Here is a 57,671-nt window from a genome sequence, read left to right on the forward strand (position 1 = left end):
GCGTCATGGGTCATATTCTACGACACATGCTCTACTTTTGTTCCTTCTTCTTTTTTCTTCTTACCCCGACTTACTGAGCGGATACGTTTTATATTCAGAAAATAATTATGAGGAGCATTAAGCTACAGGCTTGCTCCTCTAAAAATTTATACTAGTTGTTAAAATTTGTAATAAACCCAAGTTTGTCCACAAGCCTAATTTATCTCAACTGAAAACGCAAAGGCATTCCATCAGATGGATAAATTAATATATTCTGCTGCCAATTCTCTAGCGATGACCGACCGTTAACCAATTCCCAGTTAAAATATCTGAGTAACTGTGCAAGCATTATTGTTGCTTCAAGCATTGCTAAATGCTCACCTAAGCAACGATGAGAACCCGAACCAAACTCGATATTAGGCAGAGAATGACTACCTTTTCCTTCGAGCCAACGTTCCGGTCTAAATTCTTCAGGTTGCTCATATGTTTCTGGATCTCTTCCTGCTGCAAGCATAGACCAGAACACTTTTGTACCTCGAGGAATATTAATACCCTCAATTGTAGTATCCCGTATAGCTTGTAAAGAAGTAGAGCCCGATGCTATTGAATAAGTACGTAGAGTTTCTTTGACAATAGCTCGAATGTAATTTAATTCTTTCAAACTTTCTAAATCAAACTTACCTTGGCTTGACCATACCTTATCGACAACAGACTGTGCTTGCTGAAAGACTCTTGGATTTAATGCTAATTCGCCAACAGCAAAAGACAAGGTATGAGCTGTTGTATCAGTACCTCCTATTAAGAGTTGAATTGTCTCCGAAATGAGAGTTTCACGGTTATATTTTGGTTCTCTCGCAGCGATTTTTACTAGCATAGATTCTTGGAAGCAAGGGCTTACTTGCTTTAGAACACCCTGTTTACCATCTCTAAGTTGTAGTGCTAAATCCACACGGGGAATCAGAAAATCATTTAAATATCTTCTTGCTGACCAATAATCACGAGATGTTTTAAGTGGCAAGTATTTATACCATTTTTTTTCTTTGCCAGTCACTACACGCAGAAAACGATAGCTTACAACTGATGTTGCATCATATACTTTTTCTATTTCTAGGGGTGGTCCTTCTGGGCTAGAGACTTTTCTATCCACAGGAATCCCCAAGACTAGACAGGAAATCACTTTGAGAGTTAGTTCAACAAATAGAGGATCTACTCGAACAGCTTCCGAAGGCTTAGATTTTTTGATATTTTCAACTACTTGCGAACAAGATTCATCAACAATTTCTAAGTACTTGGAAAGAGCATTAGCAGTAAATCCTGGATTCCAAGCCTTGCGTCGCCATTGCCAGTTGGTACCATGTTGACCCAAAAGAATAGGTCCACTTATATCATTCCAAGCTTTTTGTGCTTTGCGACTCCTGACTAAACTTCCATCTTTTGTTCCATTAATGATGGTTTCCTCAATTACTTTGGGTTTACTCAGAATCAGAATTGGATCGCCTGCCCATAAAATATAAGGAGTGCCTAATTTTTGGCTCCAATCAAATAGGAATTGAGAATACTTCTTGTTTTCGACTGCAGCTAACACTTGAGGGATATTTCCTAATAACCAGTGTCTAGGAGGAGAAGGAATAGAATTTAGAGATTTATAAGTATTCTTACGTTTCCAAAAACGCCAACCAAATACTCCTATTAAGCTAATAGGAACCAAAACTAATGGTAAATACAATTCGGGTAAAGAGAAAGAAAGCTCAGCAATAATCTTTTGGAGCATAAACTTACCTTAGCTAATTAACAATCAATCTTGTTGACTGCTAATAAAATAAAGTTAATCTTTTTACAAAGCAATAAATTGTTGCTAATAAATACATTAAACTACTTTATTTTGATACCTTGAGATTGCAAATTCCTCTAATTATAGGAGATTCAATTACAATTCTGTCTTCTGGCATTTTATATCTAAATTGCTTACATTTTTTGATGCAGCAATGATTAGAATTGCTGGTACCATCAACAACCAGAAACCCGAAATCGGAATAGCAATCGCACCAATAATTGAAGTTATTAATAAAGTCCAACCAATAGACTCCGGTAATGCAATCTTACGAAAATGCGCCCAAAAACATAGCTGTGCCAAAATAACGAAAAATGCAGTCAGTGTCATGAACCAAAAAGCATCTTCGCGAGCAAAATTAGGTGCAAATGGGTTAGGAGCAACACTGTTAAAAAATCCATCGCTAACAATTTCCGCTAATGGTTCTCCATAGACCCAAAAACCAACGATTATGTGAATAAAACTTGTGACAAGCAACCAATATCCGCTAAACTGCAGCATCCTACACCTCATTTTCAGGGATTAAACCAAGCTGTGTCATCACTTCAAGCAGGTTGCATTCGTACCACCACTCAACAATTTTCCCTTCGACTATTCGTAGCAACGTAAAGTCATTTACTTTCACTCTTTTACCCGTTGGTGGAGTACCCAAGAAATTCCCTGTATGGGTTCCTTGAAGTGTTGTCCGATAAACAACTTTGTCATCTTCTGCAATCGCATCTTCAAGTCTTTGTTTGATGTCTGGAAAACCTACAAATAAACCCGCGTTAAATTCTTTATTTGCTTCCAGACCAATAATTGGTTCTGCAGAACTATTGAAGTGATAAACAACATCCGGACTCATCAATTCATCCCAAACCTTTGTCCAACCAGGATTCGTTCCCCATCCATCTTTTGCAAAATGCAGGGCTACCGCCTTATTTTTATCAATTAAAGTATCCATAAATATTTCCATTCCGTTTCAATACGCTACCGTATGGTTGTAGATTATTACTTGGACTATTTAAATGTCAATACGTTACCGTATGGTAAAAAAGAAAGAAGTTATAAAACTTGGGCGAAAAGACTGGATTGAAAAGGGTTTAACGGTTTTAGCCGAAAGCGGAATTGAAGCTGTACGAGTAGAACCCCTGGCGAAATTAATGAATGTGACCAAAGGTAGCTTTTACTGGCATTTTAAAAATCGAGGTGAACTTTTAGAATCACTTTTGCAAGAATGGGTAAATCGCGATACAGATGGAATTATTCAAGAAGTTGAAAAAAAGGGTGGAGATGCTAATAACAAGTTATTCAACTTACTAGAACTAGCTGTTCGAGATGACGGTAAAGTAGAAAATGCAATTCGAGCTTGGGCAACAAATGACTCTAAAACTGCCGTTATTCTTGCTCAAGTTGACGAGCGTCGTTTGAACTACACCCGAGATTTATTTTTGCAGTTTGGATTTACGCCCTTTGAAGCGATGGTACGGGCTCGAATGGTTTATTACACATTGGTTGTTGGTGAATTTACTGTTGGTGCTCGACCTAATCTAGATGAAAGGTTAGCGGAAGCACGTCTTCAGTATGCTATTTTGACTCGTCGGTAAATGGGTAATGGGTAATTGGTAATTGGTAATTGGTAATTGGTAATTGGTAATTGGTAACTGGTAATGGGTAATTGGTAATTGGTAACTGGTAACTGGTAATGGGTAATTGGTAATTGGTAACTGGTAAATCTCCCCCGTATTTGGATGTTGTAGGGGTTATGTATTGCCGTCTTCTCAAAGAATAGTAAGTTATTGATAATATATTGCATTTATGAGAGAAATCATCCATACCAAAAAAGTATGGTTTGACGATAAAATTAATTCTAAGAACAAAGAGATATAATTCAAAAACTTGCTCTCAACACCTCTTAATTATTGATAAAATATGGCAATAGCAATAGATTTTGGTACAAGTAATACAGTTATTGCTCGCTGGAATCCTGTTACCCAGCAGCCAGAGACTTTAAATATACCTAATTTATCAATTAAACAAAGTCTAAATCCGCCTTTAATTCCCAGTTTGGTCTATGTGGAAGATGCAGTCCGAGGAAAGGTTTTAGTTGGACAACAAGTGCGCGATCGCGGTCTAGATCTGAGCGGTGAATCAAGATTTTTTCGCAGTTTTAAGCGAGGTATTGGGGCATCCATACCAGGATTTATGCCTGAATTAGACGGACAAACTATCAATTTTGAGCAGGTAGGAAAATGGTTTTTGTCTGAAGTGATTTCTCAGTTAAGCACAACGAATCCTGATGTGGGAGATTCTTTAGTATTGACAGTTCCTGTCGATAGTTTTGAAGCTTACCGTCACTGGTTGGGAGAAGTTTGTCAGGCTTTACCTGTAGAACAAGTACGCATGTTGGATGAACCAACAGCAGCAGCATTAGGTTATGGTTTGACAGAGCAAGACAATCTACTAGTAGTTGATTTTGGTGGTGGAACCCTAGATTTATCTTTGGTACAGTTGGATAAAAGCGTTAAAAACACCACAAAACCTGTGGGTTTTTTGTTGAAGTGGGGAAATAAATCTTTAGCAGAAGACTCCAAACAAAAGGTAAAAACTGCTCGAGTATTAGCAAAAGCTGGGCAAAATTTGGGAGGAACCGATATTGATAATTGGATAGTCGATTATTTTGCCAAAACTCAGGGATTAGCAATAACTCCCCTCACCACAAGATTAGCTGAAAAGGTAAAAATTCAACTTTCCACCCAAACCCAAGCCAGTGAGGTTTATTTTAATGATGAAACCTTTGAAAGTTACGAGTTAGAACTAAATCGCGAAACCTTAGAAAATATTCTCAAAGAAAACTCATTTTTTGAGTTACTAGATGAATCAATGACGTCTCTTCTACAGCAAGCACGACGTCAGGGGATAGAAGTTACAGATATTGATGCAGTGCTATTAGTTGGTGGAACATCACAATTAACAGCTTTGCAGTCGTGGATACACCAATATTTCGAACCAAACAAAGTGCGTTGTGAACGTCCTTTTGAAGCGATCGCCCAAGGAGCATTACAACTCGCACAAGGTTTAGAAATTAAAGATTTTCTCTATCACAGTTATGGAATTCGCTATTGGGATAGACGTAATAAACGTCATAATTGGCATCCTATCATTCCTCCAGGACAACCTTATCCCACGATTAACCCAGTAGAGTTAGTGTTGGGAGCTTCCATGGAGAATCAACCCAGTATTGAATTAATCATGGGTGAATTGGGTACAGATGCGGGTGCAACAGAAGTTTATTTTGATGGCGATCGCCTAGTTACCCGTCGTTTAGAAAGCGAGCGAACTAGTGTCACTCCCCTCAATGATAAAGATGGTGCTAGAAGTATCGCAAAACTAACACCACCAGGTTTTCCAGGTAGCGATCGAATTAAAATTGGTTTTCAAGTAGATGAGCAAAGATTTTTGCGCATTACTGTGCAAGACCTATTAACCCACGAAATCCTTTTGGAAAACAAGTTAGTAGCACAATTGAGTTGAGATTAGGGGATTAGCTATTGGCGTTAGCGCTTAGCGGCTAGCGGAAGCGTACCGTAGGTATTGCGTAACGGATCCGCAAGGTAGCGCAGCTATAGTTATTGCGTGGCGTTAGCCATATAGGGATTGGGGATTGGAAAAAATTACCAATTACCAATTACCCATTACCCATTACCCATTACCCATTACCCATTACCGTTTCACAATAACCGGCGTTCCTACTCTCGCCCATTGATATAGCATCTGAGCATGTTTTACAGATAAATTTACACAACCATGACTACCTGGAACGTTAAAGTTTTTACGCCAAGGAGCACCATGGATTGCATAACCTCCGTGGTAGTACATTGTGTAAGGAACATTGGCAATATCATACCCATCACCTCGCATTCGAGTGGAGCGCAATTTGGTCTGAACGCGATATTTACCTGTAGGTGTTGGTGTTGAACGTTTTCCTGTAGAAACAGGCATCATATAAACTATTGTTTTTCCATCCCATGCTCTTAGCACCTGATCTGATAAGTCAATCTCAATTCGCCTTCGAGGAGTAACTGTATTACTTTTCGCTACCGCGTGCGCTTCCGCAGTTGATACCTTGGGAGAAGAATATAATAGTGTTGTTAAACCCACTAAAAGAGCTGCACAAGCTGTTGCCGAATTACTTCCAAAAGCGTGGCAAATTATTTTTTTCATTTTATTTTCTATTTTTTATTGTCTAAACAGTTACTTCATATTTTGAAGCCTGTTAATTTTATGGCTCTAAAATTAAACAATTTCTGTTTATTGAGTTATTTACGCAAAATTACTGTTGTTACTGAGAGAACGTTACAAGTTTTTTTAAATTCAATTTACATTTTTATTTCTCAGTCAATCCAGAAATATTTACCAAGCCCTACAGGCTAAAATAATTTAGCTAATTTGGTTAAGAAAAATTCAATCATCTGTATTAATTATGACTGATATGTAAGTCACATTCAAGAATTATTTACATACCAAAAATATGGAGCTAAGCGGATTCGAACCGCTGACCCCCTCAATGCCATTGAGGTGCTCTACCAACTGAGCTATAACCCCGGATAATGCATCTCTAATCTTGTATTAATAAAGAATGTTTTGTCAAGTACATATATCTATAAATTTACAACCTCTAAGGTTACAACCTCTAGGGTTAATGACTCCATCTGTATGTTTCAATTTTCAGATGTTGACACATCAGACGTAAACTAAGTTATGACCTGACAAGTTAAACTCGGACGATAGAGATACTAACGACTAACAAAAATACATTTATTACAAAGTAACAACATTTGTCAATAAGTAATTTAATATATCTTTAATATATACAAACAAATTTTTGTTCAAATACAAAGATATTTTTTAACTTGCTTACTTGTAGTTTTTTTGCAATTGTTATTTTTCAGAACAAAATGACATCTCAGCAAAAGATAGATAAAATATTTCAATTAAGAGTGGAGCAAATAGCTCATACAATTACCCATTAAAAAATAAACTACCATCATTGCTGCCGCCGCAAGAGCAACTAGCAAACCAGCCAGCATTAAGGAAAACTCCTTGTTTTCAAAAGCTTTTTCCATCAGATGCAACGACCATGCTACTAGTGCAACATCAAGAACTAAAATTGGAACCAACATAATCTACTTTAAATTATATTAATTCTTGTGAATTTATATTAACATTCTTTTCGGAAAGTGTGTGCAATTCCGTGCAATTCAATTAGGTTTATTGTGCTGGAAATTAATGAGAACTAATCAGTTATCCTGACAGGAACTTTGTGTTTTTGTAGATATGTTTTAATTTCAGCTACACTCAATTGTCCATAGTGTAGTAGTGATGCTAACAAAGCAGCTTCAGCTTTACCATCAGTCAACGCTGCATGAATATGTTGACAATTACCCGCACCACCAGAAGCAACAACAGGAATTTGTACAGCATCGGAAATAGCTCGTGTCAATTCCAGGTCATATCCTGCTTGCGTTCCATCAGCATCCATACTAGTTACTAGCAGTTCTCCAGCACCGCGTTTCTCTACTTCTTTTGCCCATTCCAAGGCATCCAGACCAGTATTTTCGCGTCCACCTTTAACATATACATCCCACCCAGGATGTTCCGAATTCGTGCGGCGTCTGGCATCTATTGCAACAACTATACATTGATTGCCAAAACGTTCGCTTGCACGGTCGATCAAATCTGGGTTTCGTACAGCCGCAGAATTAATACTAACCTTATCTGCCCCAGCTCGTAACAGATTTTTAACATTTTCTAAGGTTTGGATCCCACCGCCTACGGTGAGGGGAATGAAGACCTGCTCGGCTGTCCGGTAAACGACGTCAATAATAGTGTCTCTATTTTCATGAGAAGCTGTAATATCTAGAAACACTAACTCGTCTGCGCCTGCTTCATTGTAAACTTTTGCTAATTCTACGGGATCTCCTGCATCTTTAAGGTCAACAAAGTTAACTCCTTTTACAACTCGTCCCGCCCGAACATCCAAGCACGGTAAGATTCTTTTCGCTAACATAAGGAATTTTGACTCCTGAGTAATTACCCGGAAAATAAATTTTAATTAAAATTGACGAGCTGATTTGAGGGTGAAAATCTTTTTTCTTCACCCGTATTTTTACCCAATAAGACAGCATACATGATAAAGCTTCAGATAAGACCATAACCCAAAAGCTTTTTTTACAGATCCAGGTTGAAATTCTCCAAGCCCCTGTGTCACAAGTACTTTGAGGGAAATACAAAGCTCTTCGCCGTTCCGTAAAACTTACCTAAAGTTGCCCAGGTCTAGACAAAGCTGAACAAAAGTAACTTTGGTGCTTACTTCCTGTTTCTTCACAGCCTTAGAATAACTTCTAAGGGGTTTGTCTGCTCCACAGACTATCCCCTCAATTCAGCCAAATATCTAATTCCCAATGAGAAAAGTTATTTTGATTTTTGTCAATTAATCTTTGTTTTCGGAATTGGGGAAGGAAATGAAGGTAAAATTTTTGCATCGTCGTCACATTTTCTGTCTTCAGCGCTCTTCAAGTTTCACAAGTAGAAGTCGATAGCCGGTGAATTATGGCAATTATCTCCTCCAAAAAACACCCTCCAGAACCAGGTAAAAAGCCCAAGTCAAAAAGGGAAAAAGTTAAATCTCCCCCCAATGAAAATCTTTTACAACCACAAGCAGCCGAAGACGAAGAGGGTAAGCCAGAAGAGAGCATTCGCCCCCAACGTTTTGCTGACTATATTGGGCAAAAAGATTTAAAAGATGTACTAGCCATAGCAATTGAAGCAGCCAAGTCCAGAGGTGAAGTATTAGATCACCTACTTTTGTATGGTCCTCCCGGATTGGGAAAAACCACAATGGCAATGATTTTAGCTGCAGAAATGGAGGTGAATTATAAAATTACTAGTGCACCCGCTCTGGAAAGACCCAGGGATATTATGGGGTTACTAGTGAATATCAAACCTGGAGATATTTTATTTATTGATGAAATTCATCGCCTCTCACGGATGACAGAGGAAATATTGTATCCCGCAATGGAAGATTTTCGTTTAGATATTACCGTGGGTAAAGGTGCTAGTGCTCGAACTCGCAGTATTCCACTGTCAAAGTTTACTCTAGTTGGGGCCACAACCCGTGTCGGTGCTTTAACTTCTCCATTGCGCGATCGCTTCGGCTTAATTCAAAAGTTACGTTTCTATGAAGTAGACGAACTTAGTCAAATCGTTCTTCGCAGTTCTAAATTACTTAAAACACCTGTGAGTGATGATGGTGCAGCAGAAATTGCCCGACGGGCGCGGGGAACGCCACGTATAGCGAATAGATTACTTAGACGCGTCCGTGATTATGCTGAAGTAAAAAAGAGTGGTGAAATTACGGAAGAGGTTGCAGGAGAAGCATTACAATTATTTCAAGTCGACCCCTGTGGTTTAGATTGGACAGACCGACGAATGTTGAGCGTTATTATCGAACAATTTAATGGCGGACCTGTGGGTCTAGAAACTATTGCAGCTGCGACTGGTGAGGATACCCAAACAATTGAGGAAGTTTACGAACCTTATTTGATGCAAATCGGGTATTTACATCGAACTTCGCGAGGAAGAGTTGCAACTCCAGCAGCTTATAAACACTTGGGTTTCAAACCACCTAATGAACAATTATCTTTGTTGTAGTATCGGCGACTGGGGATAGCACTGCGTGCCGCCGCAAGCAGCATATAGCGACTGGGTAAAAATTACTTAATCCTTACATGGCTAAAGCCATACTGGAGGCTAACGCCAATCCCCATATGACGCTGTCGCGTCACGCAATACCTATAGCTGCGCTACCTTGCGGATCCGGTACGCTTACGCTAGGCGCTAACGCAAATCCCCAACCCCCACAAATTAATAACTGTTAAAGTAATGCTTAAATTAATTGGGATTTTACTAAGTTTATTGTTGATTTTTAATTGGGCTGAACCAGTTTTTGCCCAAACTCAAATCTCTCTCATCACAAATGAAGAATTAAAAATTGGAGATGAATTAGCTAAAAAAGCTTTTACTGCAATGAGTAGGGGTGACTTAGAAGGAGCAGAAGCTTACTGGACGCAGATTATCGAAAAATTTCCCACCAATCCTGCAGCTTGGAGTAATCGAGGAAATTTGAAAATCAGTCAAAACAAACTTGAAGATGCAGTTACAGATTTTGACCGAGCTATAGAGTTAGCACCCAACATCACCGACTCTTATTTGAATCGAGGAACAGCATTTGAAGGCTTGGGTAGATGGGATGACGCGATCGCTGATTATAATTACGTCCTGAAGCTAGATCCTAATGATGCAATGGCATATAACAATCGCGGTAATGCTTACGGTGGTTTAGGTAAATGGGATTTGGCGATCGCTGACTATCAAAAATCGATGAAAATAGATCCGAAGTTTTCCTTAGCACGGGCTAACTATGCTTTTGCTTTATACGAACTAGGTAACAAAGAACAAGCAACCCGAGAAATTAAAAATATTGTTCGTAAATATCCTCAGTCTGCGGATATGCGCGCTGCATTAACTGCGGTTCTTTGGGCTGCAGGGAAAAAAGGAGAAGCTGAAAGTAACTGGGTTGCAGCCTACGGAATAGATCGTAGATATAAAGATATTGATTGGGTGAAAAATATTCGGCGTTGGCCTCCAAGCATGGTAGCAGGATTAGAAAAATTCTTGAAGATTAAATAAAATAACTTAAATTAAATTAAATTGATTTAATTTTAATTTTTTCTAATAGTAACAATTACTATAGATAATGCACTTATGTTGTTTACTGGACATAAGTGCATTATCTATCTTATGGGAGCTTGATAAATTAGGAATCTTACCCCTATAAGATTAAAATAATCTATTTCGACCTCTGGGAAGAAACATGTATCTACCCAAATCCGTCTTTAAAACCCTTTCCACTTAGCAATTTCCACTTACCAAATCCTTAGCCTGGAGTAAATAAAAAGTCAAGGGTATTAAAAACAGGATTTGTAATAAATTGCCGAATTGTTGTTTCAGCGCTTGTATTTGAAATTATCTATTAACCCGTTAGGAAATCAATATCATAAAATGACTCACTTTGGCATTATTTGTCCACCAGCGACCGGACATCTCAATCCAATGATTGCTTTGGGAAATGAGCTACACAGACGGGGTCATCGTGTTACAGTGATCGGTGTACTCGATATTCAAGCGATCGTAGTAGCAGCAGGATTAGAATTTTTCCCGATTTTAGAATCTGAGTTTCCCCCAGGTTCAATAACTGAATCTTTCAATAAGTTAGGAAAATTGAATGGTTTGGCAGGATTGCGCTATACCATTGAGTTACTTAAAGAATTATCTGTCTCATTTTTATATCGTGCACCCCAAGCGATTAAAGCTGCTGGGATCGAATTACTGCTGATAGATGAAGCTTTATCTGCAGGAATTACTATTGCGGAACATTTGAATATCCCATTTGTAACTGTATGTTCCAGTCTGCTTCTAAAAGGAGAAGATATTGTACCTCCCTATTTCACAACTTGGGATTACAATCTGGCATGGTGGGCATTGATTCGCAATCAAGTTGGTTATGCTTTTTTGCACAATTTGCTCAAACCAATACAAAAAACAATATCCGATTATCGTCGTGAGTGGAATTTACCGCCATATTCCCACAACTATTCCTCGGAATTAAGATTAGCAACTCTAAGCCAACAACCACCGGAGTTTGAATTTCCCAGACGCCAACTTCCCTCAAATTTTTACTTTACTGGACCATTACATCATCCTAGGACCCGCCAAGATGTTGACTTTCCATTTGAAAAGTTAAGTGGTAGAAGGTTGATTTATGCCTCCCTAGGAACTGTACAAAATCAGATTCAGTATATTTTTTCCTATATTGCTGAAGCTTGCGCTGCGCCAGATGTGCAGCTAGTAATATCTTTGGGTGGTTCTCTGGAACCAGAAGAATTACCAAAGTTACCTGGAAATCCAATAGTTGTAAAATATGCACCTCAACTAGAGTTATTGCAAAAAGCAAGTCTAACAATTACTCATGGGGGAATGAACACAACCTTAGAATCACTGAGTAATGGAGTCCCTTTGGTTGTAATTCCGATTACTAACAGTCAACCGGGTGTAGCCACACGTATTGCTTGGTCTGGAGCAGGTGAATTTATTCCGCTCAATAAATTAACTGTTGCTAATTTAAGAAATACAGTTCAAAGGGTAATGACAGAGGATTTCTACAGGCAAAATGCTGAAAGATTACAAGAAGATATTCAGTACGCTGGCGGTCTAGAAGCTGCTGCAAATATTATTGTTGGGACAACAGCATCCATTAAAAAACTTGTTCGCGCATGAATGATGTACTTTAAGAAAACTGAACTTTCTACTTAATTTAAAGTAAACAAACTTTTTATTGGCTATCGACTTATACCTAGCTCTTGTGGCTATTAACTTTATGTGGCGGTCAAATGATGATGAAAATATCATTTGAATATGAAAAGCGAAAGATGAAGAAAATGGTCTAGTCAAAAAATCTGATTCCAGGATTAAAAATCCTGAAGTCGACAAAATTTAGCAATAATCCTATTAGTGAGAAACTTCCAGTAAATAAATAAAAAATTCTATTGTTTTGGGTGCGGACGCGCTTATTAGCGGTAACGCACCACGAACAGAATTAAGGTATGGAATAATTTTTTTGTTGGTATTCCCTGAAGATTGATGAATCTTATAACATCAAAATCACGAACCGGAAGTTTTTACTTGCGATCAAAGCTGCAATGATAATTCAAATAATCGTAATCTAAAACTTGATGGGTATACTTTTGTTTTGGGGGTAATTTGTTTTGAACGAGCAATGTAAACACAGGAAAGCTGGCTCGAACTAAAAACAATAAAAAATCACAAAATTATCTCAATTCCGACAACAATAGCATTTTTTACTTATGGTAATGAAGTGAAGTAAAATCACTATGACTTCACAAGTGTTTTTGCTGTTTCTGACTAAACAACTATTAACTGAATTTAGGCAATACTTTGAAGTAATACTGAGCCAAGAAATTTACAACTAACCCATTCAAAACTAATTTTTATTGATTAGAGGGTTATGGGTAATAGTTAGTCAATAGTTAATTTTGGTGAAAATTAGCTAGCGAGAGAGCAAACGCAGACTAGGAACTAACTGGCAATTCCCAATGTGCCTTCTAATCACTATCTGAGTATCCAAAAACACACTGGAAGTTAAGTGCGCTTAGCAAGAGTTTTGTGGTTTTTTGGGGTTCCTACAAAGTTCTTAACGATATTAGCAAGTTCTTGCAGTTGATTAACTGCTTCAGCACCCTCTAATTTCATTAATTCGCGATCATCACGCATTTCGGTCCAAGTAATACCGTAGTCCGATACCAGAAACCTGATTAAGTGATTCTCGCCTAAACTGACCATAAAAGACGCACTATTCATCTGGTCGCCACAGGTGTAGCAGGACGCAGGATATCCACGTCGCTCCAGAACGATAGCTAGGGCTTGTAAGTTCATTACAAGGTCTTGAACAAATTGTCGATGTTGTTGTGCTAGTCTCAGAAACACGTTTGTCCTCCAGACACCACTGTGTTTTTAGTCTGTTTTATATTTTCTTTAGATTTTCTCATGAACTGGTATTGTAAACTATTCATTACAATTTCCAGATAAATATAGAGAACGAAGAAGTTTAGTTACTACCTAGATTAAAGTAGTTCATTACTTGTCTTGCTTCCGTATCAAACTATTCACTTTGCGAGTTTAAACTATCAGACAGAATTTAAAGAATTAATTTTTTCTTCACATCAGTCTGTACGCTCATGTTTTTGTTTAATACATTCCGCTTCAAGAGTAGCTTATATTCGGTGCAAGTCAAGCATGTAAAAAGTACATATATGACTTAAAGTGCCGATTTAATCAAGAACATCTTGCAAATCATAATTCAAACGCATGCTTGCTTCTATTTAAGAGCAATTCAGATATTGAATTATCATTTCGGGACGTTATTACTACTCGATTGTCTCTTGAACTTGGGTGCGTATCTTTAGTCTTTTTCTACAACAGTTAATACCATTGAGTGCCTCCATTACTTCCATTTTCTATCAGTTGATAACTAACGAAAGCTTTGGTATGGGCAGGTTAGACTGCAGTTTCCATAGATACACGTTGGTAAAACAGAAAATTTGATTTTGTCTAACTTACCAACGACGATAGCTAAATACATTGTAAGTGTGTTGCCATTTCGGCAGGATTTCTTTGCAATTTGTAAAAATGTAATTATTGAGACATTTTTGTAACTCTTTGCGAGAAATAGAGGTCTATAAGTTTCAGAATAAACCAAAATTTAATACAAGTATATTTAAGCCTGATCCCAAGTAAAGCCTATCTGTGCAATCAAAATTCATTAAAGTTAACAGAATGTGTAATATAAATCACTATTTTGTCTCAATGTTAATAAAGTTTGCACTACACTTAGGTATTTACTTTTCATTAGCCATTGAGTAGTAGCTAATCTTTTATTTAGATCCATAGACTTGGAATGACTTTAGTGAAGTTTTCCAAAGATATACTTTGAAATTTTGGGAAGGAAAAAGTTGTGATTTTTACATTTTCCTAAACATTCGCTTGGTGAATGTTGTGGTGTGTTTTTGCATTGATGGTTCTTATATAAAGTTATTCCAAATTTTTCGGGAACAATAACTCTCTCATATTCGAAGGGTCAAAAGCAACTAAAAAGTTTACTCCTGACCCTTGATGTTTTTGAATTAATCTTGAAAGTATTTCTAGAATGTCGAATTCACAAGTATTTTCATCGATTGGTTAGTCACAAATTACAAATAATCAAGATTTTATTTCAAAGCGAAACATTGAAACTAATCGGCTAACTGCCACCAACCAAAAGCTGGACCAATAAAACGAATTGTCACCCAGCCAATGACCATCAAGATAATACCCAGCCAAGCACCACGAGTTGTCCATTCGACAAATAGATTAGCTTGAGTTTTCGTAATGGGAACCCAAGGTAAAATTCTTGCCTCTTGTCCGTATTGTTCTCCTAACGCCTCTCGGCGACGCTTTGCTTCACCCATAACTTATTGCTTCCAGTAAAAGGCTTTATGGGGATGATAGCATTTGGGGATTGGGAATTGGCGTCACGCTTCCGCTAAGAGCCATAAGCACTGCGTGCCGCCTTGCGGCATATGGTGTTAGTGTTGCATTGTGCAACAGCTTCATATTGGCAGTTAGAAAAAATATCGATGATTTCCAGTCACTAATACCCAGTCGCCAGTCGTCAGTCCCTAGTCGCCAGTTGCCAGTCACCAGTCCCTAATCCCCAATCTCCTCTTGTCTAGAAAACAAGCTCGGATCGAGATAATTGACGCGTGCTAAGGGACTGAGTACAGATAAAACATCAGCCCCGTAACTACGGTTGATTACGCGGCTATCCAGTAAAGCTACAATGCCTTGATTTTCTCTAACTGGCGCGATCGCTCTTTGTAATTCTTTTAGAGCTGTTGGTAGTAAATATAGGCGAAACCAATCTTGATGTCTTTTTTTGTAGTAGGTAACTCTACCAGCAACTAAAGGATTTTCTAATGATGGTAAAGGTAAAGTTGCAATAATTAGTAATTCCGGTGCAGGTAAAACACTTTGATGTTCGCGCCAAAACTCCCAGCCACTGACTAAAACCCCATTTTCTTCTAAACAGGTTTTTTCTACCTGCACTCGGGAACCAAATTCAGAGGCTAGGATTGTTCCCACTTGCGATTTTAAAGGCACATCTCCCACCAGTATGACCGTTAAACCCGGTGATGTTGCGCTTAAACATAGCAGGGTACGAACCTTATTGATAAATCCTCCTTGAAACTCGGGAGTGTTGGGTAAAGGAAACTGTAATGGTATGTACAGTTGAATTGCTTCTGTTTGACTATCTGAGGAAAATTTCAAGCAAGTTAAATCGCCCAAACCCATACGCTGACGAAATATTGGAGCTTCCGTTTCTGCTTCTACGGCACTACCAATCAAAACTACTGGTTGCCGTTCCCAAATTTCTGAAAGGACATTAGCAGGTTCCACGGGGGCACTATGCAAAGAAAATGACCCCTGACGACGAGTAATATTTGCCCAAACTAGAGGCGAAACAAATTTTTTGGGTTGTAGATTATTTACTTGTAAGTTATTCGCTTGTAGATTATTGGTTTGTAGATTATTGGTTTGCACTTCTTGCTGTTGATAGTGCTGATAAAAGTTTCTCCAAGTATCCGGTAAATTATCTAGATTTAAAACTGAAAATAATCGAATTAAAGTTTCTTCTTCTCTGGGAGAAATCAAGTAACATTCGTGGGGATTAACCGGATGTTGGAATAATTCTCGGGTGAGTTCTATTCTTGCCGAACGAATTCTGTCTACTTGCTTGGGACAAGCCAGCATTAATTCTTCCCAATCTTGCGCTGTTAAGCTGACGGTCAACTGTTCGGTTACCCAATCTTCTAGATCGTCGACCCCGTCAATAATTGTGGGAATATTTTTGGGAAATGCTTCTTTGTTAGTTAATTGTGCGGCTAGCCAAGCTTGAGGGGAGGTGACAAATAATCCTTGAAAGTCTCTGTTGGGGAAGGTATCACCTGTCCTAATTGATTTATCAATTTTTAGCCACTCCTGCAGGCGGGGAATTTCTACTCGTAATAGACGTTGTTGTACACAGGGTGTAGCAACAATAATCACCGGACCTTGCCACATTAATGCCGAAGCGACAAAACTGGTCCGATAACGCCCTTGAAATCCACAAGCCGCACCGACTTGAATTAAGGCGCTTCTGCCTACTCGCAATGCACGTGCGACCAATCTAGCCATCGTCAAGTGATGAGGCCAGGAAGGGAAACCCGCTTGCGATCGCAGGAAGTTATGTAGTGATAAGTGAACTTCTGCTTCAATCACGCGCTTTTAATTCCATACAAAGTGACCTTAAGATGCGATTAACCCCTTTCCTATTATGTTGTCAGTGGGAAGACACAGCAGCATTCAGTACTTAATTGTTAAACTACTCAATTGTTAAACTACTCACTCAAATCTTCAAATCAAACACTCAAATTAAACATCCAACATTTTTCCTGATTTTGTCCTGTTAAACTCACTAAAAATGACTCTAGCAGCAAATTTTATAAACAACTGTCAGATTCTATTCATTGATTTATTCCCAACATTGTGAACTATGGCTACTTATACAGGAATTTCTAGCACAGCTTTTCGTCACCCCTTGGATTTGCAAGCAGAGCAAGCCTTAAGAGGTTTACCAGGATTTGACCTAATCGCTAGTAAGTATATGGAATTTTTTGTCGAAAGACCCCAACTAGTTTACTTGATGGGTAATTCCATCCAAGTAGGACCTCGCCAATATTCCACTATTTACCAGATGTTTCGAGAATGCGTGCGAGATTTGGATGTGGATCCAGAACCTACACTGTTTGTTTCCCAAAATCCGACAGCAAATAGTTATGCTCTAGGACAAGAGCATCCTTACATAGTCATTAATACAGGAACTTTAGATTTACTTAATGAAGCAGAAATTAGGACAGTACTTGCCCATGAACTCGGACACATTAAGTGCGGTCATACTATTTTAATTCAAATGGCGATTTGGGCGATGAATGCTGCATCTGCTATCAGTGAAGTAACCTTCGGTTTGGGTAATTTAATTAGCAATACTTTAATCTTTGCTTTCTTTGAGTGGCGGAGAAAAGCTGAGTTATCTGCCGACCGAGCTGCATTGTTGGTTTTGGATGACTTGGATACGGTCATGAACACAATGATGAAAATTTCCGGTGGTAGCATCAAATATGGTCATGAGTGCCATTTGAGAGAATTTCAGAAACAGTCGGAAAATTATCAAGCACTCGATGCTGATGGTCTCAACCAAGTATACAAATTTTTAGTTTATAACGGCGCACAGGGCATGATGCTCAGTCACCCATTCCCTGTAGAACGTTTGCACTATTTACAGGAGTGGTCGAATTCATCTGAATATCAACAAATCAAGAGTGGAAATTATCAAAAATCTTCTTCTGGGGTAAATGTTGATGCAGGAACTCCCAAAAAGAATCAAGAAGTAGAAGATTTGCAGCGACAAATTGAAGAATTACAACAACAGATTGAATCTATGAGAAAGAATAACTCGGATGAATAAGTCAGGAGTCAGAAGTCAGAAGTCAGGAGTCAGGAGTCAGGAGTCAGGAGTTAGGAGTTAGGAGTTAGAAGTTAGAAGTTAGGAGTTATAGCGCTATATTTTGAGAATTTGCATGTTTAAGGTAGCTTTGTAAATTTTATGACTTTCCAAATCACCCTTTGGAAAGTTTTAATCATTCTAGTTTTTGCTTGTGAATAAGAGAATATTTATATTTTTATTGCAAAATATTGAGCCGAGAAAAATTTGTTTGATTAAAGTAATGTTAAACATTTAACCCATCAGATATTAAAGAAAAATTTTTATTTTTTCTAAGGTTGAATATTCCTTGTATTATGAGGTAGAAATAACTTATCCTCAGCATTTCTAAAAGTCAGCGGGGAGTAATAAATAAAGATTTTGGGTCTTAGCTCCAGTTCAGGGGATTAATTTACCTAAGCCCCGACATATTATGCTGTGAATTTATGCCGTGAATTTATGCTGTGAATTATTTAATAATGGCTATCAAAAATACAAAGCGCCTGTCTTTATTGGCTGTAGTTGCTGTGATGATGATTTTTTTTCTGTCACCTGGAATTGCTTGTGCAGCAACGGCTAAAGTTAGTTCTGTTAATGCAACATTTGTTACCGAACAGGTTAAACCAGCAAAACACTCTAATTCTCGCTCAAAAATGAGTTTAACTCCCATGCTCCGTCAACGTATCCAAGGAATTAGACAGCGGAGAAATCGGGATATTCAAGCTATTTTACAACCATCTCAAATTAAGGAACTCAAACATAATTTGCGTTCTGGTGATCGCCTCGATTTGGCTATCAAAAAATTGAACATCACACCAGATCAGCAATATATGATAGAGTCAACGATGCGTATTGCCGATATAAAAATTAAAGCACTTTTATCAAAGTACTCTCTACAAATGGGATAAGTTTTTTGATTTTCAGGTTTATTTTCAGCTTGAGGAAATTAAGTTTGAATAAACCAATTTGAGCAAAAGTATGTTTATAGGCTTTCGCATTCATTAATTCCTAACTTCATTACATATTGCTACAGTTCGGTCGCTCATTTCCTGCGAGAGGTTATGAGCGATTGTTTTTGGAGATTCTTTATACTGCTTGAAAAATGCGATCGCTACTCAAGGGACTCCCAGTTAAAAAATACATCATTCTTAGGGTACAAGTCGGTGCACCCTTACGAGACATTAATGATGGTATTTATATTTTTTTGCAACTCCCTCAGTCTATGTTTTGAGATAAACAATAAGCACATAAATATATCATTTTAAAGATTGACAATTACATAAAAATATCTATACAAACTCAGTAATTACATTGTTTACCACAGATATCTAAAGCATGTGAAGTCTTTTAGGACAGCTATTTGCTATCATATTGAGTACGAGTTTGTGGTGAGTTCAAATTCCGGAAATCACATACAAGAATAGGTCGTTAGATCCGAATGCTTATGACTGTGTTGAGATTTTATCGTCTCATACTACTTCTGATTAATGCTTCTGAAAGTAATAACTCAAATTGCTAATTAATGACTCAATTTTTCTATATCCCTCTAGATCACCTAAAAAAGTGAGTTTTGAACTATTTTCACTTTTTCAAGGAGATTTGGGGAGGGTAAAAACCCAAGAAATTTGTAACTAGCAACTTGGTTAATAAGTAAAACAATTGATATATAGCAATGTCAAATGACGGAACTAAATTATCTGGTCAGGAAATAGGAAGATTAAGAGACGCCATTATTAGTGCTTTTCCAGATAAACCCTCATTAGAGATGATGGTTGCTATTGAGTTAGATGAGAACCTCGATGAAATAGCCGGAGGAAACAATTTTAAAGCAATTGTTTTTAATTTAATAAAAAAATGGGCTGAGCCAAAAGGAAAATTAAAGAATTTAGTTGAAGGTGCATGTAAAGAAAATCCTGGAAATCATGATTTAAAAAGTATAAGAAGAGAATTATTTCCTAAATTATCAGACTCTATTAATCTAAAAAATAAATTTTCTACCATTTCACGTCAGCAATGGAAAGATTTATGTTTGATAATAGCCTATATTGATTTAGCTCTGCTGAAGAATATATGTAGGATAACTTTAGAAAATAATTCAAAATTCCAAGATATATTAGGTAATTTACCGGAACTCATAAAACCAGAAAATTTAGGTATATTCAAAACGATTTTTTTAGATAAGTATCCTAAGAATAATCGAGACATTCCAACTATTATTGAATTTGTAGAACGCTTAACTAAAGAACAAGAAATATCTACAAATATTCGAGAACAGTTAAATTGTTGGCTAAACCTTATAGCTAAAGAATTTGATATTAGTTTACCTTGCTATGAAGTACAAAAATTATCTCAAGGTACCAGAATAAATTCTTATTTACTAGTCACAGTTACTCCTAATAGTAGTGATAAATTTTATCTGCAAGCTGAATTAATTCCTAATTATTTACCAAAAGAAACGAATTCTACATCGATAAAAATAGAAAAAAATAGTAATTTACCTAATATTGAATGTTCCTTGTCAGATATTGTTGATAATATTTATAATTTAATTCGTATTGCAAAAACTCAATATCTTCATAAACATAGATTTTATAACTTAGTTATTGAAGTTTTTTTGCCTTTACAACTTCTCGATGCAAATTTAGATTTAAAAGATATACCGATTGGTTTAAAAGATAAGACAAGACCATTTGGTAGTGAATATAAATTTTTAGTGCGTTCTCTCGACCGTTTTATCAGTCACGATGGCGAATATTTTCACAGATTATATTCGAGATGGGAAAAACTCAATTATTGGATGAAAAATTGCTTATCAGAGAGAGATATAGAAAATAACATTCATCATATATCTCAAGTAGATGATTGTAATTGGGAAGAAATAGAAACAGAATTAGAAATAGAAGAAAAATTGGGCGTCAAAATTACTTGTTGCTTACCTGAAAGTAAGTTTGATAGAGAGGATTTGTTTATTACGATTCTAAGAGGAGGAGTACCAATCTTTTTGTGGACAAGGCGTGGCTTACCAGATATAGAGTATGAAATAAATAAATTATTAGATATTAATTTTTTTAAAGATGAGTTCACTTGGACCGAATTGGTGTGGAAGCTTCGTAAAAGAGCTCATGCGAAACGAGATAAAGAAAACTATTTAGGCTATAATCTAGGATTTTTATGCGACAATCCCCACCGAGTACCTTTTAATTTAACTATCCAAAATCAATATTTAATCGAAACAGGGATGTAAAAACTACATAATTATGGCAGATTGGCGCTTTTTTCATGGAAACGGAAAACAATTAAAAGGGGTAGAAGATAAATTAAAAAATCTTGAACCTCCACCCTGGCGACGTTTTAGCAAGATTGAAGATATTACGGAAGATCGACGTTGGGATCGACTGAAGACATTAGTGGAGGAAAATGATCGAAATAGAAGAAGAGGTGAAAATTTCCGTATTCCTCCTGATGCTACCAATGTAATTAATGCTGTTAATGCTGCAATTTATCTACGCAGACCATTATTAGTTACTGGTAAACCTGGTTCGGGTAAGACATCTTTAGCTTACGCGATCGCTCACGAGTTAAATTTAGGTCCAGTATTGTCTTGGGCGATTACTGCTCGTTCTACTTTGCAAGAAGGACTTTATCGTTACGATGCGATCGCACGATTACAGGATGTTCAGCAAAACGAAAAGCAGGATATAGGTAAGTATATTACTTTGGGCGCTTTAGGAACAGCTTTTTTACCTTCAGCGTTACCAAGGGTTTTACTAATTGATGAAATTGATAAGAGTGATATTAATCTTCCCAACGACTTATTAAATATTTTTGAGGAGGGAGAGTTTCCGATACCAGAGTTAGTAAGACGAGCAAAATCAGTAGAAAAAAATAATTCCGCTTCCAATAATGAATTTACAGTTGAAACTCAAGATCGTGATATTGAAGTTGTAATTAAAGGAGGGAGAATACGCTGTTATTCTTTCCCAGTCATTGTTATGACTAGTAATGGTGAAAGAGATTTTCCTCCGGCTTTTAAACGGCGATGCATACGAGTAAAAATGCCTAATCCTCAAGAAGAAGCACTCAAAGCAATTGTTAAAGCTCATTTTCAAGATGAAGACAAACTTTTTCAAGATGCTGAAGCGAAAATTGATGGATTAATTAAAGATTTTTTGTCAGATAAAGATAAAAATACGGAACGTGCTACAGACCAATTATTGAATACAATTTATTTGCTTACTCGTGATGTTTCTCCAGAGTCAGAAGCAGATGAAAAATCGGTCAAAGATATTTTATTGAAAAGTTTAACCAGTAATGATTGACTTTGGCTTAATTTCCCATGACTAATAAATCATCTGCAACCAATAACCAATTTAATCAATTGATTGCAGCTTTAGGAAAAGATTTAGAATTAACCGGGGAAGAAATCGCCGATATCATTTGGTTTAATCAAAAACGTCAAGAAGTTATAGATACACAAAACAACATATCTTCACAACAGGTAAATCAATCAAGCACCTCAGAAGAATTAAATCCTACTCCCACAAATACCAACACCTCAGAAAAATTAAATTCTAACCCTAGAGATACCGAAACTTCTTTCAAACCTCCTTCTGCAGAAATTTACCCAAAAACTCAAGAAGAAACTCAACAGGAAATTCAAGATCAAACTCAAACATCCTCTAAAACTAAAGCTCTTCCCTTGCGCGTACCGGATGCACCTTCTCTACGCGAACCTTTAACATTAGCGCAAGTGTTAAAACCTTTGATGCATCGGGTGGAATCTGGGAGAAAAACCGTATTAGATGAGACAGCGACCGTCGAGCGTACCGCTGCTGAAGGAATTTGCATTCCCATACTCAAATCTGAACCAGAGCCTTGGTTAGATGTGGCTTTGGTAGTTGACGAAAGCAAATCGATGCTGATTTGGCGACATACAATTTGGGAGTTAAAGCGTTTACTAGAACATTATGGAGTATTTCGGGACGTACGTGCTTGGGGATTAGTCACCAATGAAAACGGACAAATCCATATCCGTCCGGGAATTGGTCAAAATGTAAGCCAACAACGTTTTGCTAGCCCCCGTGAAATTCTAGATCCAAATCGTCGCCGTTTAATTTTGCTGGTGAGTGATTGTGTTGCAGCGACTTGGCGCAATGGTGCTTTAACCCAAGTTTTAAAAGATTGGACAAACACTCAACCAGTAGCGATTATCCAAATGTTACCCGATTGGTTGTGGTTAAAAACAGCTTTGGGTTTGGGTGCTGCGGTTAGTTTGGGAAGTTTGACTGCAGGGGTAGCGAACAAACATTTATTAATCAAACAACTGTTGCTGTGGAAAGATATTAATTTAGATACTGGTATCAAGATTCCTGTTTTAACTTTAGAACCAGATCCAGCTTTGGCTTGGAGTCAGATGCTAGCAGGAAAAAGCGATGCAGTAGCTTCCGGGTTTGTTTTATCTTCAGAAATCAAAATTAATCACAGCAAACAACGACCCCTAACTACTATCCCTCAAGTCAACGCCCAAGAGCGAGTATATCGTTTTCGCATGACAGCTTCACCAATGGCACGTAAATTAGCTGGTTTACTCGCTGCAGCACCAGTAATTAATTTACCTGTAGTGCGCTTAATTCAAGAAACCTTATTACCAAAATCTCGCCAAGCTCATGTTGCAGAAGTATTTCTGGGAGGTTTATTAAAACCTTTAACACCCATTGAAGCAGATACTTTATCCGATACGGTGCAGTATGATTTTATGGATGACGAAATACGGGGTATGTTGCTTGAAGCCGCACCTGTAAAGGATTCAGCAGATGTTTTGGATGCAGTTTCTGAGTATGTCGCAGCGCAGTTAGGTAAGTCTTTGCAAGATTTTGTTGCGCTGTTGAAAGCTCCGGGAGAAGCTGATGATGAAGGCGTTAAACCTTTTGCAGAGGTGACAGCGAAGATTTTGAAGCGGTTGGGTGGAGATTATGCGCTTTTTGCAGAAGAGTTGGAACAGCAGATTACAGATGAAAGTACCTCTGATATAACTGTTACAGTTCCCAACAATCGCCATCTTCTTTGGCAGCAAAAAAATACGAAGATTTATAGCTTGTGTACATCTTACCCTTGGTATTTACCGTTTGATGCTTTAGTTATTCCAGTTTCATATCACACAGGTGAGGAAGAAGTTGTATATTGGTCTGGTGGTAGATTCGCAAATTCATTTTGTAATTTCTTGGGACAGAATCGTATTTTATGTACTGAATCCATAAACAATATTTTTAAGGAAAAGAACCAAACCGAAATCAGCCCTGAGAATCCTCTATTTGTTCCTTTACCTGATGAGATCAACAATCAACTTTTCATTTCAAGCGGTTATCAAGCTAATCGCTTCGCTATTCTGACAACTGTAGAATCTCCCTCTCGTAGTGTTGCTAATACTAATTACGCAGTTGAGTCTGTAATTCGTCTAGCAGCAGAGCAAAGATTAAAGCGTGTATTGCTTCCTTTACTAGGAACAGGTGCTAATAGATTACCTGTTTACCATGTGGCTACAGCGATATTACCAGTAATTAATCAAGTACTGAAAGCTCCTACATCCAATCCTATAGAAGAAATCACGCTTGTATCTGAAAAAGAGATCGCAATTAAAACCATCAACGAAGTAGCGCAAAGTTTATATGTAAACAATGAAGTAGTAGTGAAGTCTAATCGCTGGTCTGATTTTAAATTCGAGGTCGTCACCGTCAACCGTCGTGGAAAAATTATCGATAGAGAAATTCAACAAGCCTCATACTTCATCGAAAACCTTGCCAAAAACATCACCTTAGAAATGGTCGCCATTCGTGGTGGAATTTTTACAATGGGCGCTCCAGAAACAGAAGAAGGTAGCAGGAACTCAGAACGTCCCCAACACGAAGTAACAGTTCCAGATTTTTTCATGGGTAAATATCCAGTAACCCAAGCACAATGGCGTGCTATAGCTGCTCTACCTAAAATTAACCGCGACTTAAAATCAGAACCATCACGTTTTAAAGGTGATAAGCATCCTGTAGAGAGAATATCTTGGTATGATGCGGTTGAATTTTGCGATCGCATAAGCAAATATACAGGTAAACAATATCGTCTTCCCAGTGAAGCAGAATGGGAATATGCTTGTCGTGCAGGCACAACCACACCATTTCATTTTGGCGAAACAATTACATCGGAACTAGCAAATTACAACGCTCAATCCACTTATGGTGCAGGTACAAAGGGTACCTACCGTGGGGAAACAACAGAAGTAGGAACTTTGGGTGGAGCAAATGCCTTTGGATTATACGATATGCACGGGAATGTGTGGGAATGGTGTGAAGACACTTGGCATCGCAATTACGAAGGAGCGCCGACAGATGGAAGTGCGTGGATAGACGGAACTGAGAATAATAATTGTTCTCGTTTATTGCTGCGCGGTGGCTCCTGGTATTTTGCTCCTGAAGGTTGTCGTTGTGCCTATCGCTACAACCACAAGCCGGAGATTGTCTACCACATTAATGGGTTGCGTGTGGTGTGTGGGGTGTTGCCGTAGCTTTCTTCCCGAAGGGTGAGCTCTTTTGTAGCCCTTGACACTTTTACTTTTAGCATTTTACCCTCTGTTCTTTTCTTCTCTGCACCTGGAGAGCGTAACGAAAAAATTAAATTTTTTTTCAAAAATTGGGTTTCTCACTTGTAGGGGCGCACCGATGTGCGCCCACAACATGCCGACGCGCGCTTCCACAGACCGCAAATTATGGAATTTCCGATCAAAAAATATATTACTGATAAGGGCGCACAGCGGTGCGCCCCTACAGGTCACATAGTTATCAGTTTTAGCGATGGCTAAAAACCTATATCCCCCGGTATCTCGTCAACCTCATCCTTCGATATTTGGTCAACTTCCTCCCCCGATATTCGCTTCACTCCATTCTTCGGTACTCGCTTAACTCCATCATCATCAGGTTTCAAATCTTCCTCAGTTACAGTCTGCTGGGGAATTGCAGCAATAATCGCATCTATTACCTTCGCTACAGGTAAAATCTCAATATCTAACTCTGGAAATTTTTGTCCCTTCGGAACGATCGCGCGTTTAAATCCTAGTTTTGCAGCTTCCTTCAGACGTAATTCCATTTGGGATACGGGACGTACCTGTCCTCCTAAACCAACTTCACCAATCAGCACCGTGCTGGAATCAACAATGCGATCGCGGAAACTCGCCACTAATGCGATCGCAACTCCTAAATCGACTGCTGGTTCTTCCACATTTAAACCACCTGCAGATGCAACATAAGAATCTAACTTAGACATGGGAACCCCCACCCGTTTTTCCAGTACCGCCAAAATTTGCACTAAGCGGCTGTAATCTATCCCAGTACTGGAACGCCGAGGAGAAGTATAACTAGTGGGACTTACCAAAGCTTGCAATTCCACAACTATCGGGCGAGTGCCTTCGCAAGCAACTACAATCGCAGTACCTGGCGCTGGATCGTCGCGATTACCAACAAATAATTCGCTCGGGTTGGGAACTTCCCGCAACCCATTAGTGACCATTTCAAAAATGCCTATTTCGTGGGTCGCACCAAAACGATTTTTAACAGTTCTTAACAATCGGTGAGAAGCAAATCTGTCACCTTCAAAATACAGTACCGTATCAACTAAATGTTCTAATACTTTTGGTCCAGCAATAGCTCCCTCTTTAGTTACATGACCTACGATCAACATTGTGATATCTTCATGCTTTGCCACCTTCATTAAAGCTGCAGTACATTCCCGTACCTGAGCGACTGAACCAGGGGCAGAAGTTAGTCCGGGGAAAAACACTGTTTGAATACTATCAATGACAGCTAAATTTGGTCGAAGAGACTCCAATTCCTTGAGGATTTCCTCTAAATTTGTTTCGGGTAATATGTATAAATCTGCTAAACTTTTGGATACCTTTTTATTACCATTTGTATCGTTTGTTTCTTTAGTTTTATTATCTTCTTCGCTAACGACATTTAATACATCAGTAACGCCAAGTCTGGAAGCCCGAAGTTTGACCTGTTGTCCTGACTCTTCCCCAGAAATATATAAGATTCGATATCTCTGCGCTAGTTCATTTGATACTTGCAATAATAAAGTAGATTTACCGATACCTGGATCGCCACCAATGAGTACCATCGAACCAGGTACAACCCCGCCACCAAGAACTCGATCCAGTTCTCCATACCCAGAAGGCCAACGGGTCACTTGACGGTCGCTAATTTGGTCAAATTTTAAAGATGCTCTTGGTTGAGGTGTTTTGACTGCTTTGGTTTTTCCTTGTGAAGAATGCCACGAACCCACACCTCGTGAAGGTAAATCTGTAGATGATTGGATAAGAACTTCTTCTTCTAAGGAATTATACGTACCACAAGCCGGACATTTTCCAAACCATTGAGCAGATTCAGCACCACATTCATTACAAACATAAATTGTTTTTGGCTTAGCCATTTTTATCTAATTAAATAATCTTAATTTTTCATTAAGTTTGCTTACGAGCTTAAATACAATAATGACAGGACTTGCAGATTTTTACGACATAATAATTGGAATGATATCTTAATAGTATGGTAGTAAAAATTAATGTTGAAAAATTTTTCGTGAAGGAGCGTCGAGAAAATTGGAAAGTCATAAGGAAAAAATTTTAGTAGTAGATGATGAAGCCAGTATTCGCCGCATTCTGGAAACTCGTCTTTCGATGATTGGCTATGATGTTGTAACAGCCGGTGATGGTGAGGAAGCTCTAGATACGTTTCACTCTTCTGAGCCAGATTTGGTAGTTTTGGATGTAATGATGCCAAAGCTCGATGGTTATGGTGTATGTCAGGAGCTACGAAAGGAGTCAGATGTTCCCATCATCATGCTTACAGCTTTGGGAGATGTAGCAGACCGGATTACTGGGTTGGAATTAGGCGCGGATGATTACGTTGTTAAGCCATTTTCCCCCAAAGAATTAGAAGCTCGAATTCGCTCGGTATTGCGTCGGGTAGATAAAACCAGTGCTTCAGGAATTCCTAGTTCTGGCGTAATTCATGTTAGTACCATCAAAATCGACACCAACAAACGCCAAGTTTACAAAGGTGACGAGCGCATCCGTTTGACGGGGATGGAATTTAGCTTATTAGAATTGCTAGTAAGTCGTTCTGGCGAAGCTTTTTCCCGTTCCGAAATTTTGCAAGAAGTCTGGGGATACACCCCTGAAAGACACGTTGATACTCGTGTTGTGGACGTACATATATCACGTCTGCGCGCAAAATTAGAGGACGATCCGAGTAACCCAGAATTAATTCTCACTGCGCGGGGAACTGGGTATTTATTTCAGCGAATTATTGAACCAGGGGAGGAGTAAAAATTATTGGAGTTAGGAGTTAAGAATTAAGGATTAAGAATTAAGGGTTAAGAATTAAGAGTTAAGAATTAAGGGTTAAGACTTAAGAATTAGGAGTTAGGGATTAAAGGATTAAGGATTAAAAGTTGATAATTAAGAGTGAAATATTATATTCAGTAGCTCGTAATTGATACTTACAGATTTATAATCCCAAATTCATTATTGTATGATTTATATTTCTAGGTTCGTAATTCTCAGTTCATAATTCTCAATTAATTATTCTCAATTAATTATTCTCAGTTCATAATTCTTTAATTCCATAATTCATAACTCATAATTCTAGAATTCATAACTTTTAACTTTTAACTCTTGACTTTACACTGTTGAATGCTGTAGACGTAACCCTTTGTAAAAAGTCAAAGAGCGTAATTTTTATTAACTATGAGTAAAAACGATCAAAATAAAGTTTTGCGGCGTCTACCCATAGTTGTTGGAGGGCTAGGCGCTACACTTTTATTAATCAATCGTCTATATACACCGACACTAACTGTATCTCAAGCACGGGGAGATGTACTTGGTGTAATTTTAAGTGCAGTTTTAATTTTAACGGGTTTAATTTGGCTGCAAGTACAACCTAGAATCCCAGATGCAGTAGAACTAATTGGTGATGAAGGGTTTGAATTACAAGAAGATTTACCGGAAATAGTTAAAACAGAGCTCGCTTGGGCTTCTCATTTATTGCTGACGAACACAGTTACCTGTTCGATTGTGGTTTTATATCGAAGTCGCGTTCTGTTGCGTCGCGGTGTTTTGGGTCCCTCTTCAGAAGTTAATCCAGGAGCAATTTTAAAAAGAACCCTAGAAAAGGAAAAACCTATTTATTTAGTTGATTTAAAAGTGTATCCGGGTAGGGTTGAATTTGATTATTTACCACCCAATACTCAAGGTGTCATTTGTCAACCAATCGGTTCTGATGGTGCATTAATCTTAGGTGCAAATGCTCCTCGCAGTTATACCAAGCAGGATGAAAACTGGATTACCGGAATTGCGAACAAATTAGCTGTTACCCTAAGTGATATCAATAGTTAATAGTTGACTGTTACCAATTACCATATGCCGCTTGCGGCGGCACGCAGTGCTATTACCAATTACCAATTACCCATTAGCTATTACCTATTACCTATTACCTATTACCACTTAAAAAATATGCAAATTCAAATTATATATTGGTTGTTAATAGCCTTGATGATGGTAGGAATTATCGGTGCGGTTGTTCCCGGTATACCTGGAATCAGCTTAATTTTAGTTGCGGTGATTATTTGGGGAATTGTTAAAGGCTCCTTTGCTGCGATCGAAGTACCTGTAATAGTTACAGGTGTAGTGTTACTTATAGGTACAGCAGTAGATTTTTTAGCTGGTTACCTGGGTGCAAAAAAAGCCGGTGCTAGTAAGTGGGGACAAATTGGTTCATTCGTTGGTTTGCTGCTGGGGTTTTTTGGTTTACTCCCAACTTTACCAGTCGGTGGACCATTGCTCGGAATGCTAATCGGTCCTTTGTTAGGTGCAATTATTGGTGAATTTATTTATCAACGTAAATTACTAGTAGCTTTAAAAGCTGGAATTGGTATTTTCGTTGGGACTCTAGTAGGAAATGTGATTCAGGGAATATTAGGAATTACAGCAGTTGTGATTTTTGTTTGGACGACTTGGTCTCAGGTTTTTGGTACATGAGGCTTTTTCTTATGATTAGCTTAGTTTGAGTAGATTGGTTTAAATAAAAATAAAAAAAAAGTAGATAAAGTAACTAATTACTGTCTTAGTTACATTATCTACTTGACACAAAACTGAAGAGAAGAGAAGAGAAAAAGAAATTTAAAATACGAAATTAAATAGATACAACACCCTGATGATTTATATAAAGCTAAATTAAAAACCTGTTAAAAATGCACTTATCTGATAGGGTATTTTCTCTATATTTATTGTCCCAAGAGAAGAAAATTAGCAATATTTAAGCAGTTTTAGAAGAGTTGTTGTGTTTTCTTCTTAAACCAAACATACCTGCTATAGCTAAAGCTCCAATACTTAAAACAGTTCCTGGTTCGGGTACGCTAACTTGTAAATTAACACCATCACCAGTACTGGAAAATTTAGTGCTATTGTCACCGGGGTTACCCAATTGGACGACGAAAGAATCTACATTATTTAAAACAAGATATTGAGTCTCATCATCACCAGCAGCAGGAAGAAATATAGGCTGAGAATTACTATCACCATTCACCTGAAGAATGCCAGTAAATGGAGATTCTTCTACATCTAAAAATGATAATTTAACTTCATTAGCTGTTTGGGCAAAATTAAATTCAAAAACCCCATATTCTAAGCGACCATTTTCAATGACATTATTGTTATTATCATAAGCAACAGGGCGGAACCAAAAAGCATCAGTTTGGGGATTTGTACCTTCATCCGTCTGATTAAAATTAATTTCTAAACCCCAAGTATTAGTTGTACTTTTTTTATCTGAGAAAAGTCTACTGAATCCATAGTTATCATTACTTACTGGATCTTTACTAGTAACTGTATAACCTAAGGATGTTGTATTGATACAATCCGCATTATCCACAATACAAGACATATTGGTAAGTTCAATCTCACCTTCTCTTTGTGGAACTAAGTTCATAGCTTTAGCTGCAGACATAGAGCCTAAAACACTTAATCCAGCAGTAGATACAACTAATGTCTTGACCAATAAGCTTAACTTTCGCATAATCCAAACCTTTTATTAAAGCAATTGATGTGATTTAAAAATTTGCTTGTTTTCTCTTAAGCATGTTTGTATCTTATTTCTATCTCCGTAATTATGTCATCAAAAAAATCTAGTATTTATTGCATCTTGATTTGAAAAACAATTTTGGGAAAATTACTGATAACGAAACCTACAAATGATACAAATTTATGTTAAAAACATGTGTTATTTTCATAAATAAAGAGATATTTATCTGGAATGCAAATATCTTCTTTAAGTATGAGAATTTATTCGATAAAAAATATATAAATCAATGAAAAGTTTTTATTTTAATTTTTAGAGTTACAGGTTATCGACCAACAAAACATAGCTTTATCTATAAAATACAAGTAAAATTTTCCCATTTTGAAAGGAAATATGTTAGCGGGAAATATGTAATATATTTAGGGTAATTTTCTATTTAGGATAATTTTCGTTTACTATCTTTTCAGTAGATGAAATACAAGATTTGATTTGATAGCAAAGGCAAGGGAAAATATGTACCTATCTTCGACCTTAGTGATTCAATAAAATTACTAGAGACGTACTACTATTGATGTCATCCATACATAGTGACAATGTACGTCTCTGCAGAAAATATATTTGTTAAAAACTGGTTTTTATTCAAGAATCAGTTAGACATCTTTTTGCTTCTTTCGCCACAGCTTCTTCCGTATCATTTGCCAAAGTCTCTATAATTGACTTTGCTTCTTCTCCTCCCAGTCTGCTCAAAGCTTGTGCAACTCGATAACGAATTTGCCAATCAGAATTACTAGCATAGGGTGCTAATAAAGGTACAGCTTCTACATTTCCTAATTCTCCAAAAGAACTAATCGCTGCTGTTTGCACCAATTCATTATCAGAAGCGAGAGCTTGGGTAAGTAAATCAAAAGCTTTGGGATCTCCCATTTCTCCCAATGCTGCAATAATACTAAATTGAATAATCCACTCATTAGTTTTTTGGTACATCTGTTGCAAATCGTCAAAGGCTTCGTGCAACTTTAAAGCACCCAAACAATCAGCAGCAGCAGCTTGAACGTCTATTTCCGAATCATTAAGTAAGCGATCGCGTAAAATCTGCAAGGACAAATCTAAATCTTGTCCGCCAAATGTATCAAGTTGACTAATTGCTGAATAACGTACCCGAGAATTAGGATCGCCAATAGCACCTTGAAGTAATTCAAAAGCAATAGCTGGCTCAAGATGACGAATCTGATTAACTCCACGAAGACGATCGCCCAAATCTTCGGAGTTCAATAATTGTTTAACAGATTCAGGATTTATAGTCATTTGTTATTTTTCCTTTATTATTTGTCACTTGCTATTTTTCATTTGTCACTTGTTTTTTGAATGGCGATCGATTAATTACCAATTACAAATTAACAGTGACAAACGCTCGATAATTAATCTTGTTCAGCAGCCATTGCTCGCACTATATCACCTCTGGTGAGTATCCCAATTACTTGACCTTCAGTATCAACTACTGGTAGGCGTTGAACCTTGCGATCGCGCATAATTTTTGCTGCATCCCTAAGAGGTTTATCTGGAGTAGTGCTAATAGCTTTATCATTCATTACTTCACCAACTGTTTGTCCGAGTGACTTATGTAAATCGCGCTCAAAGGTAGCTGGATTTTTTAAATAAATTACACTGTCAAGAAACATAATATATGCCGGAGGTGTGACACCTGTTTCTTGCCACATCAAGTCCGTCTCCGAAATAATACCTACTAAATTTCCAGCATTATCTACTACAGGCAGCCCACTAATACGTCGTTCTGCTAAGGTTTTAATTGCTTCGGTCAATGGAGTTTCACGTTGAACAACAATTGGATCGCGGGTCATTACATCGGCAACGGTTTTAGGCATTTGTTTAAATTAGTTCTTAGTTCAAGTTTGCTGGAATCATTGTAGAAAATTGCGACTCAATAGCCGATACCTTTAATAGATTGTTACTTATTTCAGGAAACAGTGAACAGTTATCAACGATGAACTCTAAGTGTTACTTAGGCTGTAGGTATGTAGACAGCTGCGTAAGCAGCTTAGCTAGCTGTCAACTGGAACTCGTAGGGGCGCAATATTAACCATAAACTGTTAACTGTTAACTGGTAACTGTAGTCCGTAAGGGCGTGGCGTCAGCCATAAACTGTCAACTATCAAATTCTGTTTCGCAAAAGACTTTTAGTAATTTGATGCAATTAGCGATCGCACCTAAATGAGCAATTTCATAGCCGTGGGTATTTTGGGTGGGAAAAGCCAAACAAGCTCCACGAGGAATATGACCAAATTTCATAGCGATCGATGCGTCGGAGCCAAAACCACTCAATGTTGCTAGTTGGATCGGCATATTTACTTGTTGTGCTGAAGACCGCAACTGTGCATTGAGAGTATCATCGTAAACACCATAGCCATCTTGAAACAAGATTACAGGTTTTTCGCCATCTTCAATGGGATACTCTGGAGCAAGAGGACAAATTTCTAAAGCAATTAGAGCATCCAAACACTGGTTCTGACTGAAATACATTGCCCCAATTGCTCCAACTTCTTCTTTCGCTGATGCAACTAAATAAATGTCTACTGCTGGTTTTTTTACCTGTTCTGCCAAAGCTAGTAAAATTGCAATTGATGCTTTGTTATCCAAGGTATAACTGGCGATGTAATCTTTTAATCTCACCGGAGATTTACGATGTTTGCCAACGACAACTTTAGTCCCTGGATGAATTCCCGCAGCTTCTAATTCTGCAACCGTACATTTAGTTTCAATCCAAGCATTTTCCCACTTCAGCGCACTATTTTCCTGTTGTACTTTTTGTGGAGATTCATGGGAAACATGACGAGAACCAAAACTGAGGATACCACTGATGGTTTCCTTATCTCCGAGCAAATCCACAACACCTTCACCATAAACCCATGGGAATGAACCCCCTAACCTACGAACTTCAATTTGTCCTTTCTTAGTAATATTTTTAACTATAGCCCCAATTTCATCTTTGTGAGCCGTAATTGCAACTGCTCGATCTGAATTTTTCCCGGGAATTTTGGCGATAATGTTATCGGCGCGATCGCGCCATGCTTTAATTCCCAATGTATCAAATCTCTCCATCAAGAATTGGTTAATTTCTTTTTCTGCACCACTGGGAGAATGGTGCATCACTAGTTCTTCAATAATGTTGAATAAATCTTGGTAATTGTGCATCAATTGAATGCAAGACTATGAACAAACGCTTTAGATTTTACAGAGCTTATATTAGGGCTGAGACAAATAACATTTAAAGCTTCTTTTTTCGATACTGTACTTATATACTCAGAATAGAGTGTATAATTTATTCTTTTAATACGTAACTAAGTGATTGATACGCTAGTAATCTGAAAACGATATATTATCCATATTTGGTTATTAATTAGTATATTTTCATCACATTTATCAAATAAGCAATTAAACCTTCCGGCAAATATTTATTGAATACTTTTATCTCGAAAAAAGTCTACACTAATTTGTTTTACAGCTTTGTAAAAAGTGTGCTGTAATTTTATAATGCCATTTTTATTTATAAGTTTATATATCGAGGTTTTTTCTATTTTGAATGATTACTTTTTAATTACGTAAATGTTTCTATAAATATGATTTTATATGAAAATAAGGGATTGTTCCTTTGTTTTTATATGTACATTTTATCCCTGCAAAATTTTTATTCTCGCTACTGAAAATAGATAATGCTTATATTGTCTGGCTAAGTAGTTTTCTGATTTCTATTTTTATTATGCAATCAGTAAAATATCTGAATCAATTTATTACTAACTACTTTAACGAATTTTATACTTAGATAATCTTATTGAATTTAGTAATTTTTATCCCAATTCTGTTTCATAATTTAGCCGTAGTTCAATATCTGGAATTAGGGACTGGAATTTTATTTACCAACAACTATCAAGTGTTACCAAGACTACTAGCAAATAGGAATGACAATAAAGCGAGAGCGCAAAAAAAGAAAAATTTCACGATCGCATACAAGCTTGAACTAGCTTTCAAAAATACAAATTTGTCATAGTCACTAAAAACAAACTTCGGTACTATTTAGGATACAAGAAAGTAAGTGTATTGTATCCGACCGCTTCCTTATGGTGTTGAGTTCAAAGCCAGAGCATCTCGTGCTGAGACTCCTTCACCTTCGGTCCCGAAATACCATAAAGCAGAAGCAGCTTCCGCACGGGTCACTGGTTTTTTTGGTTGGAACAAAGTAGTGTAGCCAAAAACCCGACGAATATTAGCTTTGTCGCCATTTTGGAAATCTGCTAACACTGCTCGCAAAGCCCTGGAACTGATTTTTGCTGAATCTTGGAAACCCCATGTTTGTTTTACACTTTCCAAACTTGCGGTTGGTAGAGCCTGACGCACGTCTAAAGGTACTTTCCACAAAATTAGTTGCTCCCGGTTCAGAGGTGAATTGGGCTGGAAAAGCACTTGTGTCGAATCACCTGATAACGAACTGGGAATAATACCTGCTTCTGCTAATCCTTGGATTACGCCAAAATCTGGGTCGGTTTTTGAAACGTCTCTAAAGACTGGTTTAGTACTTGCTGAAGCTAACCGAATTTGTTTTGTTGGGTCATTACCATGCATCTTATTGTAGGCGGTTATTAACCATCTTGCATATTCGCGACGGGTAATATTTTTTGCTGGTTCAAATTTATTGATATTGGGATTGCTTACAGTAGAATTATCTGCAGCAGAATTAGGAGTACTTTTATTTTGTTCGGAGCCAATATCGAAGTTTATTGTTAAAACCCCCAATTTTGCCAGGTCTTGAATTTTTTCTTGTTGTTGTGGTGGGATTTTATCGACGTCGTTAAAATTTTGCCTTGCTTTGGTTGCAGACCCACTGCTATTTTCCGAGTTTTTATTTTTCAAATTTTCCGAAGATTCAGAGGTCCCAGCATTATTTGCGACTGATCCAATAAAGTCTGCAGAACCGGGGGGGTTAGGTGAGTTTTCACGATTGCGATCAGGATTATTTTGTGTTGTTAATTTCCCGCCATTTATGTTTTCAACTAATAACTCAATATTTGTTTGTATTGGACTAGTTGGTATTTGATCAGTTGGTGTTTGATTAGCTTGTGTTTGATTGGTTTGTGGTTTTTGAGCTTGGGTGTTGTTTACTGACTTGGGTTGGATGGAAATTTTGACTTGAGTGTCATTAAGCTGCGCAGCAATAATTCTTGGCGTTTCATCTTTTGATTTTTGCAAAATTTTCCAACCATTTTGCTGTAATTGCTTGATGTAAAAATTACTAACAATATTACTGGGGTCAGAGCTATGCCAGCGAGTTGATAATCTTGATGTAGGACCTTCAGTTGAACTAGCTTCCTCAAGAATTGCATTCGGATACTTCAGTTTTGCGGGAAAACCAACTGGTAGCTTAGAAGATATTTGATTGGGCTGTTTGCTTTTAGACTGTTTACTTTCGTCGCTGACTGGTTTCGCTGCAAAAATATTGGGTTTATCTTTAAGCTTAGGGTCAGGAGCCAAAGATTTTTCGACAAAACTATTCGCACAACCGCTCAGGGAGGTTAATAAAATTGCCAAACTAAGAAAAATAACAGAACGAATATACAGAAATAACACTGAAAATCACATAACTCGTGCCAATACCTAAGCTAGCGCAGATTGATTAACTTTTGAGTGACCATTTGTAACTTCATAGTGATAGCTCTCTCTATTACAAATATCATCTACAAATTTCATTACTCCATCGCCAGGATACCAACTTTAAACTTTTTCCAAATTAAAAAATGCGTCGATTAATAACCGCATTATCTTCAATGATAAATTAATACTGCTGGCAAAAAAATTTCCCTATTTATGACACCATTTAAGAGTACTTATTATTGACCCCAAACAGGTCATGGGAGCCAGAGAACCACAATTAATCGCGGGAGTCTTCAAGAAGTGATAACATAGAATTAAAACTATTATTAGCTTCACTCAAGGCGAGAATCCACAGTGTCTTACGATCCTGTATTCCAATTAATATTGAAGCTTCAAAGCGTTGCTGTTGGTAAATTTAATGCGGCAATATACACACCATAATAATCCATCGAGGAGATAATATTCCAAACTCGCTGGACTTACTAATAATTGTTTCTGAACAATTACGATCTTTAGGTCTAAAAATGAGCAATGTATTTAAGTTCAGACTAAATGGACTAATGCAGTCTGCTTTTCTTAATGCACAAAAGCTATCAGATTATTGTATTGCAAGGAGCCTATAAACTATTGATCGAGCATTGACCCTTTGGGTGTTAGCAGTTTTTTATACTAAAAAAAACATCTATGTACTATTGTACGTACTAACTAGGTGTAGTATAAAACCTAGCTATCAGTCTTGACGAAATTTTTTGATTCGGAGATGATGACGACTGAGATTTATTCCTGAGTCGAAATTAATGAGCAGAGACCGTAAGGCAATTTCCCATGCACAAACATAACAACATCTACTACATAATATTAAATACCAATTTAAGAGAATAGGACCTGAAAAATCTAAAATAGATATTAAGTTTAAAAAAAAATTATTTCCAGCGACCGCTATTTTTTATATCAACTACTTTTAAGGGTCGTCGGGTTGTGACAAGTACTCAGACAAGATTTCATGCAACTTTCCCAGGATCGGTTCGCATATACTGATGCTCCTCTACAGCTGATACTGTTTATTGATGGGCGACCCAAGTCCGGACAACAGGTGCAGCGTATCCGGTCTTACTTAAAAGAGTTAGAGGCAGAGTATCAGTTCGAACTGGAAATTGTTGATGTTGGACAGCAACCTTATTTAGCAGAACACTTCAAATTGGTTGCTACACCAGCTTTAGTAAAAATACATCCTGAACCGAGGCATATTTTGGCTGGCAGTAATATCGTCAGTCAATTAAAAGTATGGTGGCCCCGTTGGCAAATTTCAGTGGATATGTATTTTAAATCACAGGTTGGTATGATAGAAGATACTGATAATATAGGAGATATAAGCAAATTAAACTCTTCAGTGTCGGGAATTAAATCACTTGCTGTTTCAGCAGAACTGATGAAGCTATCAGACGAAATTTTCCACTTGAAGCAAGAGAAGGACAAGCTTGAGGAGCAATTACAATTCAAAGACCGGGTAATTGCTATGTTGGCGCACGATCTTCGTAATCCCTTGACAGCAGCAGCAATTGCAGTTGAGACTCTACAATCTAATTACAGTCAGGAAAAAGGAATATTTAAACGTTTGACGCCTCCTCTGGCAGCTAAGTTGCTCAGACAGGCACGCACTCAAACACGAATAATTGACAGGATGATCGCAGAACTTCTCCAGGTTGGGCGGGGAAAGGAAACAAAAATACCAATAGTCCCCCAAAAAACAGAAGTTGGTAAGTTATGTGGTGAGGTGATGAGTGAATTACGTCAGCGTTATAAAGCAAAATCTTTGAAATTGGAGAGAGATATTCCCGAAGATTTGCCGTTAGTCTATGCAGACCCTGAGCGGATTCGTCAGGTTTTAATCAACCTTATAGATAACGCAATTAAATATACCCCTGAAGGTGGTGTTATCAGTATTTCTGGGTTACACCGTACAAGCCAAAAAGTTCAATTTAGTATTGGTGACAGTGGTCCAGGTATTCCTGAAGAGAAGCGAGAGCAAATATTCGAAAACCACTATCGCTTAGAGCGGGATGAAGAAAAAGACGGCTACGGAATTGGTTTGTGTTTGTGTCAGCGAATTATTACAGCCCATTACGGTCAAATTTGGGTGGAAGAAGCTCCCACAGGTGGTGCTTGGTTCCACTTTACTTTACCTGTATATCCGACCTAGTATAGCGTTACGCGCAAGTCATTAGCGGATCCACAGTGACGTAGCCGATGTCCTAACCTCATTATGTAGTGCTATAAAAACGTAGCTTGGAAAAATTATCTTGGAATGTAAAAAATTCTGTCCATGCCAACAGTTAAATATATAACTATTGCTGTTTTGAACGGTCAAGTAAAGGCTGTTTTGAACTTTTTTTAATTGCTTCAATAATCTCGGTGTTGGCTGGAGGAAAAGTAAAATTTTCTAGTTCATTAACCCACACCCAACGAATTTCATCACATTCTATGGTTTGGGGCTCCCCAGAAAGATGCTGACAATGGTGAGCGGTTAGTGTAATACGTAAATTACTATAGGTATGATCGATGGTAGTTAAATGTTCTCCAACAGCAATTACCATACCTAATTCTTCTTGTATTTCACGTTTTATACATTCTTCAATACTTTCTCCTGGCTCGATTTTACCTCCAGGAAATTCCCACAAACCACCCATTTCTCCTCCTAAAGGGCGGCGGTCTATTAAGATTTGACCTTGTTCGCTCCAGATGACTGCAGCACCAATGATTTTATGGGGAGGGGTAGAGGAGGTTTGATTCATAACTTAATAGAAGAGAAAAAAAGACCTTAAAATGAATAAATAAATTTGTAGATATTTTATTGCTTTTTGCTTGAGGTAATGTGGGTAATATCCTAATTTTATAAAAACTTACTTAAAGTCAAAATTCTCTGTTTTGATTTTAAACATATTTTTAAATAAATTTAAAAGATATATTCTAAATATATATTCAAATCCAACTTGAAATTCACATTTAAGTTTTTCCTCATTTATAAGAAATAATATTCAAGACTTTTTGTATTTATTTGAAACTTGAAACTATAGTCTTACTGAGCTTGATTAGGGGAAGGCATAATGAACATGGAAAATTAAATGTTCAAGATTTGTAAGTTTTATACTTCAAATATGAGCTATATTACAAGTCCTTTTGACCATAGACTGGTATAAAAAATTTTCCCAAACACGACCACTATAGTTTTAATTCACACTAAAATTTATTTGTTGATTTACTAATTTATTCATTACTGCAATCGCCATCACTGTCCATATCTTGCAAAGCGATCTCAAAGTTCATCCTTTGTTCTGCATTGCGTAAAAAGTAACCACTCATCATCGCTGAAGCCAAAAGACGTCCGAGGTTTTCTCGATTAGTGGTAATAGTTACGCCAAAGTGTTCTGAAGGAATATTGCCAAGCAGCCCAGTTATTTTCCGTTCCATGACTTGAAAGACTTCGCTAGAATCTGGTTTGGACAATTGGCTAATTGTTTCCGGGCTCAATGATTTCACATATTGCCACAAAAAATTATCATTGTGTGGATTTTTCTCAAAAAACTCTGAAACTCGATCAAACGAATCACTCATTATGTAAGCTCCTGTAATGATTTATGAACCCAACGAGGCTTAGTTTCAGTTTAACAACCTTGGGTATTTACTGTTTTATTAAAAATAGTATGTATCTGTCTGTATCATCCACCAATCTTGAAAATAGTGGTTATTTTCATTCGACTGTCAAAACATAATGGAGACGTACAAGTGCAACGTCTCCATCACTGAATAAAGATTGTATATCTTACTATTGAGTCAATTTAAACAAGTAGTAACCCAACTGAACAGACCAAAATAACTGCAAATAGTGCACATAGTCTAGAGCGATCGGAAGTTCTCCTCTCAGAAACCTTTGGAAATTAACCAAAATCTATTTTTACTGTGCGCCCAGTCTTGAGATATAGAAAAAATAGGAAAATTTTCTAACCATACTGGTTAGTACACAGAAAGAACTGAAAAACTACCTTATTGAATTCTTAAGATCTTCTAACTATCAATTGACTTTTTGAAGTAACTTAGCTTGCCAAATATTCATTGATACTGGTTTTATATTTGCGAAGCTTGGTCAGTGCTTCTCGCTCAATCTGTCGAACTCTTTCACGACTAATATTGAGCTGTTCACCAATTTTGGCTAAAGTCATGGTTTGCCCATCGATTAAACCAAAGCGTAGAGAAATTACTTCTCTTTGCTGGGGTGTTAACTCTCCCATCAGACGTTCTAGGTCATAAGATAGTGATGATTGAGTGACAAACTCTTCTGGAGAAGCGCTAGTATCTTCTAGCATCTCACCTAATTCTGTATCGTGATTGTCTCCCAATCGTAAATCTAGAGATAGTGGTAAACGAGATTTTTCTAGATATTCCCGTACTTGTTTGGGAGTTAAGCTTAATTCCTCTGCTAATTCAGATATTGTGGCAGCTCTTCCTAATTTTTGTGACAGTTGGCGTTGGGCTTTTTTGATTTTGTTCAGCTTTTCGGTGATATGTATTGGCAACCTAATTGTACGACCTTTTTCTGCAATTGCCCGGGTAATTGCTTGTCTAATCCACCAATATGCGTAGGTAGAAAATCTATATCCTTTAGTGGGATCAAATTTTTCTACCCCCCGTTGCATGCCGATACTACCTTCTTGAATTAGATCTAGTAAGTCAACATTGCGCTTAATATACTTTTTGGCAACGGAAACAACTAAACGTAAATTCGCTTCTACCATCTTGCGCTTGGCAAATTCACCAGAATCGATGGCACTATTGAGTTCAGAGGCTTCTAAATTTGTCTCCTCTGCCCACTCTTGTAGAGTTGGTTGGCGTCCTAACTTATTTGCTAATGACTCTCGTACTTCATACAAGCTGGTTGCACGTTGTACCTGTTTCCCATAAAAAATCTCTTCTTCGTGGGTCAAAAGTGGAACGCGACCAATCTCGCGCAAGTAAGTCCGCACGAGGTCTGTTGGTTTCTGAGCGGTCTTCATGGCACTACTTTTCGGTAATTATAGGTTTGACAGTAGTTTTCAGACTTGAATTTACTTGTTACTAAATAAATAGTTTCCATTGGGTGCACTTGTAATGAAAATGGCAACCCATCAAAAAATTGCTTTTTGACCTGCTCGGCGGAGCTAATTTTTCAATAACTGTTCGATTACACTTTCACCTGCTAAAAGTTACAATTGTTCTTCTGTTAAAACAAGTATCAAGAGTTAGATAAAAAGTTACGCTTCAAACATTTATGACTTTTTCTTATTTTCTTAATAAATTGTAACATTCTCATATTTGTGATGAAGGTTCGGTAAAGCGAACTTGAAATTTATTGAAGGCATTTATTGCCTTGGATAGAGCATAATCTCACTACAAACTTACTCCGGTAACTTAATATGGTCGCACAAATATTATGAAATTTTCTTAAAATATCTCAATCATAGCGATAAATTTTTACTGTAAGTTCTGGCTTAATAATTATTTCAAGAACTAACCTGTTATCAGTCACTTGTTATCTATCCCTAGTTCGATAACAAATGACCAATAACATATAAAGCTTAAGTTGTAACGCAGTAGTCCTGGATAATTTTTACATCCAAGGTAGTGCGTTGTAAGGAACGAATAGCAGCAACCGTTGCTCTAGCGCCTGCTAGAGTAGTGATAATAGGGATTTTGTAACCTAAAGCTGTACGACGAATTAATCTTGCATCACTTTGAGCTTCTTCTCCAGAAGGCGAATTGATAATTAACTGAATTTTGCGGTTTTTGATCGCATCTAGGACGTGAGGACGACCTTCATGGAGTTTGAGTACTAATTCAACATCTAGTCCATGTTCTCTGAGCACCTGAAGTGTGCCTGATGTCGCCATTAAACCAAAGCCTAACTCAATAAATTCTTTGGCTACAGGTACAGTTGCGGCTTTGTCGCGATCGTTCATTGATACAAAGACTGTACCAGTTAAAGGAAGTAGCTCCCCTGCAGCAATTTCGGCTTTAGCGAAAGCTCTTCCAAAATCGCAATCAATGCCCATGACCTCACCTGTTGATCGCATTTCTGGCCCTAAGATTGTATCAGTACCAGCAAATTTGTCAAAAGGTAATACGGCTTCTTTGACAGCTATGTGTTCTGGAATCACTTCTTTGGTAAATTCCAATTCTTTAAGTGTTCTACCGGACATCACTAAAGATGCAATTTTTGCCAGAGGTACGCCTGTTGCTTTAGAAACAAATGGAACGGTGCGGGATGCCCGGGGATTAGCTTCGAGAATATAAACTTGGGGTGAGTCATTGTTCAAGCCAACCACGGCAAACTGGATATTCATCAAACCTACTACTTTCAGTGCCTTGGCTAACTCAGCAGTCCAGTGGCGTATTTGTGTCAGAATTTCCGGTGGTAAAGACATGGAAGGTAAAGCACAAGCCGAATCACCTGAGTGAATACCCGCTTGCTCGATGTGTTCCATGATGCCACCAATGGTAACTTCTCCGGTAAGATCTGCGATCGCATCAACATCAACTTCAGTGGCGTTTTCTAAAAACTTATCAATTAAGATTGGATGTTCTGGTTCGACTTGAACTGCGAAGGTCATATAGCGTTCCAATTCTACGTCGGAGTAGACAATTTCCATTGCTCTTCCTCCTAATACGTAGCTAGGACGTACTACAACTGGATAACCGATGCGTTTGGCAACTATCAGTGCATCCTTATAACTACGAGCAATACCATTAGGTGGTTGGGCTATCTTTAGCTCATCCAGAATTTTTTCGAATTTTTCCCGATCTTCGGCTATATCAATGGAGTCAGGAGATGTCCCCCAAATTTTGGGCATTGTAAATCCTGAGCTTTCACCACCACAAACTTCTGATTCTTGGGTCTGTGATTTTTGAGTCTCTGATTTTTCAGCTTCTGATTCTTGATTTGCAAACTCTTGAGCTTCCAAATCTTGTAAATATTTTTGTAAGGGTACCGCTAATTTAAGAGGTGTTTGTCCGCCGAACTGAACAATAATTCCTACTGGGTTTTCCGCTTCAACAATATTCAAGACGTCTTCTTTTGTGAGTGGCTCAAAATAAAGTCGATCGCTTGTATCGTAATCAGTAGATACAGTTTCTGGGTTGGAGTTAACCATGATGGTTTCGTATCCCGCATCTCCCAGAGCAAAAGCTGCATGACAACAACAGTAGTCAAATTCTATTCCCTGTCCGATGCGATTGGGACCGCCACCTAAAATCATCACTTTAGGTTTATTTGTGGGTACTACCTCTGTTTCTTCCTCATATGTTGAGTAGTGATAGGGAGTAAATGCTTCAAATTCTGCAGCGCACGTATCTACGGTTTTGTAAACAGGGATTATATTTAGTTGTTTGCGATAGTTTCTTACTTCGTCTTCAGTAGTCTTAGTTGCAAAAGCTATTTGTTTGTCACTAAACCCTTGACGCTTGACCTCAAAAAGTTGCTCTTTTGTCAATTCTGCTAAAGATGTACGCTTGAGAAATTTTTCTACCTCCAACAATTGTTGCATTTTATCTAAGAACCACGGATCGATACCTGTCAGTTCATAGATTTCTTCATTTTTAATTCCCAGTTGCATGGCGTGACGCACGGCAAATATCCTTTCTGGATTGGGAGTTCTTAACTGAGCACGAGTTTGTTCGCCACTGGGTAACTTTTCTTTAATATCGCAGCCCCAGCCCGCACGTCCTGTTTCCAATGAACGCAGAGCTTTTTGAAAAGACTCATTAAATGTCCGCCCAATAGCCATAGCTTCGCCAACCGAACGCATTTGGGTGTTTAGCACAGCTTGGGAACCAGGAAATTTTTCAAAGGCGAAACGAGGAACCTTAGTCACCACATAGTCAATGGTTGGCTCGAAGGAAGCAGGAGTTTGCTTCGTAATATCATTTTTGATTTCATCTAAGGTATAACCCACCGATAACTTGGCTGCCATTTTCGCAATTGGAAAACCTGTAGCCTTAGAAGCTAAAGCTGAAGAACGAGAAACTCGGGGATTCATCTCAATCACAATTGCTTCCCCATCTACGGGATTAATGGCAAACTGAATATTGGAACCACCCGTTTCAACACCGATCTCGCGAATAATTTTAACTGCCATATCCCGCAGCCGCTGATATTCCTTATCAGTTAGTGTTTGGGCTGGAGCAACTGTAATTGAATCCCCAGTATGAATCCCCATGGGGTCAATGTTTTCAATCGAACAGATAATTACTACGTTATCTGCCAAGTCACGCATCACTTCAAGTTCGTACTCTTTCCAACCAATTAGAGATTGATCGATGAGGATTTGTGACACCGGGGAAGCATCCAGACCTCCCTGTGCCATTTCAGCAAATTCTTCTTCGTTATAAGCGATACCACCACCTGTTCCACCCATTGTGAAAGCAGGACGAATTATGAGAGGGTATGCACCAATTTTTGTTGCAATTAACTTTGCTTCCTCTAAAGAAGAAGCTGTACCACTAGGGCACATTTTTACCCCGATACGCACCATCGCTTCATTAAATAGCTTTCTATCTTCAGCTTTCTCAATGGCTGGAAGCTTAGCGCCAATCAGTTCTACACCATATTCATCTAAAACTCCATTTTTAGAAAGCTCCACAGCAATGTTAAGAGCTGTTTGCCCCCCCATTGTTGGTAGCAGAGCGTCAGGACGCTCTTTGGCAATAACTTTTTCGACTAATAATGGTGTTAATGGTTCAATATATGTTCGTTCTGCCGTTTCTGGATCGGTCATTATGGTTGCAGGGTTGGAATTTACCAACACTACTTCATAGCCTTCTTCTCGTAGCGCTTTGCAGGCTTGAGTTCCAGAATAATCGAATTCGCAGGCTTGTCCAATGACAATTGGACCAGAACCTAAGAGCAGAATTTTCCTAATATCATCACGGCGGGGCATAGTTGTTGATTCGGAGTAGGAGGACAGGAACGTGACATTGATTTTAAAGGTCTTTGTCTCCAATTCGTCTGATTCACCACCAGGTTTTCTTGATTTGATGACATTAAGCCTAACAACATGTCAAATTTGTACGATTTTATGGTAGTTACAGTTAAATTGGCGACCTCAAATCAATGCTCCATTACCAAAAGAATAAAACCTAAAAAATAGTAATAGATATTATTCATCCGCGCATGGGTATTGAAAAGTACCCTATCAATTATTTCTGCAAACTAATGGCCTTTAGCCTTAAATACCACAATGCAGAAACATTGATTTTAAACATCAGCTTTATTTATTTATTTCATATACTAGTATTACTATTTTATACCTATGTCTATTGAAATTTTGATTGAAAATCTTATCGGAAATCTTATATCTTCTGATATGTGAAGCAACAATTAAATTTTAATTTATTTTCTTCCTTGATTGGCTTATGTAAATCATTGATATTTTACTATCATTTAAATGTAAAGTTATATGTTTAAATGATTGTTTATAAATCATTTTGTCATAGTCCGTAAGACAAAAAATATACAAAATACAAATTAAAGGCAGAGGAACGAAGGAATCGTAACCTCTGCCTTTTTCTTATAGTTATTTCCGAAAAGTTATTACCAAATCATTTTTGGTATAAAACAGAAATATTTAGGATGTAAAAGAATTAATTAGTAGAAGCTTGTACATACCCTAAAGTTAAACTATCCTTTGCTAGGAAGTGAGCCAAATGATATGCACGTTCTTCAGTCTTAAGGAGTATGGTTTCGTACAAATGACGGGTCGCACGGTCACCCAAACTCTCAGCCTGAGAAGCTTGACGGCGAATTAAAGTAATCAAAGCTTGTTCTGCTTTGAGGTCATTTTCTAACATTTGTCGGCAATTATAAACGCCATCTTGCTCTGGTTCAAAACAGCATAATTCTGCTAATTTGCTAAAGCTTGCTACAGGTACTCCACCTAAGCCATTTAGGCGTTCACCAATGTCATGAATATGTCCTTGTACCTCATCAAAACTCTCGTTAAAGAACTCATGTAATGAGTAAAATTCTGCTCCTTCAACAACAAAATGATGCTTTTGATACTGTATGTAAAGTGCCTGAAAACTTGCTAAGGCAACATTAAAACCTTCACAAACTGGCTCAGTAACACTGCGATCTAACAAGACTGGATTGTCATAAACCTGACCAAAGTTATGCACTAAAGTTTGTGTTTCAGACATTGTTCCTCTCCTCTCTTTTTCTGCAGTTATAATTGCAAACTGCTTAATCCCTACATATTAGCATCTAAAAAATAAAAAATCCCTCACAATATAATCCAATCAAAAATTTTTTTATTAATACAAATATTAATGACTAATTTTTATTAAAAATTCTATTTTTTCATCAAAATAAATAAGTCTATTTACCGCTTATTAAAGACAAAAATTCTTAATTTTTAAATCGTATTTGCACTGGTAAGAGTTCCAAACAAAATAAGATATATTTGCATTACCATAATGATTAAATAAAAAATATTTTCTTTCGAGTTACAGAGTTTATTCATAAGATAAATTAAACACATGCAATGAGGCGTGATTAGTAGTAAACAACGAATTTTCAAATATATAAAGGACTTTTTATCAAAATAAATGTATTTTTTTTTACTTTTTTGCTGCTCCACTGTGAGGTGAAGGCTGTAGATATGGGGCTGCCTGCAAGTAAATATTTCGCTTGATGATGAGCAATTTTTCTTATTTTTTTATTTTTTTTGCAAAACTAATGAGAAATGTTTGCAGTTAATGTATCCTGTAATAGAGGGGCAAGCTAGCTAAGAATTAATTCCAAGAAGTTTTAAGCTTCTTGTATTTGTCGTCTTATTAACCAGTAGTTTCATGCTTCACGCGTGGCATGATGTGCAAATTATTTTTCTTGTTCTAGCGAGCAAGCTGCATCTTTACAGCTTGTTTGTATCGACAAAGCTTAATAGTTCTCCAAGCTTTATTGCACTTTGAGGGTCATTAGATTTGGAAGGTTCAATTTCTAACTACAGTTTCAAGCAGGTTGTAAAAGTAAGTCGGACAGATCGCTGGGAAGTTTATCGGCGCTTACAGGAATTAGAAATTCCTTGTCAGTGTCAAACAAATCAAGAACTGACAGTGGAGGTTTCTAACATTGCAACAGCAGTTCAAGTTTGGAGTGTTGTACGTCAATTAAATGCTGAACGCCAAGACTTGATAGAAATTCTTGAAGAGTGTTGGCATTATCGTTATCACAAATTATAAATAATGTCTTCTTTCATGCAGTGAAGCTGATTCATTGCAAACAAGTTTTGATTTTAAGCAGAGTTTGACGTTAGTCATAAGTGCATCGCAACATCATTCACATTTTTTGTTTGTAAAAAATAGGTTTGGACAATGGGTAAATCTCATAAAACAGAAATATCCGATTTTTGCTTAGAGGGTGCTTTCCGACATTTAGTCATTAAAGACCGCTATAAGCTCAAAGGTTTGGTATTGGATACTGATGAAGGTGAAGTTTACGTTAAGTTAGCCAAACATTTGCGGATCGCTTTCGATTGGAGATTAGCAGTAGGTACTCAACTAAAAGTATGGGGAACTAAAAAATATTATTTAAAAAGTGGGGAAATTAAGCTAAAAGCCGAACAAATTAGAGCCGCAAATCCCCAATTACAGGCAGATAGAGTAAATGGAAGTGTAAAAAAAGCAAGCAATCCTCTCGTTGCTTCTCCTGGATTAGCTAATAAACCTGCCAAAAAAGATAAGAAAACAAATATTTTAGTTTGTCAAAAATCAGATTGTATGAAGCGCGGTGGTAAAGCTTTGTGTCAAGCTTTAGCTGCAGCAATTAGCGATCGCGGTTTAGAAGGACAAGTCAATATTAAGGGTACTGGCTGCATGAAGAAATGTAAGGCTGGACCAAACTTAGTAATGCCGGATAAAACTCGTTACAGTCGTATTCAGGCTAAACAAGTAGCAGCACTTATGGAAAAACATTTCGGTTCTCCGAAGATTGAAGAAAAAGAAGAGGATTTAGTTGAAAATCCAATGCCTGTGGCTAGTTAGAATATATCAGTAATAGTTATCAGTTTACTCTGTTGCGAACGCTCAGTTTTTATTGCTAATTTTTGATCTGTAGTTAGGACTTATCTGTCAGAATTGAACAGATTCAATAGTTAATTTTTGGTGTGTAGTTGGGCTATTATTTACCCCTAATCAATACCTCATTTTTTTCATAGTGCAACTACAAACCACTTATGGCGCTACGCGCAAGTCAAAAATTAAAAACATTAAAACGTTTACAACCAATTAAACTAGCCCATTATTTGCCTTCTTCTACAACTTTTTATGATGTAAGTTTTCCAAAATGTGCAAAATAGAGGCATTTGAAAATAGATAAGGATTAGATTAATATATTTCCGTAAATTAAAATAAATCGCTTATTGTAATGCTTTCTGGAAAGATTGCAATAGTTTCTTTGTCTGCTGGAATTGTCGCTGCTGCTTTTCCTAGCTTTATTGATAGTATTTTTAAAAAATTTTCAACAGAAACAAATACTTTAAATCTCAGGGAAATTATAAATAGATTTTTGCTTGTAGGTTGTCTTGGAGGTTGGTTGATAGGCATAATATTTTATGCATTTGCTATTCATGAGCCCAAACCCATACAAACAATTTTTATTTATTCAATAATTATCGGAATCATTGCTCCAACTTTATCAAATTTATTTTTATTTACATATCGCAAACTGTTTCCTAGGAAAGAAATTACATAAGTTAAAATAAGTGAACCATAAATATATAGAGATTTTATATATAAAAATAAATGTATAAAAGTTAGCTAAAAAATAATTTTATTTGATTATCTCAATGAAAAATTTTTGGTTAATTAACTTTGATTTCGTGAAGATATGCGCTCAAATAGTTTATTTGTAATACCTACAACAGGAAAAATTAGTATCGCATAAGGAATAAATGACTGAGTAATATTTTCAGTTGATGTTGTCTCATCGAAAATCAAAGTAATAAACACTCCCAAACCAACTAGAATCCCACAAATAAAACCAGAGTAAACATATTTTGGTAAAAGGTTATTAATATTTATTTCTTTCTGATTGACGAATTTATCAAAAGTATCTTCAATACTGCATTGAACTAAGCCACCAAAAAATCCAGCAACAGCACTAAATAATATACTCTTATCCACTTCTGTTAGCTGAGACAAAAAAGATATTCTTTCAATCATAATTCAAAATATCTAATTTTTATTATTAACTATTAGTTTGTAGAGGTGACCAGATGTATTCAATATTTGCTTGTCCATTAATTTTGTTTGTGGACGTACTACCTGTAAAAAAAACCATGCTTGACATAAAAATAACAAGCTTTTGTATTACTTTGTAATGTTGTGAGTCTAAGACCTTGGGGACAAATTGTTTTAGCTTTATTAATTAATGCCGAACCAATACCTTGATTTTGAAAGATTGGATCTACAAAGATTTGATTTAATTCACCAGTGGTTTTGCTATTGTCAACTCTAAATACTACGATAAAGCCTACTACCTGACTTTTAATATCTGCAACCCAAACTTCACCTCTGCATAAAATTTCATCACGAAACCGTTTTTCCCATAGATAATAAGGCTGTGGATGTCGAATGTTTGGAAATGAATAATGCCAAGTTTTGTACCAAAGTTGAACTATTTTGCTCAAATCTTGTGATTCACAAATTCTAACTATTGCTTTCATCGCTCGAAGCTTTGGGGTATGGGAAATAGGAATTTATGAATTTCCTTAAGTCATAGATTTTGAATGTATGAAAAACCTTGAATCATTGCTGTAGGGAGTTTCTGTAAATCTTATGTAGCGTTTACCCATCCCTTCGCCAGTATCTTACAAGTCTTGCTTAAATTTCAAAAATGTAATTTCTAATAGAATTAATACCGACCTAAAACAAGGAATTAGTGCTTTAGGTCGGTCGACACCCTGATGACTAAGGTTAATCTTCTCTCATATAAGTCTAAGTTGACCACCAAAGATAAAAGTTTTAAGCATAAAAGTTAATTCTTCGTTTAAAAAATATCACAGACAAATAGCCCAAACCTTTGTAGGAACTTAATTTGTGATAATTTTGAAATCAAGCTACTAGCATATCTCTATATTGCTTATAATTTAGTAAAAGAAAAATAACTAATTTAAGAAAATTTTTGCCCACCGGTACATCAATAAATCCCAAGACAAGGAATTTAAGATTTTTCAGCTTATGCTTCTGTCATGACTTTCCTCCAGTAATTTATAGCCTGAAAACTTGTGCTACTTCTATTAAATAATTTTGTGAATAACTGTGATTGATATAGTCTTACTTTAGGGGTCTCTCAACAGGATTTTGATAAACAATCGATAAGGGGTAAGCACCCTCGTGCTTACATTGCTATATTGTGATATATGAATAACTTCAATAATTTGCAGAGCATTTCTGATCGCTCTCATTTTTCTTTAATGAGTCGTGAAAAATAAGGAAATCTGAGCTTGAAAGGCGAACCACATCCTATCCCATACGTATTTGCCCTAGATTTTATGGGGTTTGAGGTGCCTTCAATGGCTGTAAAGTCTAATGGCTATGACATCCTTAAAACTCCAATATGCATTGTATTGAATTACCTAATTTCTATTCAGTACCCATTATTGTGTAGCTTGATATGGGGCAACAGAAGTCAAGACGGAAGCGTGGTGTTATCCTCACCACCAAAGGTTTGAACAAATTCTTTGAAGCAAGAGAATCACAAGAGGTTGAGAAAAATTATGGATACCGATATACCTTAGAAGAATTGAGCGATCGCACGGGCTTGGTTCCAATGACAATAACCAAGGTTTTAAATTGCAAAGCAGGAGTTGACAAACAAACACTTTTGCAACTTTTCAAAGCTTTTGGTTTGGAATTAAGAAAAAGCGATTATACGTTTCCAACTCCAGCATTGGTACAAAGTAAATCTGAAATCCTTCGGCGAACTGATTGGGGGGATGCAATTGACGTATCGGTTTTTTATGGACGTGAAGATGAGCTTCAAACTTTACAAGATTGGATTGTCAAAGATTGCTCTCGCTTCGTGGCGGTTTATGGAATTGGTGGGATCGGTAAAACAGCTCTTTCAGTCAAGCTAGCTCAGAGAATTCAAGAAAAATTTGAATTTGTTATTTGGCGCAGTATTCGCAATTCTCCTTCTGTTGAAGAAATTATCGGCAAATCTATCCAATTTTTTGCTGACGATCAAACAATAAATTTACCAGAATCTTTGTTTAACAGGTTATCCTTATTTCTTCATTATCTAAAAGCTCATCGCTGTTTAATAATACTCGATGGCATAGAAACAATTTTTCAAGGTGGGGAGCCTGTAGGACAATATCGGGAAGGATACGAAGGTTATAGTGAGTTATTTAAATTGGTGGGAGAAACTTCTCATCAAAGTTGTTTGCTGATTGCATCTCGGGAAAAACCCAAGGAAATTATCTCTTTAGGTGGTGCAAGTTTACCGGTGAGGTCTTTACAAATTGTGGGCTTAGAAACAGCAGATGTGAAAGCCATTTTAAATTCTAAAGGGATATTGAATGTTAGCGATGCCGAATGCTTACAACTTATTGAGTCCTATGGGGGGAATCCCCAAGCATTAAAGATAGTTGCGACATCAATTCAAGATTTATTTGCTGGCAATATTTCTGAGTTTTTTGCTCAAAATATCACTGTATTTGGCGATATTCAGGAATTATTAGACCAACAATTTAACCGATTATCTGTTTTAGAGCAGGAAATTATGTACTGGTTAGCAATGAATCAAAAACCAGTCAAACTCAATCAATTTAGTCAAAATATTACTTATCCTGAAAAATTACCCCAAGTTTTAGGAGCTGTGGAGTCTTTGAGACGGCGATCGCTATTGGAGAATAATCATGGTTTCTTCAGTCTGAAGCCAGCAGTGAGAGAGTACGTTAATCAAAAAAGATTGGTTGAGGGGGTTTTTAAGGAAGAGAATGAATTGGTAATTGGTAATTGGTAATTGGTAATTGGTAATTGGTAATTGGTAATTGGGGATTGAGGATTGGCGACTGGGGATTGGGGATTATTTACTTCTGACTTCTGACTTCTGACTCCTGACTCCTGACTTCTGACTCCTGACTCCTGACTTCTGATTTCTGATTCCTGACTTCTGACTTCTGACTTCTGACTCCTGACTCCTGACTTCTGACTCCTGACTCCTGACTCCTGATTTCTGATTCCTGACTTCTGACTCCTGACTTCTGACTTCTGACTTCTGACTTCTGACTCCTGACTCCTGACTTGCGCGCAGCGCTTTTGCTTAACAAACAAATAAAAAAACATAGAGACGCACTATGTACGTCTCCAGTTGGTGAAGTAATTTTGTTTTACGTCTTTGTTTGTGAGAGAAAATCACTCTTTGTCCAAGCGCAATACAGCCATGAATGCTTCTTGAGGTACGTCTACAGTACCTACAGACTTCATTCGCTTTTTACCTTTGGCTTGTTTTTGCAAAAGTTTCTTCTTACGGCTAATATCGCCGCCATAACATTTGGCTAGAACGTCTTTGCGTAATGCGGGAATATGTTCGCTGGCGATAACTTTACTACCAATAGCTGCTTGGATTGGAACTTTAAATTGATGACGGGGAATTAATTCTTTAAGTTTTTCTGCCATCGAACGCCCTACAGCGTAAGCTTTATCCCGGTGGACAATCATTGCTAAAGAATCTACTGGATCGCCGTTAATCATTAGATCCAGTTTCACTAGGGGGTTTTCACGGTATCCAATTAGGTGATATTCCATACTGGCATATCCGCGAGAACGAGATTTCATTTGGTCAAAAAAGTCGGTGACAACTTCTGCCAGAGGTAACTCATAGGTGAGTGTTGTTCTCCCCTGGGTGAGATACTTCATATCTTTAAAGATACCTCTTCTTCCTTGTCCCAACTCCATCAGAGTACCGACATAAGTTTCCGGAGCAATCATTTCTACTCGGACGTAGGGCTCCTCAATTTTTTGTCGTTCGTTGGGAGAAGGTAAATGGCTGGGGTTATCAATAAATACTTCTTCACCTTTGATCGTAGTTACTTTATACACTACAGATGGGGCGGTAATAATCAAATCCAGATTATATTCTCGTTCGAGGCGTTCCTGGACGATTTCCATATGTAACAGACCTAAGAAACCGCAACGGAAACCAAAACCCATAGCGCTGGAAGTCTCTGGCTCAAATTGCAAAGCAGCATCATTAAGTTTTAGTTTGTCTAAAGCTTCCCGTAAATCTTTAAACTGATCGGCATCGATGGGAAACATCCCACAAAATACCATTGGGTTAGCTTCTGCATATCCAGGTAAAGGTTCTGCTGCTTTATTTTTGGCTAAAGTGATTGTATCGCCGACCCGAGCATCTTCTACTGCTTTAATGGCAGCACTAAGATAACCAACTTCCCCTGCGTGTAATTCATCCACTGGCTTTTGATTTGGTGAAAGCACCCCAATTTCATCAATTTCGTATTCCTTACCAGAAGCCATTAAGTAAATGCGATCGCCTTTTTTCAGCGTTCCGTCCATGACCCGGAAGTAAACGATTACTCCCCGATAAGTGTCATAGTAGCTATCGAAAATTAATGCCCTTAGCTTTTCGTCGGTAGTATCTTTTGGTGGTGGTACCCGTTCGACAATTGCTTCCAGAATTTCATCAACACCAATACCTTCTTTCGCCGAAGCCAAAATTGCACCGCTACAGTCTAAACCAATGATTTCCTCGATTTCTGCAGCGACTCGATCTGGTTCAGCCCCGGGTAAATCAATTTTATTTAGAACTGGAATAATTTCTAAATCATTCTCAATTGCCAAATAAACATTGGCTAGGGTCTGTGCTTCTACACCCTGAGAAGCATCTACCACAAGAAGTGCGCCTTCACAAGCAACAAGACTGCGGGACACTTCATAGGAAAAATCGACGTGACCGGGAGTATCAATTAAATTTAATACGTAATTTTGATCGTCTTTAGCTGTGTAATTCATCCGGGCAGCTTGCAGCTTGATAGTAATGCCGCGCTCCCGTTCCAAATCCATATTATCGAGAAATTGTTCTTTCATTTGCCGGCTTTCTACGGTGTTCGTCATTTGTAGTAAGCGGTCGGCAAGGGTTGATTTCCCGTGATCTATGTGAGCAATAATACAAAAATTCCGAATGCGAACTGCGGGAACGTCAGTCATATACTTTGTTTGCTTGAGCAGCGACCAAGATTGATAAGTTACTTAATGTATTTTAATGCTTTCTTACGTTAGATGGGGATTTGATATTAGGGATTGGGTGTAGGAGAAAAGATAGCAGAATTGAAGATAAAAGACAAAGATATATTGCGTGTCCATTTATCTGTTCTAAGATTCATGTGTTAGGGGCGTAAAATAAACTTGAATAATACAATATATAGATTGGTTTGGCGATATGCCCTTCACTAATAAGGTGTATTAGCTGGATATGGTCGGTAGCAACTGACGTTCGCAATTAATTTCAATAAGAGATTACAAATCTGAAAGTACACACAAAAGAGTAGATATACCAATGGATACGAACGAACAAGCTTCCAATATAGAATCAAAGCGTAAAGAAAAAGTCGAAATTGCAATTCAGATCGATCCAGAATTAGTTGACCAAATCCAACATTTAACTAGCAACCCTTCAAAAGTTATTGAGGTCGCAATCCGTCAATGGTTAAGAGGTGAAACCCCCAGAGATGATGAATTAACTCGTACCCCCTATCGTACACCCCTACCACCTAGAGGTGACTGGAACGACTAACCCAAATAAGAAATATGTCTTAATAAATAATTGATGCAATGTAGTATTTGGTATATTCAAAGCTACGTTTGCCACAAAACTTTGTAGATTGCGCTGGATGCATCAATAATTTATGTCAAACTCGATCCAATAATTCGCCCAACCTGTTTGAGCTACTATTTGTCTATCTAAACTCGTATCATGAGTATCAGTGCTAATTCCCAAGTAACAAATTTAATGCCAGAAAAGCAAGGATCGGAACATCTAAGTATTTCATTGGCTAATTTAGGTGCAGAGTTGGCGTTTTTACAAAGTGGGACGGGAAATTACTTAGATTTTCACTGGGAACAAAGTAAGGAACTAGGAATTAATTTACTAGACTTAGTTGATAGTAAAAATGAAGAAGTAGCATTTACTCCCATAGATAAAGATGCTTACTCATTTCTGTTGCAGCAGATATTAACAAATTTAGTTCCCCAGAAATGTCAATGTTGGTTCCATTGTTGCGGACTTCTATTGGAATTGGAATTGACAATTACTCCCATTTTGCCACCTTTGGGTCATGATGCGACAACCCTTCTAGTTATGGGTCGAATATTGCAAACCCAATCTCAAAACCCAGAGAATGGAAGTGCAAGTAACATTTTCACTCCAGTGCAGGTTGGGAAAGATAGAAATTTAGGGCTGCAACAATATCAGAAATTAGTCAATCAAATTACCAGAAATGTCCGGCGAACGTTAAATATAGATATTATTTGGCAACGAACTGTTAACGATCTTGGTAAGTCTCTGGGGTTAGAGCGTTGTATCATTTGTCCTTATCAACCCTCCAATACCAAATTGAAGGCGATCGCCGAATACCGCCAACCAAATATTAAGTCGATATTGGGTTTAGAAATAGATCTCGCTTCCGAATCTATATTCACCCAAGCTTTGACAACTTTGGAACCGGTTTTTCAATTAGGCGCGGGAAATTCTATTTTTGAACAAAAGCAAGTTTTAGTTGTTGCAACTTGTCATCAAGATGAACCTAATGGGTTAATTGCTGCAACTTTGAGTGATGAATCTTATATTCCTACAACTGCGGAATTAGTATTTGTTAAGGACTTAGCCGATCAGTTGGGAACTGCGATCGCTCATGCAATTCTGTACCAAGAATTATCCATCGCCCGTCAAGAAGCTGAAGATGCTTCCCACCTCAAAAGTGAGTTTCTTGCTAATGTCTCCCATGAGATTCGCACGCCACTTAATGGCATGATTGGATTCTTGAAGTTAATTTTAGATGGGATGGCAGACGATCCAGAAGAACAAAGACAGTTTCTCCTGGAAGCTCATAAGTCGTCTTTGCACTTGCTGGATGTAATTAATGACATTTTAGATTTTGCCAGGATAGAAGCTGGCAAGATGGAAATAGAATTGCGTTCTGTGAAACTAGACGAACTCTTCAACGACGTTGAAAGTTTCATGCGCATGCAAGCTGAACAGAAAAAACTCAGCTTCCAGATCCAAATGCCTGAAACTTCAGATGAAGTTATGGTTTATGGTGATTATCAACGCCTCAAGCAAGTTATGTTAAATCTAGTGGGTAATGCAATCAAGTTTACCCATGAGGGTGGTATTACTATTAGCGCGGATGTTGTATTGAAAAAAATTATCTTTGACGAACAACAATTTCCCGGAATTGTGAGGTTAAGGGTCGCAGATACTGGTATTGGTGTATCTCTGGACAAACAGGACAAATTATTTCAATTATTTTCCCAGGTTGATGGATCTAGAACACGACAGTATGGCGGTACCGGTTTAGGATTAGTAATATCCCAAAAATTAGTAGAAACCATGGGTGGAGAAGTTCATTTTTACAGTCTGGGTGAAGGATTGGGTTCAACTGTAACTTTCTCTGTTCCACTTTACCAACAACCCGTCATGGTTTCATCGAGTGAGGGAGAGTAGGGATTGGCGACTGGCGACTGGCGACTGGGAGAATTGATATATATTTTTTATCTGTTAATTAAGCCCTATTCTCAATTT

45 protein-coding genes and 1 tRNA gene are annotated in these 57,671 nt (G+C 37.5%); 20 read left to right on the forward strand and 26 right to left on the reverse strand.

Translation table 11 applies throughout. The features are described 5' to 3' along the window. Positions 1–199 precede the first annotated feature (199 nt). The 3 genes from BC008_RS28410 to BC008_RS28420 form a co-directional block, all read right to left on the reverse strand. Positions 200–1,750 carry a cytochrome P450 gene (locus BC008_RS28410; RefSeq protein ID WP_027846744.1) on the reverse strand — a complete coding sequence of 517 codons (1,551 nt, stop codon included), beginning with the start codon at positions 1,748–1,750 and terminating at the stop codon, positions 200–202. Positions 1,751–1,906: 156 nt separating this feature from the next. Beyond that, positions 1,907–2,311: a DUF6463 family protein gene (locus tag BC008_RS28415; RefSeq protein ID WP_027846745.1), complete on the reverse strand. Its 405-nt coding sequence runs from the start codon at positions 2,309–2,311 to the stop codon at positions 1,907–1,909. A 1-nt stretch (position 2,312) separates the two neighbouring features. Continuing rightward, positions 2,313–2,753: an ester cyclase gene (locus BC008_RS28420; protein WP_027846746.1), complete on the reverse strand. Its 441-nt coding sequence runs from the start codon at positions 2,751–2,753 to the stop codon at positions 2,313–2,315. Between the two features lie 64 nt (positions 2,754–2,817). Here BC008_RS28420 and BC008_RS28425 point away from each other — a divergent pair, with 64 nt between their 5' ends. Beyond that, the gene (locus tag BC008_RS28425; RefSeq protein WP_027846747.1) at positions 2,818–3,396 is read left to right on the forward strand and encodes a TetR/AcrR family transcriptional regulator; all 579 of its coding nucleotides are present in this window, start codon (positions 2,818–2,820) and stop codon (positions 3,394–3,396) included. Here BC008_RS28425 and BC008_RS28430 read toward each other — a convergent pair. After that, positions 3,377–3,574, reverse strand: coding sequence for a hypothetical protein (locus tag BC008_RS28430; RefSeq protein WP_063800831.1), 198 nt, complete (start codon positions 3,572–3,574; stop codon positions 3,377–3,379). The genes BC008_RS28425 and BC008_RS28430 overlap by 20 nt on opposite strands. A gap of 147 nt (positions 3,575–3,721) precedes the next feature. Here BC008_RS28430 and BC008_RS28435 point away from each other — a divergent pair, with 147 nt between their 5' ends. After that, positions 3,722–5,323, forward strand: coding sequence for an Hsp70 family protein (locus BC008_RS28435; protein WP_027846959.1), 1,602 nt, complete (start codon positions 3,722–3,724; stop codon positions 5,321–5,323). 189 nt (positions 5,324–5,512) lie between these two features. Here BC008_RS28435 and BC008_RS28440 read toward each other — a convergent pair whose 3' ends face one another. The 4 genes from BC008_RS28440 to hisF all read right to left on the reverse strand — a co-directional run bounded on the left by BC008_RS28440 (position 5,513) and on the right by hisF (position 7,859). Continuing rightward, the gene (locus BC008_RS28440; RefSeq protein ID WP_058184103.1) at positions 5,513–6,013 is read right to left on the reverse strand and encodes a L,D-transpeptidase; all 501 of its coding nucleotides are present in this window, start codon (positions 6,011–6,013) and stop codon (positions 5,513–5,515) included. A gap of 308 nt (positions 6,014–6,321) precedes the next feature. Continuing rightward, positions 6,322–6,394, reverse strand: a tRNA-Ala gene (locus tag BC008_RS28445). Positions 6,395–6,783: 389 nt separating this feature from the next. After that, positions 6,784–6,972, reverse strand: coding sequence for a hypothetical protein (locus tag BC008_RS28450; protein ID WP_027845068.1), 189 nt, complete (start codon positions 6,970–6,972; stop codon positions 6,784–6,786). Between the two features lie 113 nt (positions 6,973–7,085). Continuing rightward, positions 7,086–7,859 (reverse strand): imidazole glycerol phosphate synthase subunit HisF, encoded by a 774-nt coding sequence (gene hisF / locus BC008_RS28455; protein WP_027845069.1) that lies wholly within the window; start codon positions 7,857–7,859, stop codon positions 7,086–7,088. Between the two features lie 542 nt (positions 7,860–8,401). Here hisF and ruvB point away from each other — a divergent pair. From ruvB to BC008_RS28470, 3 genes are all read left to right on the forward strand, one after another. Continuing rightward, positions 8,402–9,502, forward strand: coding sequence for a Holliday junction branch migration DNA helicase RuvB (gene ruvB / locus BC008_RS28460; protein WP_027845070.1), 1,101 nt, complete (start codon positions 8,402–8,404; stop codon positions 9,500–9,502). A gap of 231 nt (positions 9,503–9,733) precedes the next feature. Further along, positions 9,734–10,540: a tetratricopeptide repeat protein gene (locus BC008_RS28465; RefSeq protein WP_027845071.1), complete on the forward strand. Its 807-nt coding sequence runs from the start codon at positions 9,734–9,736 to the stop codon at positions 10,538–10,540. Between the two features lie 372 nt (positions 10,541–10,912). Further along, the gene (locus tag BC008_RS28470; protein ID WP_027845072.1) at positions 10,913–12,187 is read left to right on the forward strand and encodes a glycosyltransferase; all 1,275 of its coding nucleotides are present in this window, start codon (positions 10,913–10,915) and stop codon (positions 12,185–12,187) included. An 882-nt stretch (positions 12,188–13,069) separates the two neighbouring features. Here the strand turns inward: BC008_RS28470 and BC008_RS28475 are convergent. From BC008_RS28475 to BC008_RS28485, 3 genes are all read right to left on the reverse strand, one after another. After that, a complete protein-coding gene (locus BC008_RS28475) occupies positions 13,070–13,414 on the reverse strand; it encodes a DUF1815 family protein (RefSeq protein ID WP_027845073.1) in 345 nt (114 codons plus the stop codon). A gap of 1,304 nt (positions 13,415–14,718) precedes the next feature. Further along, complete coding sequence (locus tag BC008_RS28480; protein WP_027845074.1) at positions 14,719–14,934, reverse strand: DUF2839 domain-containing protein; 216 nt, start codon at positions 14,932–14,934, stop codon at positions 14,719–14,721. Between the two features lie 238 nt (positions 14,935–15,172). Continuing rightward, on the reverse strand, positions 15,173–16,783 hold the full coding sequence (locus BC008_RS28485; protein WP_072207783.1) for a helicase C-terminal domain-containing protein: 1,611 nt from the start codon (positions 16,781–16,783) through the stop codon (positions 15,173–15,175). Between the two features lie 274 nt (positions 16,784–17,057). Here BC008_RS28485 and BC008_RS28490 point away from each other — a divergent pair, with 274 nt between their 5' ends. The 5 genes from BC008_RS28490 (at position 17,058) to BC008_RS51605 (ending at position 25,596) form a co-directional block, all read left to right on the forward strand. Further along, the gene (locus BC008_RS28490; protein ID WP_027845076.1) at positions 17,058–18,029 is read left to right on the forward strand and encodes a M48 family metallopeptidase; all 972 of its coding nucleotides are present in this window, start codon (positions 17,058–17,060) and stop codon (positions 18,027–18,029) included. A gap of 494 nt (positions 18,030–18,523) precedes the next feature. After that, entirely contained in the window at positions 18,524–18,952 is a 429-nt protein-coding gene (locus tag BC008_RS28495; protein WP_027842181.1) for a hypothetical protein, read from the forward strand. A gap of 764 nt (positions 18,953–19,716) precedes the next feature. Continuing rightward, a complete protein-coding gene (locus tag BC008_RS28500; RefSeq protein ID WP_027842180.1) occupies positions 19,717–21,288 on the forward strand; it encodes a VMAP-C domain-containing protein in 1,572 nt (523 codons plus the stop codon). 13 nt (positions 21,289–21,301) lie between these two features. Next, a complete protein-coding gene (locus BC008_RS28505; RefSeq protein ID WP_027842179.1) occupies positions 21,302–22,363 on the forward strand; it encodes an AAA family ATPase in 1,062 nt (353 codons plus the stop codon). A 17-nt stretch (positions 22,364–22,380) separates the two neighbouring features. After that, entirely contained in the window at positions 22,381–25,596 is a 3,216-nt protein-coding gene (locus BC008_RS51605; RefSeq protein WP_058184104.1) for an SAV_2336 N-terminal domain-related protein, read from the forward strand. A gap of 290 nt (positions 25,597–25,886) precedes the next feature. On the opposite strand, the gene radA is transcribed toward BC008_RS51605, so the two are convergent. Further along, on the reverse strand, positions 25,887–27,515 hold the full coding sequence (gene radA, locus BC008_RS28515; protein ID WP_082650657.1) for a DNA repair protein RadA: 1,629 nt from the start codon (positions 27,513–27,515) through the stop codon (positions 25,887–25,889). Between the two features lie 169 nt (positions 27,516–27,684). Between radA and rpaB the strand changes: the two genes are divergently transcribed. The 3 genes from rpaB to BC008_RS28530 all read left to right on the forward strand — a co-directional run bounded on the left by rpaB (position 27,685) and on the right by BC008_RS28530 (position 30,123). Beyond that, complete coding sequence (gene rpaB, locus BC008_RS28520) at positions 27,685–28,413, forward strand: response regulator transcription factor RpaB (RefSeq protein ID WP_027842178.1); 729 nt, start codon at positions 27,685–27,687, stop codon at positions 28,411–28,413. 420 nt (positions 28,414–28,833) lie between these two features. Continuing rightward, positions 28,834–29,481, forward strand: coding sequence for a cofactor assembly of complex C subunit B (locus BC008_RS28525; RefSeq protein ID WP_027842177.1), 648 nt, complete (start codon positions 28,834–28,836; stop codon positions 29,479–29,481). Between the two features lie 123 nt (positions 29,482–29,604). Then, entirely contained in the window at positions 29,605–30,123 is a 519-nt protein-coding gene (locus BC008_RS28530) for a DUF456 domain-containing protein (protein WP_027842176.1), read from the forward strand. A gap of 277 nt (positions 30,124–30,400) precedes the next feature. Here the strand turns inward: BC008_RS28530 and BC008_RS28535 are convergent, their stop codons facing one another. The 5 genes from BC008_RS28535 to BC008_RS28560 form a co-directional block, all read right to left on the reverse strand. Continuing rightward, on the reverse strand, positions 30,401–31,159 hold the full coding sequence (locus BC008_RS28535) for an LEVG family PEP-CTERM protein (protein ID WP_027842175.1): 759 nt from the start codon (positions 31,157–31,159) through the stop codon (positions 30,401–30,403). 642 nt (positions 31,160–31,801) lie between these two features. Continuing rightward, positions 31,802–32,467, reverse strand: coding sequence for a phycobilisome degradation protein NblB (gene nblB, locus BC008_RS28540; protein ID WP_027842174.1), 666 nt, complete (start codon positions 32,465–32,467; stop codon positions 31,802–31,804). A gap of 113 nt (positions 32,468–32,580) precedes the next feature. After that, positions 32,581–33,045 carry a CBS domain-containing protein gene (locus tag BC008_RS28545; RefSeq protein WP_235595951.1) on the reverse strand — a complete coding sequence of 155 codons (465 nt, stop codon included), beginning with the start codon at positions 33,043–33,045 and terminating at the stop codon, positions 32,581–32,583. 280 nt (positions 33,046–33,325) lie between these two features. Continuing rightward, positions 33,326–34,372 carry a M42 family metallopeptidase gene (locus BC008_RS28550; RefSeq protein ID WP_027842172.1) on the reverse strand — a complete coding sequence of 349 codons (1,047 nt, stop codon included), beginning with the start codon at positions 34,370–34,372 and terminating at the stop codon, positions 33,326–33,328. A 921-nt stretch (positions 34,373–35,293) separates the two neighbouring features. Beyond that, positions 35,294–36,799: an S-layer homology domain-containing protein gene (locus tag BC008_RS28560; protein WP_235595952.1), complete on the reverse strand. Its 1,506-nt coding sequence runs from the start codon at positions 36,797–36,799 to the stop codon at positions 35,294–35,296. 1,027 nt (positions 36,800–37,826) lie between these two features. On the opposite strand from BC008_RS28560, the gene BC008_RS28565 reads away from it, so the two are divergent. Further along, positions 37,827–39,023, forward strand: a complete 1,197-nt coding sequence (locus BC008_RS28565) for a histidine kinase (protein ID WP_027842170.1) — start codon at positions 37,827–37,829, stop codon at positions 39,021–39,023. Positions 39,024–39,168: 145 nt separating this feature from the next. On the opposite strand, the gene mutT is transcribed toward BC008_RS28565, so the two are convergent. From mutT to dpsA, 5 genes are all read right to left on the reverse strand, one after another. After that, a complete protein-coding gene (gene mutT, locus BC008_RS28570) occupies positions 39,169–39,615 on the reverse strand; it encodes an 8-oxo-dGTP diphosphatase MutT (protein WP_027842169.1) in 447 nt (148 codons plus the stop codon). Positions 39,616–40,087: 472 nt separating this feature from the next. Continuing rightward, positions 40,088–40,435 (reverse strand): DUF760 domain-containing protein, encoded by a 348-nt coding sequence (locus BC008_RS28575; protein WP_027842168.1) that lies wholly within the window; start codon positions 40,433–40,435, stop codon positions 40,088–40,090. A gap of 479 nt (positions 40,436–40,914) precedes the next feature. Further along, the gene (locus BC008_RS28580) at positions 40,915–41,871 is read right to left on the reverse strand and encodes an RNA polymerase sigma factor, RpoD/SigA family (RefSeq protein ID WP_027842167.1); all 957 of its coding nucleotides are present in this window, start codon (positions 41,869–41,871) and stop codon (positions 40,915–40,917) included. A gap of 561 nt (positions 41,872–42,432) precedes the next feature. Next, entirely contained in the window at positions 42,433–45,789 is a 3,357-nt protein-coding gene (gene carB, locus BC008_RS28585) for a carbamoyl-phosphate synthase large subunit (protein ID WP_027842166.1), read from the reverse strand. A gap of 703 nt (positions 45,790–46,492) precedes the next feature. Beyond that, complete coding sequence (gene dpsA, locus BC008_RS28590) at positions 46,493–47,047, reverse strand: DNA starvation/stress protection protein DpsA (RefSeq protein WP_027842165.1); 555 nt, start codon at positions 47,045–47,047, stop codon at positions 46,493–46,495. Between the two features lie 783 nt (positions 47,048–47,830). On the opposite strand from dpsA, the gene BC008_RS28595 reads away from it, so the two are divergent. The 3 genes from BC008_RS28595 (at position 47,831) to BC008_RS28605 (ending at position 49,598) form a co-directional block, all read left to right on the forward strand. Beyond that, positions 47,831–48,088, forward strand: coding sequence for an Asr1405/Asl0597 family protein (locus tag BC008_RS28595; protein ID WP_058184106.1), 258 nt, complete (start codon positions 47,831–47,833; stop codon positions 48,086–48,088). Positions 48,089–48,220: 132 nt separating this feature from the next. Further along, positions 48,221–48,889, forward strand: coding sequence for a (2Fe-2S) ferredoxin domain-containing protein (locus BC008_RS28600; protein WP_027842164.1), 669 nt, complete (start codon positions 48,221–48,223; stop codon positions 48,887–48,889). Between the two features lie 382 nt (positions 48,890–49,271). After that, positions 49,272–49,598: a hypothetical protein gene (locus tag BC008_RS28605; RefSeq protein ID WP_058184107.1), complete on the forward strand. Its 327-nt coding sequence runs from the start codon at positions 49,272–49,274 to the stop codon at positions 49,596–49,598. 113 nt (positions 49,599–49,711) lie between these two features. Here BC008_RS28605 and BC008_RS28610 read toward each other — a convergent pair whose 3' ends face one another. Further along, the gene (locus BC008_RS28610) at positions 49,712–50,068 is read right to left on the reverse strand and encodes a hypothetical protein (RefSeq protein ID WP_036264977.1); all 357 of its coding nucleotides are present in this window, start codon (positions 50,066–50,068) and stop codon (positions 49,712–49,714) included. A gap of 98 nt (positions 50,069–50,166) precedes the next feature. Then, on the reverse strand, positions 50,167–50,571 hold the full coding sequence (locus BC008_RS28615) for a GNAT family N-acetyltransferase (RefSeq protein ID WP_058184108.1): 405 nt from the start codon (positions 50,569–50,571) through the stop codon (positions 50,167–50,169). Between the two features lie 950 nt (positions 50,572–51,521). Between BC008_RS28615 and BC008_RS28620 the strand changes: the two genes are divergently transcribed. Beyond that, a complete protein-coding gene (locus tag BC008_RS28620; protein ID WP_027842162.1) occupies positions 51,522–52,874 on the forward strand; it encodes an NB-ARC domain-containing protein in 1,353 nt (450 codons plus the stop codon). On the opposite strand, the gene BC008_RS51610 is transcribed toward BC008_RS28620, so the two are convergent. Then, positions 52,811–53,197 carry a hypothetical protein gene (locus BC008_RS51610; RefSeq protein WP_235595953.1) on the reverse strand — a complete coding sequence of 129 codons (387 nt, stop codon included), beginning with the start codon at positions 53,195–53,197 and terminating at the stop codon, positions 52,811–52,813. The two genes, BC008_RS28620 and BC008_RS51610, sit on opposite strands and share 64 nt — an antisense overlap. A 69-nt stretch (positions 53,198–53,266) precedes the next feature. Then, entirely contained in the window at positions 53,267–55,078 is a 1,812-nt protein-coding gene (gene lepA, locus BC008_RS28635) for a translation elongation factor 4 (protein ID WP_027845941.1), read from the reverse strand. A 349-nt stretch (positions 55,079–55,427) separates the two neighbouring features. Here lepA and BC008_RS28640 point away from each other — a divergent pair, with 349 nt between their 5' ends. Both BC008_RS28640 and BC008_RS28645 read left to right on the forward strand, forming a co-directional pair. Continuing rightward, positions 55,428–55,664: a hypothetical protein gene (locus BC008_RS28640; RefSeq protein WP_027845942.1), complete on the forward strand. Its 237-nt coding sequence runs from the start codon at positions 55,428–55,430 to the stop codon at positions 55,662–55,664. A gap of 180 nt (positions 55,665–55,844) precedes the next feature. Beyond that, a complete protein-coding gene (locus BC008_RS28645) occupies positions 55,845–57,593 on the forward strand; it encodes a sensor histidine kinase (RefSeq protein ID WP_027845943.1) in 1,749 nt (582 codons plus the stop codon). Positions 57,594–57,671 lie beyond the last annotated feature (78 nt).

This window comes from Mastigocoleus testarum BC008 (assembly GCF_001456025.1).
In the GTDB taxonomy this organism is placed as follows: domain Bacteria; phylum Cyanobacteriota; class Cyanobacteriia; order Cyanobacteriales; family Nostocaceae; genus Mastigocoleus; species Mastigocoleus testarum.

Excerpts from the sequence above, each read along its gene's own strand:
- BC008_RS28505 (WP_027842179.1), top strand. The coding sequence starts at position 21,302 with ATGGCAGATTGGCGCTTTTTTCATGGAAACGGAAAACAATTAAAAGGG.
- BC008_RS28550 (WP_027842172.1), bottom strand. The coding sequence starts at position 34,372 with ATGCACAATTACCAAGATTTATTCAACATTATTGAAGAACTAGTGATG.
- BC008_RS28525 (WP_027842177.1), top strand. The coding sequence starts at position 28,834 with ATGAGTAAAAACGATCAAAATAAAGTTTTGCGGCGTCTACCCATAGTT.
- nblB (WP_027842174.1), bottom strand. The coding sequence starts at position 32,467 with ATGACTATAAATCCTGAATCTGTTAAACAATTATTGAACTCCGAAGAT.
- BC008_RS51605 (WP_058184104.1), top strand. The coding sequence starts at position 22,381 with ATGACTAATAAATCATCTGCAACCAATAACCAATTTAATCAATTGATT.
- BC008_RS28500 (WP_027842180.1), top strand. The coding sequence starts at position 19,717 with ATGTCAAATGACGGAACTAAATTATCTGGTCAGGAAATAGGAAGATTA.
- BC008_RS28610 (WP_036264977.1), bottom strand. The coding sequence starts at position 50,068 with ATGATTGAAAGAATATCTTTTTTGTCTCAGCTAACAGAAGTGGATAAG.
- BC008_RS28545 (WP_235595951.1), bottom strand. The coding sequence starts at position 33,045 with ATGCCTAAAACCGTTGCCGATGTAATGACCCGCGATCCAATTGTTGTT.
- BC008_RS28425 (WP_027846747.1), top strand. The coding sequence starts at position 2,818 with ATGTCAATACGTTACCGTATGGTAAAAAAGAAAGAAGTTATAAAACTT.
- ruvB (WP_027845070.1), top strand. The coding sequence starts at position 8,402 with ATGGCAATTATCTCCTCCAAAAAACACCCTCCAGAACCAGGTAAAAAG.
- radA (WP_082650657.1), bottom strand. The coding sequence starts at position 27,515 with ATGGCTAAGCCAAAAACAATTTATGTTTGTAATGAATGTGGTGCTGAA.
- BC008_RS28535 (WP_027842175.1), bottom strand. The coding sequence starts at position 31,159 with ATGCGAAAGTTAAGCTTATTGGTCAAGACATTAGTTGTATCTACTGCT.
- BC008_RS28490 (WP_027845076.1), top strand. The coding sequence starts at position 17,058 with ATGGCTACTTATACAGGAATTTCTAGCACAGCTTTTCGTCACCCCTTG.
- BC008_RS28645 (WP_027845943.1), top strand. The coding sequence starts at position 55,845 with ATGAGTATCAGTGCTAATTCCCAAGTAACAAATTTAATGCCAGAAAAG.
- BC008_RS28580 (WP_027842167.1), bottom strand. The coding sequence starts at position 41,871 with ATGAAGACCGCTCAGAAACCAACAGACCTCGTGCGGACTTACTTGCGC.
- BC008_RS28480 (WP_027845074.1), bottom strand. The coding sequence starts at position 14,934 with ATGGGTGAAGCAAAGCGTCGCCGAGAGGCGTTAGGAGAACAATACGGA.
- BC008_RS28495 (WP_027842181.1), top strand. The coding sequence starts at position 18,524 with ATGGCTATCAAAAATACAAAGCGCCTGTCTTTATTGGCTGTAGTTGCT.
- BC008_RS28410 (WP_027846744.1), bottom strand. The coding sequence starts at position 1,750 with ATGCTCCAAAAGATTATTGCTGAGCTTTCTTTCTCTTTACCCGAATTG.
- hisF (WP_027845069.1), bottom strand. The coding sequence starts at position 7,859 with ATGTTAGCGAAAAGAATCTTACCGTGCTTGGATGTTCGGGCGGGACGA.
- BC008_RS28615 (WP_058184108.1), bottom strand. The coding sequence starts at position 50,571 with ATGAAAGCAATAGTTAGAATTTGTGAATCACAAGATTTGAGCAAAATA.
- BC008_RS28440 (WP_058184103.1), bottom strand. The coding sequence starts at position 6,013 with ATGAAAAAAATAATTTGCCACGCTTTTGGAAGTAATTCGGCAACAGCT.
- mutT (WP_027842169.1), bottom strand. The coding sequence starts at position 39,615 with ATGAATCAAACCTCCTCTACCCCTCCCCATAAAATCATTGGTGCTGCA.
- BC008_RS51610 (WP_235595953.1), bottom strand. The coding sequence starts at position 53,197 with ATGTTTTTTTATTTGTTTGTTAAGCAAAAGCGCTGCGCGCAAGTCAGG.
- dpsA (WP_027842165.1), bottom strand. The coding sequence starts at position 47,047 with ATGTCTGAAACACAAACTTTAGTGCATAACTTTGGTCAGGTTTATGAC.
- BC008_RS28470 (WP_027845072.1), top strand. The coding sequence starts at position 10,913 with ATGACTCACTTTGGCATTATTTGTCCACCAGCGACCGGACATCTCAAT.
- BC008_RS28575 (WP_027842168.1), bottom strand. The coding sequence starts at position 40,435 with ATGAGTGATTCGTTTGATCGAGTTTCAGAGTTTTTTGAGAAAAATCCA.
- BC008_RS28435 (WP_027846959.1), top strand. The coding sequence starts at position 3,722 with ATGGCAATAGCAATAGATTTTGGTACAAGTAATACAGTTATTGCTCGC.
- carB (WP_027842166.1), bottom strand. The coding sequence starts at position 45,789 with ATGCCCCGCCGTGATGATATTAGGAAAATTCTGCTCTTAGGTTCTGGT.
- BC008_RS28565 (WP_027842170.1), top strand. The coding sequence starts at position 37,827 with ATGCAACTTTCCCAGGATCGGTTCGCATATACTGATGCTCCTCTACAG.
- BC008_RS28605 (WP_058184107.1), top strand. The coding sequence starts at position 49,272 with ATGCTTTCTGGAAAGATTGCAATAGTTTCTTTGTCTGCTGGAATTGTC.
- BC008_RS28465 (WP_027845071.1), top strand. The coding sequence starts at position 9,734 with ATGCTTAAATTAATTGGGATTTTACTAAGTTTATTGTTGATTTTTAAT.
- BC008_RS28450 (WP_027845068.1), bottom strand. The coding sequence starts at position 6,972 with ATGTTGGTTCCAATTTTAGTTCTTGATGTTGCACTAGTAGCATGGTCG.
- BC008_RS28600 (WP_027842164.1), top strand. The coding sequence starts at position 48,221 with ATGGGTAAATCTCATAAAACAGAAATATCCGATTTTTGCTTAGAGGGT.
- BC008_RS28640 (WP_027845942.1), top strand. The coding sequence starts at position 55,428 with ATGGATACGAACGAACAAGCTTCCAATATAGAATCAAAGCGTAAAGAA.
- BC008_RS28620 (WP_027842162.1), top strand. The coding sequence starts at position 51,522 with ATGGGGCAACAGAAGTCAAGACGGAAGCGTGGTGTTATCCTCACCACC.
- BC008_RS28415 (WP_027846745.1), bottom strand. The coding sequence starts at position 2,311 with ATGCTGCAGTTTAGCGGATATTGGTTGCTTGTCACAAGTTTTATTCAC.
- lepA (WP_027845941.1), bottom strand. The coding sequence starts at position 55,078 with ATGACTGACGTTCCCGCAGTTCGCATTCGGAATTTTTGTATTATTGCT.
- BC008_RS28420 (WP_027846746.1), bottom strand. The coding sequence starts at position 2,753 with ATGGATACTTTAATTGATAAAAATAAGGCGGTAGCCCTGCATTTTGCA.